The organism is Aromatoleum toluvorans (genome assembly GCF_012910905.1).
Classification (GTDB): Bacteria; Pseudomonadota; Gammaproteobacteria; order Burkholderiales; family Rhodocyclaceae; genus Aromatoleum; species Aromatoleum toluvorans.
This window is the reverse complement of sequence record NZ_WTVN01000025.1, coordinates 1-57,671: the sequence shown is the minus strand read 5'-3', so window position 1 is coordinate 57,671 and position 57,671 is coordinate 1. Positions and strand designations below refer to the sequence as shown.

The window sequence follows — 57,671 nt, the reverse complement described above, 5'->3', positions numbered from 1 at the left end:
ACCTCGCACGCTGGGCGCGCGCCATCCCGAAGGACGCGCTCGCGCTCGCCAGGGCGTTCTGGCCCGGCCCGCTGACGCTCATCCTCAAGCGCGAGGACGGCGTTCCCGACGCCGTCACCGGCGGGCAGGACACGGTCGGCCTGCGCGTGCCCGACCATCCCGTCGCGCTCGCGCTGCTGCGCGCCTTCGATTCCGGCATCGCTGCCCCGTCCGCGAACCGCTTCGGCCGCATCAGCCCGACCACCGCAGCCCACGTGCGCGAGGAGCTCGGCGACAAGGTCGCGCTGGTCCTCGACGGCGGCCCGTGCCAGGTCGGCATCGAATCGACCATCCTCGACCTCTCGCGCGACACGCCCGTGATCCTGCGCCCCGGCGCGATCTCCGCCGACGACATCGCCCGCGTCATCGGCCGCCGGCCCGAAATGCGCAAGCCGCACGCGGAGGAGGGCGCCGCCCCGGCCGAGCCGGACCAGCCGCGCGTCTCCGGCTCGCTCGCCGCCCACTACGCGCCGCGCACGCCGCTGCAACTGATCCCCGCCGCCCGCCTCGCCGAAGAGGCCGCCACGCTGGCCGGCGAAGGCAGCCGCGTCGCGGTCCTCGCCCGCACCTGCGCCGATCCCAAGGATGCCCGCCTGACCTGGTGCAACGCCCCGAGCGATCCGGCCGGCTACGCCCACGGGCTCTACGCCAACCTGCGCGACCTCGACGCCTGTGGCGCAGATTTCATCGTCGTCGAGGGACTGCCCGAGACCCCCGACTGGCAAGCCATCACCGACCGCCTCGGCCGCGCGGCCGTGGGTTCGGGGGACGGCGAAGATCCGTTGCCCGAACGGGATGAAACCTGAGTGAAAAATCGGCCTTCCAAACCGGGAAAAGCCCCGCTATAATTCGCCGCTCTTGAGGGCCGATAGCTCAGCTGGGAGAGCGCTGCGTTCGCAATGCAGAGGTCGAGGGTTCGATCCCCTTTCGGTCCACCACGAACAAGTCCGGGATGTTCCGGAGAAAGCCGGGAAAGCCAATAAACAAAGGGCTTCCCGGCTTTTTTTCGTCCACGTTGTTCCGACTGAGCCATTGAAAGCCAGTGCCATGCCCCGGCTGCAGAGCCGAAGGGGATGCATTGGCACACATTCCAGTGACCGCGGGCAGAACATGATGCGCTGGTACAGATCGGGCTTGACAGCATGGCGGCCCAGTTGGGGATCGTGTTGGGCAAGCGTCGAAGACGCGCAACCTGGTTGAGAGGTGCCGACGCGCGCGCCTCATGTAGCCGCAACACATCGCCTGCGTTTTCTGCCGAGTTCCTGTGTGTCATGCATTTGGATTGTCCCTGGCGTTCCGGTAAATTACTGCACTTCCCCAGTAAAAGCGCCACGCAAGGGGAAAGCATGTCCACCGGCAAGACCGCCCACGCTGAGCTGTCGTATCTGGCCCGACCTGAAAGAGGCGCTGCGCGCCGCCGCCGAGCAGGAGCGCCGCAGCATCGCCGACATGGTGGAAGGGACGGTTCGGGAGTATTGCGGACGCACCGGCATAGCCATCGGCGAACGGGTTCCCCTGCCCGCAAGAAACCAAAAACCAGACCAGCTCCCCCGATAAGACAATCTTCATGGCCATCAAGAAATCCGACCTCTATTCTTCGATCTGGGCCTCGTGCGACGAACTGCGCGGCGGCATGGATGCCAGCCAGTACAAGGACTACGTCCTGTTCATGCTGTTCATCAAGTACGTGTCGGACAAGTACGCCGACTACGACGGCTTCGAGCCGCCGATCAACATCCCAAAGGGCGCGAGCTTCAAGGACATGGTCGCGCTCAAGGGCGACCCCGATATCGGCAACAAGATCAACACCGACATCATCCAGAAGCTGATCGAGGCGAACTCTTCGAGCAACAAGTTCGCTCGCACCGACTTCCCCGACTTCAACGACCCCAACAAGCTCGGCGATGGCCACGCGCGCGTCGAGCGCATCGGCAACCTGATCGCCATCTTCGAGAACCCCGCGCTCGACTTCTCACAGAACCGCGCCGAGCACGATGACATTCTCGGCGACGCCTACGAGTACCTGATGCGCCACTTCGCCAGCGAGAGCGGCAAGAGCAAGGGCCAGTTCTACACTCCGGCCGAAGTCAGCCGCGTCATCGCCAAGGTGCTCGGCATCTCGCCCGAGAACACGGTGGCCGCCACCACCGCCTACGACCCCACCTGCGGCTCGGGCTCGCTGCTGCTGAAAGTCGCCGCCGAGGCCGGCAAGCACATCACCCTCGAAGGGCAGGAGAAGGACAGCACCACCGCTGGTCTGGCGCGGATGAACATGATCCTGCACGACTTCCCCACAGCCAACATCGCCTCGGGCGGCGAAGGCACGCTGGTGAAGCCGCGCTTCCTCGACGGCGAACAACTGCGTACCTACGACTACGTCGTCGCCAATCCGCCGTTCTCCGACAAGACCTGGTCCACCGGCATGACCCTGGGCGAGAGCGGCGAGGGCGACCGCCACAAGCGCTTCGCGTGGGGCGTGCCGCCCAAGAAGCAGGGCGACTACGCCTACCTGCTGCATATCGTCCGCAGCATGAAGAGCACCGGCAAGGCCGCCTGCATCCTGCCGCACGGCGTGCTGTTCCGCGGCAATGCCGAGGCGGCCATCCGCCGGAACCTCGTCCGCTCCGGCATCCTCAAGGGCATCATCGGCCTGCCGGCCAACCTCTTCTACGGCACCGGCATTCCGGCCTGCATCCTCGTGCTCGACAAGGACAACGCCGCCGCCCGCAAGGGCATCTTCATGATCGATGCGTCGAAAGGCTTCCGCAAGGATGGCCCCAAGAACCGCCTGCGCGACCAGGACATCCACAAGATCGTCGACACCTTCCGCAAGCAGGACGAGAGCGACCCGCGCTATGCCCGAATGGTGGCGCTCGCCGAAATCGCCGACGCGAAGAACGACTACAACCTCAACCTGCCGCGCTATATCGACTCAAGCTCCCCCGAGGACCTGCAGGACATCGACGGCCACCTGCGCGGCGGCATCCCCGAGCGCGACCTCGATGCCCTCGGCGACTACTGGCAGCGCATGCCCGCCCTGCGCGCGGCGCTCTTCGCCTCCCTGCGCCCCGGCTACGCCCGCCTCAGACTGCCGCTCGCCGAGGTCAAGCCCGCGATCCTCGGCCACGCCGAGTTCACCGCCTTCCAGGCGCAGGTGAGCGGCCTCTTCGACCGCTGGCGCGCCGCCCATCGGCCGGCGATGGTAGGCTTCGGACAGGATGCGCACCCCAAGGAACTGATCGAGACCCTCTCCGAGAGCCTGCTCGCCGCCTTCGAGGCCGCGCCGCTGGTGCACGCCTACGACATCTACCAGCACCTGATGGACTACTGCGCCGAGACGCTGCATGACGACGCCTACCTGATCGCCGCCGTCGGCTGGCAGTCGGGCGCGAAGCCGCGCGAGATCCGGCAGGTGAAGAACAAGGAAGGCAAGCTCGTCTGGCCCGAAAAGGAGGACTACAGGCGCGGCAGGCGGCGTTTCAAGTCCGACCTCGTGCCCGCGGCGCTGGTCATCGACCGCTGGTTCGCCGCCGAGCGCGACGCCATCACCGCGCGGGAGGCCGAGCTGTCCGCCGTCGAGCAGCAGATGGACGAAATGCGCGAGGAACAGGGCGGCGAGGACGGGCTGCTCGCCGAGGTCATGGAAGGCGAGGGCGAGAAACAGAAGATCACCGCCAAGGCCGTGAAGGCGCGGCTCAAGGAGATCGGCAAGGACGCGGATGACGCCGAGGAGCGGGCGGCATTGACCGAGTACGCCGCCCTGCTCGACCGGCAGGCCGACACCAAGGCCCAGATCAAGGCCACGCAGGAGACACTCGAGGAAAAGCTCGACGCCAAATACGCCAAGCTCACCGAGGCCGAGGTGCAGATGCTGGTGGTGGACGACAAGTGGCTGGCGACGCTCGCCGCCGCAGTGCAGGGCGAGCTCGACCGCGTGTCGCAGACGCTCACGGGGCGCATCCGGCAGTTGGCGGAGCGCTACGCAACGCCCCTGCCGCACATTACGGCTGAACTGGAGGTGTTGGATGGCGAAGTCATGCAGCACCTCATGAGGATGGGATTCAGTCATGACCGCTAGCCACACTTCTCCTATGGTTTGGCCGCGTAAGTTGATTTCAGACCTGTTTGAGGTTCGGGCCGCCGGCGATATTGAATGGTCACGGTGGAATCGTGAGCAGGACGCCGAGCATCCGTTTCCAGTCTATGCGAACGGACGCGCTGATTCTGGACTTCATGGTTACGCCAGCTATGCGGTTGAAGAGGGCGATGCTGTTACTCTCACGGCTCGCGGAACGCCCGGTGAGCTCGGATTCGCATTTTTTCGAGCGTCTTCGTTTACACCGATTGGCCGTCTCTTGGTATTGCGGTCGAAGGGCGAAGCCGATGCTCGATTCTTCGCAAGCTACATAAATGGCGTCGTACGATTTGCACAGGAGAACACTGGAGTCGCACAACTTACCGCTCCACAAGTTACTCGTTGCCAAGTCGATGTCCCGCCGCTCCCTGAACAACGTGCCATCGCCGCCGCGCTGTCGGTTGTGGATACCCTGTTGGCCAAGCTCGACCAGCTGATCGCCAAGAAGCGCGACCTCAAACAGGCCGCCATTCAGCAACTCCTCACCGGCCAAACCCGCCTCCCCGGCTTCGAAGGCGATTGGGAGGTGAAGCGGCTTGATGAGCTTGGCACATGGAAAGGCGGAATGACACCGTCAATGCAAAATCCAGACTACTGGCATGGTGGAACCGTGCCATGGATTTCGTCGGGAGATGTGAAGTCGGTGCTCCTCAAGCAGACCGGCTTCTCCATCACTCCATTGGCAGTGAAACACGGCGCAACAACAATGCTGCCAACGAACTCAATCGTGCTCGTGACGCGAAGCGGGATACTCCGGAAGTATCTTCCAGTCGCTATGAACATCGTTCCGATGTCGATCAACCAGGACATCAAGGCGCTCATCCCGGCTCAGGGGTTCAGTTCTGCATTCCTGTTGCATGCTTTGATTGGGAGCGGCGATCAAATCCTGAAACAGTGCCTGAAGACGGGAACAACTGTTGAGAGCATCGAGTTTCGCTGGCTAAAAGCGTTCAAGATCCCTGTTCCACTTCGCGACGAACAAACCGCCATCGCCGCCGTCCTCTCCGAAATGGACGCCGAACTCGCCGCGCTCGAAGCCCGCCGCGACAAGACCCGTGCCCTCAAGCAGGCGATGATGCAGGAGCTGCTCACCGGCAGGACGAGGTTGATATGAGCACGACGACGCCCACGCCCGACCCGCAGCAGCTCGCCCTGGTGGCCGAGTTGCGGCGGCTGATCGACGGCGCCCGCCAGCGCGCGGCGGCGGCCGTCAATGCCGAGCTGACCCTGCTCTACTGGCAGGTGGGCGAGCGCATCCACCGCGACATCCTCGGCGGCCAGCGGGCCGGTTATGGCGAGGAGATCGTCGCCGCGCTGGGGCGGCAATTGAGCGCCGAATACGGACGGGGCTTTTCGGTCAAGAACCTGCACCACATGGTCCGCTTCGCCGAGGCGTTTCCGGAAGCGCAGATTGTCTCGACGCTGTCGAGACAATTGGCCTGGAGCCACTTTCTCGAGCTGATCTATCTGAAGGACCCGCTGGCCCGGGACTTCTATGCCCAGATGTGCGTGCAGGAAGGCTGGAGCGTGCGGCGCCTGCGCGAACGCAAGGACACGATGCTGTTCGAGCGCACCGCCCTGTCGCGCCAGCCGGAACAGCTGCTGACGGAGGAACTCGCCGCGCTGCGCGGCGGTGGCGACATCAGCCCGCCGCTGGTGTTGAAAGACCCCTACATCCTCGACTTCCTGGGCCTCAACGACCGCTATCTGGAAAAAGACCTCGAAGACGCCATCCTGCGCGAGATCGAGCAGTTCCTGCTGGAAATGGGCGCCGGCTTCACCTTCGTCGCCCGGCAGAAAAGGCTGCAGATCGACAACGACGACTTCTACATCGACCTGCTGTTCTACAACCGCAAGCTCAGGCGCCTGGTGGCCGTGGAGCTGAAGATCGGCGAGTTCCGCGCCGAGTACAAGGGCCAGATGGAGCTCTACCTGCGCTGGCTGGCCCGGCACGAACAGGAAGCCGACGAGAACTCGCCGCTGGGCATCATCCTGTGCACCGGCAAGAAGCAGGAGCAGATCGAGCTCCTGGAACTCGACAAGAGCGGCATCCACGTCGCCGAATACCTGACCGTGCTGCCCCCGCGCGAGGCCTTGCAGGCCAAGCTGCACCAGTCCGTCGCAGCGGCGCGGCAGCGCCTGTTGCAGGACAAGGGAGGAGACGAATGAGCGAGGCTGCACCCCGTTCCGAACGCACGACGCAGAACCGCGTCGTGGCGCTGTTCACCGACCCGGCACGGCCAGACGGCCTCGGCTACCGCTACCTCGGCGAATGGAGCAAGCGCGAGAACAACCGCGGCGTCGACACCGAACTGCTGCGCGCCAACCTGCTCGCGCGCGGCTACCCGGAGGCGCACGTCGCCGCTGCCGTGCACAAGCTGCTCGCCGCCGCCGACACCACCGGCATCACGCTCTATCAGGCCGCGCTGCGCTGCTACAAGCTGCTGCGCTACGGGGTGGAGGTGCAGGTGGCGGCCGGGCAGCCGCACGACACCGTGCATCTGATCGACTGGGCGCAGCCGGACAGGAACGATTTTGCGCTCGCCGAGGAGGTGACGCTCAAGGGCGGCCATGAACGTCGTCCCGACCTCGTGCTGTACCTCAACGGCATCGCTATCGCGGTCATCGAGCTCAAGCGCGGCTCGGTGCAGGTGGCCGACGGCATCCGCCAGCTCATCACCAACCAGGAAGTGATCTTCAACCTGCCGTTCTTCCCCACGGTGCAGCTGTTGCTGGCGGGCAACGACAGCCAGGGCCTGCGCTACGGCACGGTGACGACGCGCGAGGAGTTCTTTGTCGAGTGGAAGGCTGCCCCGGACAAGGTCGGCCTGGCCGAAGGCGCGCTGCTCGACCGGCCGCTGGCCGAGCTGTGCGACAAGGCGCGCCTGCTGGATCTGATGCGCCACTTCGTGCTCTTCGACAACGGCATCAAGAAGGTGCCGCGCCAGCATCAGTTCGCGGCGGTGAAGGCGGCGCAGGTGCGCCTCCGCCAACAGGAAGGCGGCGTCATCTGGCACACGCAGGGCAGCGGCAAGAGCATCCTGATGGTGTTGCTCGCCAAGTGGTTGCTGGAGCACGACCCGCAGGCGCGGATTCTGGTCGTCACCGACCGCGACGAGCTGGACAAGCAGATCGAGGGCGTGATGAAGAACGCAGGGGTGGTGGCCGAGGACGCCCCCAGCCCGCGCATCACCACGCGCGCGGAGTTCGTCGCCAAGCTCGGTGCCACCGCGCCGCGCCTCTTGTGTGCGCTGATCAATAAATTCGATCCGGCCGACCTGAAGGGTCCGCCGCCGCCCATCCACGGACGCTTCTACGTGTTCGTGGACGAATGCCACCGTACCCAGGGCGGCGACATGAACAAGCAGATGAAGCGCTGGCTGGAGGGGGCGATCTTCATCGGTTTCACCGGTACGCCGTTGTTGAAGAAGGACGACCGGAAACTCAGGACGCGCGACATCTTCGGCACCTACATCCACACCTACAAGTTCCACGAGGCGGTGGCGGACAAGGTAGTGCTCGACCTCAAGTACGAGGCGCGCGACGTGCCGCAGCGCATCACCTCGCCCGCGGCCATCGAAGCCTATTTCGAAAAGAAGACCAAAGCGCTGAATAACTTCCAGAAGGCGATCCTGCGCAAGCGCTGGGCGACGATGCAGGAGTTGATGAGCGCCGGCGAGCGCAAGCAGCGCATCATCCACAGCATCCTCGAGGACTTCGACCTCAAGCCGCGGCTCAACAACGACCGCGGCACGGCCATCCTGGTCGCTGCGAGCATCTACGACGCCTGCCACTACTTCCGGCTGTTGCAGAATACGAGCCTCGGCCCGCACTGCGGCATCGTCACTTCGTTCGATCCCAACCACAACGCCATCTCGCGCGAGCCGGCCAACAGCGACGAGCGCTACAAGTTCGACACCTACACCCGACACGTCCTGAAGAGCGGCCAGACCACCAAGGCCTACGAGGACGAGGTGAAGCGCCGCTTCATCGCGGAGCCGGCCAGCATGAAACTGCTGGTGGTGGTCAGCAAGCTGCTCACCGGCTTCGACGCGCCGAGCTGCAGCTACATCTACCTCGACAACGAGCTGCACGACCACAACCTGTTCCAGGCGATCTGCCGCACCAACCGCCTCGACGGCGACGACAAGGACTACGGTCATATCGTCGACTTCAAGGAGCTGTTCAAGGACGTGCAGCAGGCGATCGCGGTCTACAGCTCCGACGAGCTGGACATCGATGAGGGCAACGGCGGCAGCAACAACGTCGAGCTGAAGGACTGGCTGAAGGAGGGCAGGAAGCAGCTCGACGCCGCGCGCGAGGCGCTGCGCTACCTGTGCGAGCCCGTGCCCCTGCCGCGCGAGATCGAGCAGTTCCTGCACTACTTCTGCGGCGATGCCGCCAATCCGCAGGCCCTGAACGACAGCGAGCCGCTGCGCATCACGTTCTACAAGGCGGTGGCGACCTTCGTTCGCACCTACGCCGAGCTCGCGCAGGATCTGGCGGCGGCAGGCTACAGCGATGCCGAGGCGACAGCGTTGGCGAAGGACGTGGAGTTCTACGGCGACACGCGCAACGCCATCAAGAAGCACTCCGGGGAGGAGCTGGACATCAAGCCCTGCGAGGCCGACATGCGGCACCTGCTCAACACCTACGTGCAGGCCGATCCGGCGGACCCGCTGGGCGACCTGGATTCGCTGTCGCTAACCGACCTTATCATCAAGACCGGCATCCACGACGCCATCGCGCGCAAGCTCAACGAAAAGGGCAGGCTGACGCGCAACGCGATCGCCGAAGGGATCATCAACAACGTCCGCAAGACCATCATCCGCGAGCAGCTCACCGATCCGCGCTTCTACGCGGAGATGTCGAAGCTGCTGCTGGATTTGATCAAGCAGTCGCGCGATGACGCGGCGGCCTATGAGCAGTTCCTGAGGGGCGCCGAGGCGCTGGTGAAGCGGTTGGCGCAGAAGCACAGCGTGGCCGGCGTGCCGGCGATCCTTCACGGACACCCGGAGGCGATCGTGCTCTACCGCAACCTGCCGGATGTCCTGCCGCCGCGCGATCATGCCACGGAACCTGCAGCGCCCTATGGCGACGAACGCGCTTTCCTGGCGCTGGCGATCGACCGCGCGATGCGCGAGCACGCGCCGGCCGGATGGAAGGGCGACCCCGCGCGCGAGGCGCAGGTACTCAACGCGCTGTTCCCGGTCATGCGCAGGAACCGCGATGCAACCCGCGCTATCTTTGAGATCATCAAGCAGCAGCCGGGCTACGCATGACCGAGACGATCCGGTTGGGCGACATCGAGATTTCGGTGACCCGCAAGGCGATCAAGAACGTGCACCTGTCGGTCCATCCGCCGGGCGGGCGCGTGACGCTGGTTGCCCCCACCGGAACGCGGCTGGAAGTGGCGCGCGCCTTCGCCATCACCAAGCTCGGCTGGATTCGTGAACAGCAGTCGCGTTTGCGTGAGCAGGCGCGCGAGGCGCCGCGCCAGTTCGTCGAGCGGGAAACCCATCATCTCTGGGGCAGACGCTATCTGATGAGCGTCCGCTACGAGGATGCCAAACCATCGGTCGCGCTCGACCATCGCCGCATCACGCTGACGGTGCGGCCTGGCGCGAGTTCTGCGAAGCGGGCTGAGGTCGTCCATCAATGGCACAAGTCCTTGCTGCACGCTCTTGTGCCGGTCCTCATCGACAAGTGGGAGAAGAGGCTGGGCGTCAAAGTGAGCGGCTATTTCCTGCAGCGGATGAAGACCAAGTGGGGAAGCTGCAATCACCGCGCCGGCCATATCAGGCTGAACACGGAGCTGGTGAAGAAGCCGCGGGACTTGCTGGAGTATGTCGTGGTGCATGAGATGGTGCACCTGCTGGAGCCTACGCACAGCGACCGCTTCGTCGCCATTCTTTCCGAGCACTACCCGTGCTGGCGCGAAGCGCGCGCAGAACTCAACGAGTTACCCCTGACGGCGGAACGCTGGCAGGAGTAGGGTAAAAATCGAGGTGTCGGCGTGCGACGGTTGACGCCGGCAGGACGGCGGACATGAGGCAATTCTCTCGTTACATCGGCATCGACTACTCGGGCGCGGAAACGCCCAATGCCAGTCTGAAGGGCTTGCGGGTCTATCAGGCGAGCGCCGACACTGCGGCGGGCGAGGTGCCTCCCCCGCCCAGTCCGCGCAAATACTGGACGCGCCGCGGCATCGCCGAATGGCTCGCGGAGTGCTTGGCGGAGGATGTGCCGACGCTGGTCGGTATCGACCACTGCTTTTCCTTCCCGCTGCGCTATTTCGAGCGCCATCACTTGCCGCCTGACTGGGACGAGTTCCTCTATGATTTTCAGCGCCATTGGCCGACGGACGCCGAACACATGTACGTGGAGTTCATCCGCGACGGACTGCACGGTAACGGCGCGGCGCGGGGCGGCAATTCGCGCTGGCGGCGCCTGTGCGAGGAGCGCTGCAAGGCGAAGTCCGTATTCCATTTCGACGTGCAGGGCTCGGTGGCGAAGTCCAGCCATGCTGGCATCCCTTGGCTGCGCTACCTGCGCCGGCAACTTGGCGGGCGACTGCATTTCTGGCCCTTCGACGGCTGGGAGATTCCCGCTGGGCGCTCGGCGGTGGCGGAGGTCTATCCGTCCTTGTGGAGGCACGCCTACGCCCCAGATGGCCGTACGCCGGACCAGCACGACGCCTATGTCGTGGCGAGCTGGTTGCGCGAAGCGGATCGGGATGGCCGACTTCAGACGGCGCTGATGCCGACATTGTCGCCACCGCAGGTGGCAGTCGCGAAGATCGAGGGATGGATTCTGGGCGTTGGCTGAGGAGTAGTCGCTCGTACCCGTTGATCGTTTGGAGGAGCGTATCGGCTTCAGTACTACTCGGGGCGGGCGGGCGCCCCCGGTTTCACCATGTTCGGCTACTTGCCGCCTTCGAAGATTCGGCTCTATTCTTCAAAGTGTCATCGAGTGTTCGCCGAACGATCGCCAAGTGTTCGCCTGATTGTCGCTGAAGGTCGAGCCGTCCCCGCGTTGGGGATGGTGTCCGACCGGCCGCGCCAAGCGCCGTCTTATGCCTGCGCCGGGGCGGAAAGTTTCAGGGTGAGACGGCAGGGGCTTGGGGGTATGTCTGGGGGTATCGTGAGACGTTGGCTTGATTCTGCCCTTGTGAATAAAGGGCTGTATGGGTGAGTTCGATAGCCTTTCGGACCACGAATTCCGTTAAGGACCAGTAAGTTACGTAAAGTGACCTACTGGTCCTTTTCTCTTTCTACCCTTCGCGGTCTCCTCTCCCGGTGCTCGCTAGCCCGCTGACGGTGGCCGGCATCGACATTGGCGGTGCCCGGAAGGGCCGCCACCTCGTCGTCCTGCGCGGTACCGAGATCCTCTGCAATATCCGCAGCGGCGAGCCCGAACATCTGGCACCGCACGTGCGATGAGCTGGGTGTGATGGCAGTCGGCATCGACTCGCCCTGCCGGTGGGGGCACGCGCAATCGGGCCGGCTGGCGGAAAAGGCCCAGCATGTGCTCGCTGGTCAAAGCAAGGCATACGGGGATACGGAGTGCGGCTACATTTTCGTTCCCGCTCGGTCGTAAGGGGCTCGAGCTTCCTGCCGGGCTCGTGCCGGATAGGTCGGTCGATCAGCAATGATTGCAATGATTGCGACGTGAGCTAAAATGCAAGCATTGTAATCATGAGGGCGACACCATGGCGACCAACCTAATTGTTCGCAACATCGGGCCCGAAATCGCCCAGGCCTTGAAGGAGGCGGCGGCGCGGCATGGACGCAGTGCCGAAGCGGAACACCGCGAAATCCTGCGGGCGGCTCTGGCCCGTCCGGCGCGCCGGACGTTCAAGGAAGTGCTGGCTGCCATGCCGGATGTCGGAACCGACGAAGACTTCAACTTCCGGCGGGCCTGATGTACCTGCTCGACACCAACGTCATCAGCGAACTGCGCAAAGGCGGGCGGGCCAATCCGGGCGTGGCCGCCTTTTTCGCGACCCTGACCGCGGACGACATCTATCTGTCGGTGGTGACCATCGGCGAGATTCGCCGCGGGCTGGAGAACGTTCGTGGCCGAGGAGACCGGGAGCAGGCCGAGCGGCTCGAGGCCTGGCTGGATGCGGTGGTCGCCGACTACTCGGACCGTATTCTGGGCTTCGACCTCGACTGCGCGCAGGTTTGGGGCAGGCTCATGTCACCCAGCCCCCAGCGCCCGATCGACAAGCAGATTGCTGCCATCGCCCTCATCTACGATCTGACGGTTGTCACGCGTAACACGGAAGATTTCAAGTCGACCGGGGTGCGCAGCGTGAATCCGTTCAGCGAATCCTCGAAAACTGCCTGAGACGTAGGAGATATTTTTCGGCCGCGAATTGCTTTATTCCGTGCCGTTTGGCCAAGATATGGTTTCCGGCCTCGGGGCATGCACCGCGGGCCACGCCCTGCTGCAATCAATCCACCCAACCGCCTGCCTGGACGCAAGTGAACGCGATGACAACACCCCAGCCCAACAATCCGCTGCACGGCCTCACGCTGGAGCGGATCCTGACCGAACTGGTGACGCGCTTCGGCTGGGCGGCGCTCGGGCGGCGGATCGACATTCGCTGCTTCAACCACGAACCGAGCCTCGGTTCGAGCCTCAAGTTCCTGCGCCGTACGCCGTGGGCACGCGAACAGGTGGAGGCGCTGTATCTTGACACGCTGCGCGCCGCCTCCGGGCCGGCGGCGGCGGCGACCGACGGCAAGGCGCCGAGGCGCGGATCCAATACGTGAAGACCCCGAGCAGAAACGAACCGCTGGCGGTCGACGATCTTGTCGAGCGTCAGCCCGAGCGTGCGCTCACCGGGGTCTTCAGGGTGGCAATCGGCCGTGTCGATGTGGATGAAGTCATGCAGATCAATGTGGCACGCAAGGAAGAGGCCGCGCGCCAGCGGGCAGGGCGGCGCTTGCCGACGCCTGAACCGCAAGGTGGACGCCGATGCGCTCCCACCTGACCGTCTCGCCCGATGACGTCGAGATCACCGCCATCCGCGCCCAGGGCGCGGGCGGGCAGAACGTCAATAAAGTGTCGAACGCAGTGCATCTGCGCTTCGACATCGCGGCCTCGTCCCTGCCGGAGGACATCCGGGCGCGGCTGCTGCAGCTTGGCGACCAGCGCATCAGCAAGGACGGGGTCGTGATCATCAAGGCGCAGAAATTCCGCAGCCTGGAGAAAAACCGGGCGGAGGCGCTGCGGCGGCTGGAGGAGCTGATCAACCGCGTTGCGGCACCGCCCAAGGCGCGCCGCGCCACCCGGCCGACGCGCGCCTCCGTTGCCCGGCGCCTGGAGGGCAAGGCGCGGCGGGCATCGGTGAAGGCGGGGCGAGGAAAGGTGGACGAGTAGGGCGTAGGCCTGGCCGATGGCGCATGCGGGGGCGTCGCCGCAAGCGATGAGGAATCAGGCTGCGTCGAGCAGCTTCGTGCATTCGGCCATCAGCGTGCGGGCCAGGTCGGAGTCGTACCTGGGGTCGAGCGCCTCCATCATCTCGTGCGCGGTCTGTAACCCCGCCTCGCGCGACAGCGAGCCGGCAATCTGGCGGGCGAACTGGTCGCTCAGATCCGACAGGTGGCGTCGATCTGCCAGCGGGAGACTGCGCCCGCTGCGGCCGAGCCAATCTGCGACGAGACTCGTACCCTGCGCCGCGGTAGGCCATTGGCCGTGCGCATAGAAAACCGACAGGCGCTCGGCCGTCAGGGCAAAGAGCAGCGCGGCGCGCGTGCCGCGGCTGTCGGCAGGTGGAGCGGTAGGGGCCGGCGGGCGCATTGGTGTGCTTCGTGCGGAAAATCGTACCGTAGCACGGACAGTGCTTGCCGTTGGATCGGACGTGTTGCGAACGGCGTTCCGCACCTCCGGTGCTCACGGGGCTTGATGGCCCGCCGGCCGGTGTCGCCGAAAGGCTTTCCAGAGCGCCAGGTCGTACGCGATTTTCAGCACCCCGCAGGCCACCAGGGGGGCGGCAAACCAGCCTGCGGCAAAGAGCGCGCCGCCAATGGTCGGGCTCACCGCCGAGGCAAGACTCCGGGGCACGGCGGTATAGCTTGCCGCCGCGGCCCGCTCGCCGGGCGTTACGACCTCCATCACGAAGGCGCTGCGCACCGGTACGTCCATTTGCGACAGCAGCGCGCGAACGAAGAGCAAGGCCATTGCCAGATGGACGTCCGGAACGAACGCTGCCGCGATCAGACAGAGGCTGGCCGGGATGTGGGTGAAGACCATGGTATTTACGAGGCCGATGCGTTGAGCGACCCTGGGTGCAATAAGCTGGGACAGTGCGGACAACAGCCCCGACCAGAAGAAGAATTGCCCGGCCGCGGTGAGGGAGAGGTCGAAGCGTTGCAGGAACCACAGCGTCATCAGCGCGTTGATGGCGAGGCCGCCGGCGAACGCGTCTACGGAGAACAGCGCCGCCAGACGGATCACGACGTGCCGCGATTCGCGTAGAGGTGTCGCCGCAACAGCTTCGGCTTCGTGCGCCGGGGCGGGCAGCCGCTGATAGAGCAGCCAGACCACGCCACCCACCACACCGTACGCGGCAAACATGAGCCGGAAGGCCTCCAGCCGCCCGAGTCCCAGCGTGTCGTTCAGCCATTCCGGGGCCCCCGAGGACAGGGCCCCGAGTGCGGCAAACAGCGCCCCCAGCAACGAATAGCGGGCGAACACGGCGGTCCGCGCGGCACCTTGAGCCGATTCCGCCAGACGTGCATGCTCCAGCGGCAGGAACACGCTGACATCGCCGGAGCTCGGATTCAGGGTACCGACGAACGCCACCAGCAGCAGGGGCCAGAACGCCGAGAACGTGGCGAAGGACAGGCCGGTGCCCAGCATGAGCAACGCGGCGCCCAGCAGAAGACGCCGGTGATGGAAGCGATGGCCCCATGAACCCACTGCCAGCGTCGCAAATGCCGACCCCAGCAAGGTAGCCGTGCTCAGGATGCCCACGTCCAGCGTCCCGAAACCCAGGGCCAGCAGGTAGGCGGGCAGCAGGAGCGCCATGTAGCCGTCCGCGAACGCGCGCAGGGCCTTGCCGGTCAGGAGCGGCAACGCGGCGCCATCGACGCCCGCGGGCAACAGCCACCGACCGAGCATCACCGGGCCCACGGCAAGGTCATCACAAGGAGGCCGATGAGGTCGCCAACTGCCGGGCCTCCGGACCGGGAAGGGGCGATGCCCCAGTTGAGTGCGTGCAGGAGGCGCCGCCCGGAAATCCAGCGCCGGCGCGCCACCAGTTCCCGATGCATGATGGAAATCTGCCCGGCGGGCCCGCCGAAGCTGATGAAGCAGAGCTTCAGCCTGCACCCGAAGGCTTGCCAGAAACCGACCTCGGTAATCCATGTATTCATGCGCAAACTCTACAAGAGTGTAGAGAGATCCATAAATTTGTGCGTGACGATCAAATCTCGTCGACGTCGCGTGCCGCAACCGGGGGCGACTGGTCGCGCCGGCAGGGTGGGCCGAACTTTTCATCGATGCCGGTGACAGCCCCCGTCCTGGCCGTTCGGATTTCCGAACGGCCAGGACGGGGGCTGTTCGGATTTTCGTCGCGAGGGTGCGTGTGAGAAAAATTTAACTCGATAAAACATAGGCTTGCATTTCATTCTGGCTGGCACGTCACGTGCAATGGGAAAGCAACACTTCCCGCCTCCCGGCGAGGCGCATACGAAAGGAGACTGCCAGTGAAAATGAACCGCTTGACGACCTGGATCGTCATCGCGATGGTGCTCGGCGTGATCGTCGGCTATGTCTGCAACATGACGGCGGGCAGCCCGGAGGCCGCGAAGGAGATCGCCGGCTATTTCGGCGTGCTGACCGACATCTTCCTGCGCCTGATCAAGATGATCATCGCACCGCTGGTGTTCGCGACCCTGGTGGCCGGCCTCGCCAACATGGGTGACACGAAGGCGGTCGGGCGCATCGGCGGCCGTGCGCTGATGTGGTTCGTCGGCGCGTCGCTGGTGTCGCTGACGATCGGCCTGATCGCTGCGAACCTGCTGCACCCGGGCGTGGGGATGAGCATCGCGCTGCCGGAGGCGGGCACCGCCACCAACCTGAAGACCGGCGCGCTCAACCTCAAGGACTTCATCATCCAGGTGTTCCCGAAGAGCATCGTCGAGGCGATGGCGAGCAACTCCATCCTGCAGATCCTCGTCTTCGCGGTGTTCTTCGGCCTCGCGCTGGGCCACCTGCACAACGAGTCGGCGCGCTCGCTGGTCGGCACCATGGACGACGTCGTCCACGTGATGCTCAAGGTCACCGACTACGTGATGCGCATGGCGCCGTTCGGCGTGTTCGGGGCGGTGGCGGGCGTCATCACGACGCAGGGCGCGGGCATGCTGCTGGTGTTCGGCAAGTTCATGCTGGCGTTCTACCTGACGCTGGGAGCGCTGTGGGCGGTGCTGATCCTCGGCGGCTACCTCGTTCTCGGCCGCGAAGTGTTCCGCCTGGTCAAGCTGGTGCGCAGCCCGATGCTGATCGCGTTCTCGACGGCGACCAGCGAATCGGCCTATCCGAAGGTGATGGAGCAGCTCGAGAAGTTCGGCGTCAGCAACCGCATCACCGGCTTCGTGCTGCCGCTGGGTTATTCTTTCAACCTCGATGGCTCGATGATCTACACGACGTTCGCGGCCCTGTTCATTGCCCAGGCATATGGCATCGAGATGACGCTGACGAGCCAGATCACCATGCTGCTGGTGCTGATGGTGTCGAGCAAGGGCATTGCCGGCGTGCCGCGTTCTTCGCTGGTGGTGGTCGCCGCGGTGCTGCCGATGTTCGGCCTGCCCGAGGCGGGCGTGCTGCTGGTGCTCGGCGTCGACCACTTCCTCGACATGGGGCGCAGCGCAACCAACGTGCTGGGCAACGCCATTGCCACGGCGGTGGTGGCAAAGTGGGAAGGGGCGGTCGAAGCGGTCGATCCCGAGCTGGCCGACGCCGACGAGGCGCTGCCGGCGCCGGGCGAGCAGTTGCCGCAGGCTGCCTGAGGCGGGTCGGGGTCCCGGCCGGGGGCCGGTCGAGCCGAAACGCAGAATCAACCCTCGGGCCCGGTGCCGTGCACCGGGCCCTTTTTGCTGAACGACATGATCGACTGGTACATCCTCGCTCCCGCTGCCTTCTTCGCCGGCATGGTCGACGCCGTGGTGGGCGGTGGCGGCCTGATCCAGATTCCCGTGCTGCTGTCGCAGTTCCCGCAGACCGCGATCCCGACCCTGTTCGGCACCAACAAGGTGTCGAGCATCGCCGGCACCGGCGCCGCACTGTGGCGTTATCGCCGCAGCGTGTCCATCCCCTGGCTGGTCGTGCTGCCGGCCACCGCAGCCGCGCTGGGCGGCGCGTGGGGCGGGGCGGCGCTGGTGGCGCTGCTGCCGCGCGAGACGATGCGCCCGCTGGTGGTGGTGCTGATGATCGCGGTGGCGCTCTACACGTTCGCGCGCAAGGATCTCGGCCACCGCGTGACCCGCGTGGTGACGCGCGCTGACCGCTGGAAGGGGGCCCTGTTCGGCGGCATCATCGGCGTCTACGACGGCTTCTTCGGCCCCGGCACCGGCAGCTTCCTGATCTTCGGCTTCATCCGCCTGTTCGGCATGGATTTCGTGCAGGGATCGGCCAGCGCGAAGATGGTCAATTTCGCCACCAACCTCTCGGCGATCGCCTTCTTTGCCAGCCACGGGCCGATCCTGTGGCAGATCGGTCTGGCGATGGCGGTATGCAACCTGGCGGGGGCCTATGTCGGCACGCATTTCGCGCTCAAGCACGGGGCCGGCTTCATCCGCAAGGCCTTCCTCGGCGTGGTCGTCGTGCTGATCGTCAAGCAGCTGGCGGATCTTGCCGCGTGAGGACTTGCCACGTGAGGACGCTGCTACCATAGCCATTCCACCCGGCGGTTTCCCCATGATCCGTTCCCGTTCCCTGGTGCTGCTGCTGTTCTGCCTGGTTCTTGTCGGGCTGAGCGGTTATGGCGCCTACCGCGTCGCACAGCGGCTGGGCGTCGCCGAGCTGCAGGCGACCGGTCTGCACCGGCTCGACCTGTACGCCGCGAGCCTGGAGCGCGAGATCAGCAAGTACGCCTTCCTGCCCGGCACGCTGAACCTCCAGCAGTCGGTGCTCGATCTCCTGGTGCGGCCGTCGGACGGAGCGGCGGTCGAGCGCGTCAATGCCTATCTCGAGCAGCTCAACGAGCGTGCCGGCACGCTGTCGATCTTCGTCATGGACACGCGCGGGAAGGTGCTGGCCGCGAGCAACTGGCGGCGCCCGGACAGCTTCGTCGGCGAGGACCTGTCCTTTCGCCCCTACTTCCGCGACGCGATGACCGCCAACAGCGGCCGCTTCTTCGGCATCGGCACGACGCGCGGCGAGCCCGGCTACTATCTCGCCGCGATGCTGACGGGCGAGCATGAAGCCCTGGGCGTGGCGGTGGTCAAGGTCAGCCTCGAACAGCTGGAAAAGTCGTGGTCGACGGTGGAGGCGCCGGTGCTGGTCGCCGACGAGAATGGCGTGGTGATCCTGTCGGCGGTCGCCGGCTGGAAGTTCACCACCTTGCGCCCGCTGGACGACAAGACGCGCGCGGCCTTCGACCATACCCAGCAATACAACCGCCGTGCCTTGCAGCCGCTGGGCGTGCGCGACATCGAGGACTACGGGCCGGGTACCCGGCTGGTGCGGATCGCCGCCGAGGGGCCGGCGACCGTGTCCGTCTATCCGGTGAGCGGCCGCTTCCTTGCCCAGGCGCGTGCGCTGCCGGGCACGCCGTGGACGCTGACCGTGATGTCGCAGCTCGAGCAGGTCGACAGCCTCGCGCAGAGCCGTGCAGCGCTGGCGGCGATCGCTACCGCCTGCCTGTGCATGCTCGGCGTCATCGTCGCCGACCGCCGCCGCCACCTGCGCCACCGGCTGGCGGCGCGCGAGGCGCTGCAGAAGGCGCACGACGAACTGGAACGCAAGGTCGAGGAGCGCACCGTCGACCTGTCCGCGACCAACCAGAAGCTGCAGGCGGAAGTCGCCGAGCGCATCCGCGCCGAGCGCACGCTGCGTGCGGCGCAGGACGAACTGGTGCAGGCCGGCAAGCTGGCGGTGATCGGGCAGCTGTCCACCGGCATCGCCCACGAGCTGAATCAGCCGCTCGCCGCCCTGCGCACGCTGTCGACCAATGCCGGGCGCTTCCTCGAACGCGGTGATGCCGCCACCGCGCGCGCCAACCTGGACCGCATCGCCGATCTGGCCGACCGCATGGGCCGCATCACCGGCCAGTTGCGCAACTTCGCACGCAGGTCGAGCGGACTGTCGGAGCCGGTGCGCCTGTGTCACGCGATCGACAATGCCCTGGGGCTGCTCGAGGCCCGCCTGCGGCGCAGTGCGGTGGAGGTGGAGTGGCACTGCCCCACCGACGACGAGCCCGTGGCGATGTGCGACGCCAACCGGCTGGAGCAGGTGCTGGTCAACCTGATCGGCAATGCGCTGGATGCGATGGCCGGCCAGGACCGGCCGCGGCTCGAGCTGCGTTGCGAGCGCGCCGACGGCGTGGTGCGGCTGCAGGTCCGCGACCATGGGCCGGGTCTCAGCGACGAGGTGCAGCCGCATCTTTTCGAGCCTTTCTTCACCACCAAGCCGGCGGGGGAGGGCCTGGGCCTCGGCCTGGCCATTTCCGCCGGCATCGTCCGCGACTTCGGTGGCAGCCTGCAGGGCGCCAACCAGCCGGACGGCGGTGCCGTCTTCACGCTGGAGCTTCCGCTCGCGCCGGCGCCCTGACCGGCGAGTTCGTCACCTGCATCAGAACACCGGCATGCCGAGGTTCCGCAGGGCGTGCTCGAGCACCGTGGAGGCTTTTTCCATCGTGCCGACCGCCTCGGTGTAGCTGCCGCCCCGAGCCTGGACCTCGGCTTCGTTGCGCAGGCGTTCGCTCTCGGCGACCTTGCTGTCGACCAGCGCACGCCGGTCCCCGTCTCCGCGCCCTTCGGCAAGGGCCAGCTTCACGAGCATCTGGTGATCCTGCAGCCGTCGTTGCTCGTGCGCGAACTCGTCCGCGGGGCTGTCGAACTTCAGCTCGACGACGACCGTCTTGCCGTCGCGCATCTTGCCGAGCTCGCTGGTCGCGAGCTGGTTGGCAGCGGTCAGCAGCCGGTGCGCGTCGCCGAAGCGGCCGGCCGCGTTGTGCCGGGCGGCCTCGCCGGTCATCTGGTCGATGCGCTGGCGCAGCGTCTGCGCGGCGCTGCCGAGCTGCGGATCCTTTTCGAGCTGCTGCACGTGGCTGCGGTAGGCCTCGAGCTCCGTGAGCAGGTCCTGCAGGTGGGCGCGGTGGCTGTTCTCGCTGAGCACCTTGCGCTGCGCGCCGGTGGACGCGAGCCGGATCGCCTCGTCGAGCGTGTTGCCGGCCTGCTCGGTCTGCCCTGCCGCGAGCGTCTTGCGGGCGTCGGCGACCAGTCCGGCGACCTGCGCGCGGCGGTCGGCGGCCTCGGGGGGCTCGGCCGCGCTGGCCGGCGCGTTGGCGAGCTGTTCGAGCAGGCGCAGCTTCTGTTCGACCACCGCACGCTGCGGGCCGGTGGCGGCCGCTGCGCCGGTACTGCCACTGCCGGTGGGTTCGGCCGAAAAGGCTGGCAGTGAGAGGCCGGCGAGCGGCAGCGCAATCGCGAACAGCGCCGGGGCGATGTTGCGGACGAAGGGGGTCGGGGTGGTAAGGGTCGTCAGGGTGATATGGCTTTTCATGATTGCTCTCCTTGTGCCCGCGTCAGCACGGGCGATTCAAGAGTCGGGGAAATGTCACAGACCGAAGTCCTTGCGGGTGACGGCGAGGATGCCCGCCAGACTGTCGCTGAACTCATGGGTGGGCGCGGGAAGGCGCGGCGAAGGGTTCGTCTTCGCGTTGCGGCTCCGGCGGGGCGGCTGGTGCTCGAAATCCGCCTTCTCGCGGCGCGGCGTAGCGGGGGCGCTCGCCGGACGCAGCAGCCACGGCAGTCGAAAGCTCGGTTGGTGTCTGCCCAAGAGTTGCTGGTCTTCACGCAGGTTCATTGGGGGCTCCTTCCTGTTATGTATGTAGGTACGGTGCGGGCCGCCTATCAGTGCGGCACCCCTTGCAGCGAGAGGCCTGGTCCGCTTGCCGTGGGATGAATTATCAAAATCGCGGCGGAAACCAACAATCAGGCGATGACTGATTTCGGGATCAGGTTTAGACCGATTTCGCCTCGCCGCCGCGACGCGGAAACTGTGCACCGAGCCGGGCGGCGCGGGTGCCGCCGGCATGTCCGATACGAGGAGAAGTCCATGCAAGGCGATGAATCGAAGCGCGCGCCGGCGATCAGGCTGGCGCTCAGGGTCGGCGTCACCGGCCATCGCCCGGAAGGCCTGTCGCACGCCGATGACGAGCGCCTGCGCGCGCAGATCCGCGAGATCCTCGCCGCGCTGCGGCGCACGGCGCAGGCGGTGCAACATGCGGCGGCGAGCGAATACGCCGGCGGGGCACCGCTGCTGCGCGTGGTCACGCCGCTTGCGGAAGGGGCCGACCGCCTGGTGGCCGGCGAGGCGCTCGCGCTCGATATGGAGATCCAGTGTCCGCTGCCGTTTCCGCGCGCGACCTACGAGCGGGATTTCGCCGCCGCGGCCTCGCGCGAGGATTTCCGCAGCCTGCTCGCACGCGCCTCGGCGGTGTTCGAACTGCCCGGCCGCCACGATGACGAGATCTCGCGTCACGACGCCTACCGGGCGCTCGGGCGCGTGCTGCTCGCGCAGAGCGACGTGCTGATCGCGATCTGGAACGGTGCACATCCGGGCGGTCCGGGCGGCACCGGGGAGATCGTCCGCGACGCGCTGAGCCGGGGCATTCCCACGCTGTGGCTGCACGCCGGCGCGCCCCATGAACTGCGCCTGCTGCTGGACCCCGACGACGATGCCGCCACCGGGGAGGGCAGCGCGCTGGAGCGCCTGGCGGAGGTGCTCGAAGCGCGCCTGATGCCGCCGCGCGAGGCGCCTTGCGGCGGCTGGTGGCAGGCGGTTCCGGCGTGGCGTGCGCGCTGGCTGTCCGTATATGCGGCGTTCTGCCGCATGTTCATCGGGCGGCGTGACGCCGGGCGCCGCGGGCCGCCGGGGCAGGGGGGCGATGCCGGAACCGGGGCTGCGTCCGCGCGCGCCGCGCCGCGCGCGGACGACGATGCGCGGCTGCCGGCCGCACTCGCGGCGCAGATCGACGCGCGCTGCCGTCGCCACTTCCTGTGGGCCGACTGCGCGGCGAGCCGGTGCGCGGGGCGTTATCGCTGCTCCTTCGTGCTCAATTACCTGCTGTCGGCGCTGGCGGTGCTCTTCTCGCTGCTCGGCTATGCGCTGGGGATGCCGCCGGAGCAATGGGGGCCCTTCATCGTCGGCGAGCTGACGCTGATTGCGGTGATCGTCGCGGTCACGGTGGTCGGCAACCGCAGCCGCTGGCATCAGCGCTGGATGGAGTTCCGCCTGCTCGCCGAACAGCTGCGGCACATGCGTTTCCTGCTGCCGCTCGGCCTCACGACACCGGCGCTGGCGGTGCCCGGCCACCACCGCGACGGCGACCCGCGCGACGGCTGGGGCAACTGGTACCTGAATGCGGTGATCCGCGAGGCGGGCCTGTTGCCGATTCGCATCGATCGCGGCTTGCTCGCCGCCTACGCGCGCTATCTCGCGTGCCACGAACTGCCGGCCCAGGCCGCCTACCACCGCGGCAATGCCCGCCGCTGCGCGCGCATCGCCCGCCGCACCGAATTCGCCGCCGGCGGCCTGTTCGGCCTCACGCTCGCGGCCTGCGCCGCCCATCTGCTGATCCACGGCGAGATCGGCCGCTGGCTGACGCTCGCCGCTGCGGCGCTGCCGGCGTTCAGCGCGGCCTGCTCGGGCATCCTGAATCAGGGCGAATTCCAGCGCATCGCGAGTCGATCGGCGGCGATGCACGAGCGGCTGTCGGAGTTCTGCAGCAGGCTCCGGAGCAGCAGCGCCTGCTCGTTGCAGCGGCTCGCGAGCGCGGCCGAAGAGGCGGCCGAGACGATGAGCGGCGAACTGCTCGACTGGCGCGTGATCTTCATGAAGCGCCGCCTGATCCTGCCGAACTGAGCGCGCAGGGTTCAGGCATTCGGCGGCGGAATTTCAGGGAGCGCCTGATTTTTCCTTGCGCCGCCGCGGACTATCCTGCACCGATTCTGGCGCACGAACGCCCGCATCGGTGATCCCGACCGTACATCGTCGAGCGGTCCGCAGGGCGCAGCGCCGACCATCGGACACAGGAACATGGACCATCAGGTTTTCATCAGTTATTCCCAGCGCGACCGCGGCCACGCCGCGACGATCTGCGCGAACCTGGAACAGGACGGCATTCCCTGCTGGATCGCGCCGCGCGACATTCCCGGCGGCCAGCACTGGGACGAGACGATCATCGAGGCGATCCCGCGCAGCCGCGTGCTGCTGGTGATCATTTCGAGCCACTCCGACCGCTCGCTGCACGTCAAGCGCGAGCTGAGCCTGGCGGCCGAGCACGCGGTGTCGATCCTGCCGGTGCGCGTCGAGGACGTGGTGCCGCAGCGTCTGCGCTACTACCTCGGCACGTGCCAGTGGGTCGATGCCCATCCCGTGCCGATCGAGGCGCATCGCGAGATGCTGTGCGCGGCGGTGCATCGCCTGCTCGCCGAAGGCGCCATGGCCGGCCGCGGGGACGTCCTGGACGTGGAGGTCGCCGTGCCGCCGCTCGACGAACCGGCGCGCACCGCGCTGGAGCCGCCGACCGGCGCGGTGCAGGTCGACTCGCCGTTCTACGTCGAGCGCGCCGTCGACGCCGAGTTCCATGCCGCCGTCGCGCGCCAGGACAGTCTCGTGCTGCTCAAGGGCGCGCGGCAGGTGGGCAAGACCTCGCTGCTCGCGCAGGGTGTGCATCGCGCCCGCGCGGCCGAACGGCGCGTGGTGTGGACCGACCTGCAGACGCTTAACGCGAGTCAGCTCGCATCGCTCGATCACCTGTACCAGTCGCTCGCGCGCATGCTCGCCGACCAGCTGGGCCTCGCGGTCCGGCCGGAGACGGACTGGGATCCGCAGCTCGGGCCCAATCGGAATTTCGAACGCTTCATGCTGCAGGAAGTCCTCGAGCGCATCACCGGACCACTGGTGTGGGCGATCGACGAGGCCGATCGGCTGATCGGATGCGAGTTCGCCGACGAGGTGTTCGGCCTGCTGCGCACCTGGCACAACGCCCGCGCGATCGACCGCAACGGGGCGTGGTCGCGCCTGACGGTGGCGATCGCCTATGCCACCGAAGCCCACCTGCTGAGGGAGGACCTTCAGCCGTCGCCGTTCAACGTCGGTACCCGGCTGGCGCTCGAAGACTTCAACTTCGAGCAGGTGCTGCACCTCAACCAGTGCTATGGCGCGCCGCTGCGCAGCGATGCGGAACTCGCGGGTTTCTACCGCCTTGTGGGCGGACAGCCCTACCTCGTGCGCAACGGCCTGCACCGCATGGCGACCGCGCGTGTCGGTCTTGCGGCGCTGGAGCAGCAGAGCTGCCTCGATGACGGCCCGTTCGGCGAGCATCTGCGCCGGCTGCTGCTCGCGCTGCATCCGGACCGCGGCCTCGGCGAGACGGTGCGCGAGGTCCTGCGCGGGCGTTCGAGCCCGTCGGCGCAGCATTTCTACCGCCTGCGCAGCGCCGGCATCCTCGCCGGCAACTCGGCCCACGACGCGCGGCCGCGCTGCCAGCTGTACGCGGCCTATCTCGAACACCACCTGCCATAAATTGTTTCCGGATCCCCTGTCCGCACCGCCGGGCCATCGCGGAGGTGACTGCTATGATGACATTGGGAGTGCCGGCGTCGCGCGGCGTGTGCCGCTTTCATCCGTGCCTCCACTCCCGCATCCCCTGGAATGACCATGACCCAGCTGTTCGACCGCAACATCGTCGGCGACGCCGGCAGTGCAGTGGAATTCATCTCCAGCATCCTGCAGGCGTCGACCGAGTATTCGATCATCGGCCAGGATCTCTCGGGCAAGATCGTGCTCTGGAACGAAGGTGCCCGGCGGCTTTACGGCTATGCGCCCGAGGATGTCGTCGGACGGGCGGCGGGCGCGATGCTGCATACCCCCGAAGACGTCCGTGCCGGCCTGCCGCAGCAGATCCTGCGCGCCGCGCTGCGTGACGGCAAGTGGGAAGGCACGGTGCGGCGGGTGCGCAAGAGCGGCGAGCAGTTCACCGCACGCGTGACGCTCACGCCGCGCCACGACGGCAACGGGAAGGTGAACGGCTATCTGCTGATCTCGAAGGACATCTCCGAAGAGAGCCGGCTCGCCGGCGAGCTGCAGGCGACGCAGTTCTACACCCGCTCGCTGATCGAATCGAGCATCGACGCGCTGATGACGACCGACCTGCTGGGCGTCATCACCGACCTCAACCAGCAGATGGAAGCCCTCACCGGCTATACCCGCGAGGAGCTGATCGGCTCGCCGTTCAAGCTCTACTTCACTGATCCGCGGCGCGCCGAGGCCGGCATCAAGCGGGCGCTACAGCACGGCCGCGTGACCAACTACGAGCTCACGGCGCGCGCGCGCGACGGCCGCACGACGCTGGTGTCGTACAACGCCGCAACCTTCCGTGATGCGCACGGCAAGCTGCAGGGCGTGTTCGCGTCGGCGCGCGACATCACCGAGCAGAAGAAGCTCGAGTATCAGTTGCGCGAATCGGAGGCCTACAACCGCGGCCTGATCGAAGCGTCGGTCGACGGCCTGATCGCGGTCGACGCGGCCGGCGTGATCACCGACGTGAACGAGCAGATGTGCCGCATGACCGGCTACGGGCGCGAGGACCTCGTCGGCACGCCCTTTGCGGACTACTTCGTCGACGCCGAGGCAGCCGAGGCGGGCGTGCGCGAGACCCTCGACAAGGGCGTGGTCACCGACTACGTGCTCACCCTTGCGACGCGCGACCGCCGCGAGCTGCAGGTGTCGTTCAACGCCTCGGTGTTCCGCGACCCGTCGCGCGACGTGCGCGGCATCTTCGCGTCCGCGCGCGACATCACCGAACCGGCGCGCCTGCAGGCGCAGCTCGCCGAGGCGCGCACCTATAACCGCGGCCTGATCGAGGCCTCGCTCGACGGCCTGATCATCGTCGATCCGCTGATGGTGATCACCGACGTCAACGAGAGCATGTGCCGCCTGACCGGCTACGCGCGCGAGGCGCTCATCGGTTCGCCTTTCCCGGACTATTTCGCCGACCACAAGCGGGCCGCCGAGGGCGTGCGCCTGACGCTCGATACCGGCGCAGTGACGAACTACGAGCTCAGGCTGCTCGGCCAGGACGGGCGCGAGCGCCTGGTGTCGCTTAACGCGGCGATCTTCCGCGATGCGGCGGGGGCGGTGCGCGGCATCTTCGCCTCGGCGCGCGACATCACCGAGCAGGCGCGCCTGCAGACCCAGCTCGCCGACGAGCGCGCCTACAACCGCGGTCTCATCGAAGCCTCGGTGGACGGGCTGGTGACGGTCGACGAGGCGATGCGCATCACCGACGTGAACGAGACGATGTGCCGCCTCGTCGGCCGGCGGCGCAGCCAGCTCGTCGGTTCCGCGTTCCCCGCCTATTTCCGCGACCCGGAACGGGCGGCCGAAGGCGTGCGGCTCACGTTCCGCGAAGGCTCGGTCGCCAACTACGTGCTCACGCTGCAGCTCGCCGACGGCCGCGAGCTGCCCGTCTCGCTCAACGCCGCGGTGTTCCGCGACACCGCCGGCAACGTGCGCGGCATCTTCGCCTCCGCGCGCGACATCTCGGCGCACAAGCAGCTCGAGGAAAAGCTGCAGGACTCGCATTTCTACACCCGCTCGCTGGTCGAGTCGAACATCGACGGCCTGATGACCACCGACCCGCTGGGCATCATCACGGACGTCAACCGCCAGATGGAGACGCTCACCGGCTGCGCCCGCGAAGAACTCATCGGCCTGCCGTTCAAGCAGTTCTTCACCGAAGCGGCGCGCGCCGAGGAGGCGATCCGGCAGGTGCTGCAGGAAGGGCGCGTAACCAACTACGAGCTCACGGTCAGCTCGAAGAAGGGCGACACGACGCGTGTCGCGTACAACGCAACGACCTTCTACGACCAGGCCGGCAAGCTGCAGGGGGTGTTCGCCGCGGCGCGCGACATCACCGAGCAGAAAAAACTCGAGGAGCAGCTGCGCGAGCAGCAGGGCTACCTGCGCGGCCTCATCGAATCGTCCGTGGACGGACTCGTGACGGTGGACCCCGAGGGCTTCATCACCGACGTCAACGACCGCATGTGCCACATGACCGGCTACAGCCGTACGGAGCTGCTCGGTTCGCCGTTCTCCGACTACTTCACGTCGCCCGAGCAGGCGCGCGCGGGCGTCGAGCAGACGCTCGAGGTCGGCTACGTCACGGAATTGGCGCTGACCCTGGTGGCGCGCTCGCGGCGCGAACTGCAGGTGTCGTTCAACGCGTCGGTGTTCAAGGATGCGGCCGGGCTCGTGCGCGGCATCTTCGCGTCGGCGCGCGACATCACCGACCGCGTGCGCCTCGAGGAGCAGCTGCGCGAGCAGCAGACCTACCTGCGCGGCCTCATCGAGGCTTCGGTCGACGGCCTCGTCACCGTGGACCCCGAGGGCTTCATCACCGACGTCAACGAGAGCATGTGCCGCCTGTCCGGCACTCCGCGCGGCGAACTGGTCGGCACGCCGTTCAAGCAGTATTTCAGCGATCCGGCGAGCGCGGACCTGGGCCTGCGCCGCACGCTGGCCGAGGGCGTGGTCACCAACTATGCGCTGGTGCTGCGCGCGAAGAGCGGGCGCAAGGCGACCGTTTCGGTCAACGCCTCGGTGTTCCGCGGCGCCGACGGGCGGATTGCCGGCATCTTCGCGTCCGCGCGCGACGTCTCCGAGCAGTCGCGGCTGCAGAACCAGGTCGTCGAGCAGCAGGCCTACAACCGCTCGCTGATCGAAGCTTCGCCCGATGCGCTGTTTGCGATTGCCCCCGACGGCCTCATCACGGACGTGAATGAGGAGGCGACGCGGCTTACCGGCTTCACCCGCAAGCATCTGCTGAACTCGCCGTTCCAGGGTTACTTCACCGAGCCGGGCCGCGCGCGCGCCGCCGTCGTGCAGACGCTCGCCGAACGGCGCGTGATCGGTTACGAGCTGGTCCTCGTGACCCGCGCGGGCCGCCGCCTGATGGTGAGCTTCAACGCCGGCGTGTTCACCGATGCGGCCGGTGCCCCGCTGGGCATCCTCGCCGTGGCGCGCGACATCACGGCGCAGAAGGAACTCGAAGGGCAGCTGCGCGCCCAGCAGATCTACACGCGCTCGCTGATCGAATCGAACATCGACGCGATGATGACGACCGACGCGCTGGGCGTGATCAGCGACGTCAACCAGCAGATGGAGATCCTGACCGGCTGCACGCGCGAGGAGCTGATCGGCACGCCGTGCCGGAACTATGTCACCGAGCCGGCGCGGGCCGACGAGGCGATCCGGCTGGTGCTGCAGGAGGGGCGCGTGACGAACTACGAGCTCACGGTGCGGAACAAGGATGGCAACCAGACCGTCGTGAGCTACAACGCGACGACCTTCACCGACCAGTCCGGCGAGCTGCGCGGGGTGTTCGCCGCCGCGCGCGACATCACCGAGCGCACGATCTTCGAGCAGGCCTTGCAGGAAAAGAACCTCGAGCTGGAAAACGCCAACCTCGCCAAGGACCGCTTCCTTGCGAGCATCAGCCACGAGCTGCGCACGCCGCTCAATGCGATCATCGGCTACACCGGCACGCTGCTGATGGAACTGCCCGGACCGCTCACCGAGGACCAGCAGACGCAGCTCAGCACCGTCGAGATGAGCGCACAGCATCTGCTGTCGCTGATCAACGACCTGCTCGACCTCGCGAAGATCGAGTCCGGCAAGGTGGAACTCCACCCGACCCCGGTGGTCTGCCAGGAAGTGGTGAACGAGGTCGCCGCCGCGCTTGCACCGCTTGCCGAGAGCCGTGGCATCCGCTTCGCCGTCAAGCAGCCGCGGCGGCGCGTGGTTGTGCACACCGATCGGCGGGCCTTCAGCCAGATCCTGATCAACTTCGCGAACAACGCGGTCAAGTTCACCGAACGCGGCAGCGTGCGCGTCGAAGTGGCTGAATGCGAGGAGAATGGACAGGCGATGGCCAGAGTCGATGTCGTCGATACCGGGGTCGGCATCCAGCCCGAGGATCAGGCCAAGCTCTTCCAGGCGTTCCAGCAGGTCGGCACCGTGAATCGCGAGGAAGGCACGGGGCTCGGGCTGCACCTGTGCCAGCGCCTGGCCGGACTGATCGGGGCGCACATCGCATTCGCGAGCGAGTACGGCCGCGGCAGCCGCTTCAGCCTGTTCCTGCCGCTGCACCGGGCGACGGGCGACGCCGAGTCGGTGCACGGCGACCGCCGGGCACGGCACTCGGTGGCGATCGCCGCGAGTCCCGCGCACGAGTGAGCGAACGCCATGGGGGCACGCATCCTGGTCATCGAGGACAATGCGCCGAACCGCAACCTGATGAGCTATCTCATCACCGCCTTCGGCCACACGCCGATCACCGCCGAGAGCGGGATATCCGGCATCGAGGCCGCCGAGCGCGAGAAACCCGACCTGATCGTCTGCGACATCCAGATGCCCGGCATCGACGGCTACGAGGTCGCGCGCCGCCTCAAGGGCGACCCGCGCCTCGAACCGATACCGCTGGTGGCGGTGACCGCGTACGCGATGGTCGGTGACCAGGAACGGGTGCTCGCCGCCGGCTTCGACGGCTACATCCCGAAACCCATCGTGCCGCGCGCTTTCGTCGGTCAGCTCGAAACCTTCCTGCACCGCAGGCGGCGGACGGGCAGCGGACGCAAGGCACCGGTCCAGCCCGGCGACGGCTCATGAGCAAGATCCTGGTCGTCGACGACCGCCCCACGAACCGGCAGTTTCTCGTGACCCTGCTCGGCTACGCCGGCCACCGCCTGCTGGAGGCCGCCGACGGCCTGCAGGGACTCGAACTGGCGCGCGCCGAGCGGCCCGAGCTCGTGATCAGCGACATCCTGATGCCCGGCATGGACGGCTGCACGATGGTGGAGCACATGCGCGCCGATCCGGCCCTGAGAGGCATTCCGGTGATCTTCTATACCGCGACCTACCGGCTCGGCGAGGCCCGGACGCTGGCGCAGGGGGTGGGCGTCACGCGCGTGCTGTCGAAGCCGAGCCGGCCGCAGGAGATTCTCGACGCCGTCGCGGGCGCGCTCGGCGCGGATGCTTCGGCGCCGGCCGCGGCCGTTGCCACGGAGCCCGAACCTGAAGAGACCCGACTCGAACCCGAATCGGCGGCCGAGCAGCTGCTCAACCTCGAAGGCGTCAGCCTGCAGCTCGCCGCGCTGCTCGAACTCGGTTTCGATCTGGTCGCGGAACGCGACCCGCAGCAATTGATGGAATTGTTCTGTCACGCCGCGCGCAAGCTGATGGGAACCCGCTACGCTGCCGTGGCCGTCTTCGGACGGGATGCGGAGCGCTTGCGCCACTACGTGGCCAGTTCGGTCGACTTGCCGCTGCCCGCGGGCCTCGCGCAGCCGCCGGTCGCGCCTGCCGCGCTGCTCGCGCGCCTGATGCAGGACAGGCGCCCGGTGCGGCTCGCCGAACCCGCCGCGATCGCGGCCGGCCTGCCGCCCGGCCATCCGCCCCTTTCCGCCTTCCTCGGCGTGCCGCTGGTGTCGACGCGCAGGCGCTACGGCTGGCTGTATTTCGGCGACAAGCTCGGTGCCGCGGCCTTTGGCGAAGCGGACGAGCGCACCGCGCTGACGCTCGCGGCGCAGGCCATCATCGGCTACGAGAACGCGCAGATGTATGCGCTGCTCGAGCGGCACGCCGCGAAGCTGCAGCGCGAGGTGGGCGAACGCCTGCGGGCCGAGCGCAAGTTCCGCGGCCTGCTCGAGGCGGCCCCCGACGCGATGGTCGTGGCCGATGCTGGCGGCCGGATCATCTTTGCGAACTCGCAGACCGAAGCCTTGTTCGGATACGCCCGCGGCGAACTGCTGGGCGAATCGCTGGAAATCCTCGTGCCCGAGCGCCTGCGCGGGCAGCATGCGCAGCACCGCCACCACTACGGCAGCGCGCCCACGAACCGGCCGATGGGCGCGCTCGGCCTCGAACTGCGCGGCCGGCGCAGGGATGGCGGAGAGTTTCCGGTCGAGATCAGCCTCAGCCCGCTCGAGGCGGAGGAAGGGCTGCTGGTGACGGCCGCGATCCGCGACGTCACCGAGCGCGAGCGTGCGAAGACGCGCCTCGAGGAGGCGAGCCAGCGGATGCAGCTGCTGTCGCAGCGCGTGCTCGAAGCCCAGGAAGTGGAGCGCCGCCGCATCGCGCACGAACTGCACGACGAAATCGGCCAGGCGCTCACGGCGATGAAGATCAACATCGAGTTCGCACTGCAGCAGGCCGAGTCGGACGATCAGACGCGCCGCCTGAAGGAGTGCGTGCATATCGTCGAACACACCCTGAGCCAGGTGCGCAGCCTGTCGCTCGACCTGCGCCCGCCGCAGCTCGAGGAGCTCGGGCTGGTTGCGGCGCTGCGCTGGCATGTGGACCGCCAGGCCAAGATTTCCGGCATCACCCCGCATTTCGTTGCGAGCCCGCTGCCGCGACGCCTGCACCCGGCGATCGAGACCGCGTGCTTCCGCGTCGCGCAGGAAGCGCTGACCAACGTCGTGCGCCACGCGCGGGCGCAGCAGGTGTGGATCTTTCTCGGCAAGCGCGACGGCGAGCTGCACCTGAGCGTGCGCGACGACGGCGGCGGCTTCGACGTGCAGACCGCGCGCGGGCTCGCGGCCAAGGGCGGCAGCGTCGGTCTGCTCGGCATGCAGGAACGCGTCATGCTCGTCGGCGGCCGCCTCGAAATCAGCGCCGAGCCGGGGGCGGGCACCGAGATCCGCGCCGCCTTCCCACTGCCCCCGCGGCGGCGGCGCACCGAGAACCGACATGCGGAGGAAATGCGATGAAACCGATCTCCGTGCTCGTCGCCGACGACCACACCCTGGTGCGCGCCGGCATCCGTTCGCTGCTCGAGAGCTTCGGCGGCGTCGAGGTCGTGGCCGAGGCGAGCGACGGCCGCGAGGCGATCGCCCTGCTGCGCACCCACAACCCCGACCTGATCCTGATGGACATCGCGATGCGCGGCCTCAACGGCCTCGAAGCCACGGCGCGCATCCGCAAGAGCCACCCGAAGATCCGCATCATCATGCTGTCGATGCACGCCAGCGAGGAATACGTGCTGCAGGCGCTGCGCTCGGGCGCGGCCGGCTACCTGCTCAAGGACTCCGCGACGCTGGAGCTCGAACTCGCGCTGAAGGCCGTCATGAACGGCGAGACCTACCTGAGCCCGCCGATCTCGAAGCAGGTCGTCGAAAGCTACATGAACCGGGTCGGCGACGAGCAGGGCACCGCGGTGCAGCTGACTCCGCGCCAGCGCGAGATCCTCCAGCTCATCGTCGAAGGGTTCAGCACCAAGGACATCGCCGCGCGCCTGCACCTGAGCACCAAGACCGTCGAAACCCACCGCACCAAGCTCATGGAGCGTCTCGACATCCACGACATCCCCGGCCTCGTGCGCTACGCGATCCGCGTCGGCATCGCGACCGCCGACAAGTGAGCGGAACTGGCGCCGCGCGTCAGCTCGCGGCGCCTGCCTGGCGCATGTCCGAGGTGTCCGCCCGGCCGCCGACGGCTTCGGCGACATAGCGGCGCATCTGCTGCGCCTCGGGGCCGACGTGGAAGGCGAGCCGGCGTTCGCGCAGGCCGAGATCGGCCGCGGTGAAGCGTTCGAGGCGCCGCTGGTGCTCGACCCAGTTCTCGTCGAGGAAGTATTCGATGTAGCGCTCGGGCCGCGTCGTGTCGCGGAACAGGCCCCACGAAAGGGCCCCTTGGCGCAGGCGGGCGCGGCGGGTTTCCTGCATCACGGCATTGAAATCGGCCGCGCGCGCCGGATCGATCAGGTACTCGATGGTCACCATCACCGGCCCCTTGTCGGGCGGGATCTCGATCACCGGCGGGGGTACGAGTACGGTGGGCCGGGCGGGGGTCAGATCCTCGTCATGCGCGCCGATCGTGACATGGCGGCGCGTCAGTAGCAGCAGGGCCGGGCCGACCACGGAGGCCACGAGGATGCTGGTCGTGACCGACGTGAGGGTCGCGACGTAGCCCCACAGGGCCGCACCGACGGCACTGCCGCCCATCAGCGCCATCTGGTAGATCGACATGCCGCGGGCGCGTACCCAGTTGGGCAGCCCCATCTGCGCGACCACGGTGAGCGAGTTCGCGGCGGAGATCCAGGCCATGCCGGCCACGATCATGGCCGGCACGGCGATCCACAGCGTCGGCACGAGCACCACGATGACCGCGCACGCGGCATGCAGGAGCGTGCTCCAGCGCACGAAGGCTTCGCGTTCGAGCCGCTGCCGCAGACGCGTGAGGTTGAGCGCCGCGATGATCGCGCCGCTGCCCATGGCCGCGAGCAGCGTGGTGTAGGCGCCGGCGCCGCCGCCGTGCACGTCGCGCGCGACGAGCGGAAGCAGGGCGGTGAGGGACGTGGATTGCAGGAAGAAGAGGAAGATGCGCGCAAGCACGGCGCGCATCGGCGGCGACTGCATGACGTGCTGCAGGCCGACGCGCATCGCGGCGACGAATCGCTCGCCTGGCAGGGTGCTGACTTTCGGTTCGGAGCGCCAGAGCAGGATCAGCGTGAAGGCGACGATCGCCAGCAGCGAGTTGAGCAGGAACACGTAGGCACTGCCGGCGCTGGCGATCAAGGTCCCGGCGACGACCGGCCCGATGATGCGCGACATGTTCATCGCGACGCCGTTCAGCGCCAGCGCGGCCGGCAGCTCGGGGCGCGGCACGAGGTCCGGGATGATCGCGGCGAACACCGGCCAGCGCAGCGCGAGGCCGATGCCGTTGGCGAAGGTGAGCGCGAGCAGCAGTTCGGCGGTGAGCCGACCGGTGAAGGCCAGCCCGCTCAGCACCACGGCGACGATCGCGACCCATAGCTGCGTCGCGGCGAAATACCTGCGCCGGTCGATGATGTCGGCGAGCGCGCCGCTCGGCAGGCCGAGCACGAACACCGGCAGCGTCGAGGCGGCCTGCACCATCGCCACCATGAAGGCGCTGCCGGACAGTGAAGTCATCAGCCAGGCCGAGGCGACGTCGTTCATCCACATCGTGACGTTCGCCGCGAGCCAGGCGAGCCACAACATGCGGAACACGGGCTGGCGCAGCGGGGCGAGGGCGGACGGGCTTTCGGTCGAGTCGCCTGGCACCTTTTCTCCTCGCGCGAAGTTTCAGTCGAGGCGCTACTGACTGGACGCGAGCTTCGCCCCGAACCCCAGCAACATCATTCCGGCGATGCCGTCCAGACAGCGCGCCACGCGCGGCCGCGCCAGCCGCCGCGCGCCGCATTACGGATCACCATGAAGGTATCCACGCCCGGCGTCATGGTCAGCAGGGTGATGGCAAGCAGGAAGGGGACCCACTGGAAGTGCTCTGGCATTTCGGCTCCCGGAAATTCTGATTGTTGCTTTACGGATGTTCGCACCGCGATGGCCTCGGCGTCGAGCGGATCATCGGCTTGCAGATCGCGTGTCCACGCCAGGCGTCTACGTCGGCATGCCGCCGTGCCGGCGATAGGTGCCCGGCGGGGTGCCGGTCCATCGCCTGAACGCGCGGTTGAAGGCGGCCGGGTCGTCGAAGCCGAGGTCGGCGCCGATCGTCGCGATGGGGGCATCCGTGCGCGCGATGCGGGCGATCGCGACGTCGCGCCGGAGCGCGTCCTTCACGGCCTGGAAATGCGTGCCCTCGGCGTCCAGCCGGCGTGCGAGGGTGCGCGGCGACATGTGCAGGGCCTTCGCGACGTCGTCGACGGTCAAAGGTTCGCCGAGGCGGGCCTCGAGCAGATCGCGCACGCGATGCGTGACGACGCGTTCGCCGACCGACACGTGGATCCAGTCCATCGGCGCCCGGCGCAGGAAGGCCGACAGCGCCGCCTTGTCCTGCCGGATCGGGAGCCCCATCAGGCCGGGCGTGATCCACAGCGCCGAGACGGGACGGTCGAAACGTGCCGGCCCGGCGTACATGTTGGGGTACTCGCTCGCGTGGGGGGGCGCGGGGTAGGCGAGGTCGACGTGCGCGAACTGCAGCTTGCGCCCGATCAGCCACGACGCGATGCCCTGCACCAGCAGCAGCATCAGCTCGAGGATCAGCACGCGGCCTTCGCCGAGCCCGGCACGCTCGACGAGGGCGATGCGGGTGAGTCCGTCCTCGTCGGCCATCTCGAAATGGATCTCGTCCAGCACCAGGCGGAAGAACTGGCCGAAGCGATGCAGGGCCACGCGCAGGTTGCCGGCGTCCAGCAGGCCGAGGCACAGGAACTTGAGCGTGCCCCGGCGCAGCGGGCGCGCGAAAAGGCCCGGCGTCTCGTCGTCGAGCTCGAGCGCGAGGGTCCGGTAGAACGCGGCGAACTGTTCCACCGTGACGCGCGCGGATTCCTGATCGAGGAGCGCCGGCGCGATGCCGGCCTGCCGGATGCACTCGGCGACGAGGGGGCGCTGCCCCTCCAGCCGGCGCATGACTTCGCCGACCAAGCGGATCGGAACGGTGACGGAAGGTGCACTCATGCGGAAACGGCTATCGCCGGGCTCGATGGAGTGGCAGATATTATCAATCGGTAGGCGTTCCCGGTCATCCACATTCCCGACCATACGCCCTAGTATGGATTCCCGAAGAAGCCGAAGAATGAATCGGGTTCCAGTGCTGGAACAGCATTCTGCAGCCAGGATTGCCGATGTCGTCGCCATCGATGCGCCGCAGGACGGGGCGCGTGAAGACGGAACGGTTGGCAGGACGGGACAAAGCCTATCTGCGAGACACGACCCGGCGGGCTGCCGTCGGGCGTGCTCCGGGGGAATCGGAGCCGTCGTCCCGCGGACGGGGCTCGAAGGAGGAAACGTGGAATTCCAGTTGAACCAGGAACAGCGCGAGATCCGCGAGCTCGCACGGCGCTTCGCCGAGCGCGAGATCGTGCCGCGCGCGGCCGAGGCCGACCGCAGCAAGACCTTTCCGTTCGAGGTGCACGAACGGGCGCAGCAACTCGGCCTGCTCGGCATCAACCTGCCGGAATCGGTCGGCGGCGGCGGACTGGGTTGCCTGGAGCTGGTGCTCGTCACCGAGGCCTTCTGCCGCGGCTGCCTGGGCATCGGCACCGCGCTGTGCGTGAACGCGCTGGCGACCGAGCCGATCTTGATCGCCGGCACCGAGGCGCAGCGGGCGCGTTACCTCGGCGCAGCCGCCGGTGGGGCGCTCGCGAGTTTCGCGATGACCGAACCGGAGGCCGGCTCCGACGTCGCCGGCATCCGCACCCGCGCCGAGCGCGTGGCGGGCGGCCATGTGCTCACCGGCAGCAAGATCTGGATCTCGAACGCCAATCACGCCGAGTTCTTCGTCGTCTTCGCGAAGACCGCGCCCGATGCCGGCCATCGCGGCATGACGGCCTTCATCGTGCCGCGCGGCAGCACGGGGCTGTCAGTCGGCGAGCCGCTGGGCAAGCTCGGCCAGCGTGCCGCGCCGACCTGCGAGGTCTTCCTCGACCGGGTGTTCGTGCCGGACGACCTCCGGCTGGGCGAGGAGGGCGGCGGCTTCGCGCTGGCGATGGCGGTGTTCGACCGCTCGCGGCCGATGGTCGCGGCCTTCGGCGTCGGGCTCATCGAGCGCTGCATCGACGAGGCGCTCGCCTACGCGACCGAGCGCCGCAGCATGGGCCGGCGGCTGATCGAGCACCAGGCGGTGGCGCACAAGCTGGCCGGGATGCGCATGCGGCTGGAGGCGGCGCGCCTGCTCGCCTACCAGGCCGCGTGGCTGGCGGACCAGGGCCGGCCGAACACGATCGAGGCCTCGATCGCGAAGACCTTCGCCGCCGATGCGGCGATGTGGGCCGCCACCGAGGCGGTGCAGATTCACGGCGGCATGGGCTATTCGACCGAGTACCCGGTCGAGAAGCTCTTCCGCGACGCGAAGGTGCTGCAGATCTACGAGGGCACCAGCGAGATCCAGCGCAACATCATTGCCCGCGAAATGCAGCGGGCCTGAACCGGAGGAGCATCGAATGAGCCAGTACCACCTGAACGAGGCGCTGATTCTGGGCGCCGTGCGCACGCCTTTCGGCCGCCGCGGCGGCGCGCTGCGCGACACCCGCCCCGACGAGCTGCTGGCCGCCGCGATCGGCGGCGTGCTCGCGCGCACCGGCTTGCCGGGCGAGCGGGTCGGCGACGTGCTCGCCGGCTGCGTCAGCCAGGCCGGCGAGCAGGGCGCCAACATCGCGCGCCAGGCCGCGCTGCTGGCCGGCCTGCCGGCCGAAGTGCCCGGCGTGTCGATGAACCGCATGTGCGGCTCCAGCCAGTTCGCCGTGCATGCGGCGGCGCAGGCGGTCGCGGCGGGCGACCTCGACTTCGCGATCGGCTGCGGCGTCGAGAGCATGAGCCGGGTGCCGATGTTCCTCGACCTGACGCTCGGCAAGGGCGATTTCCGCGGCTTCGACGGCCTGCACCCCGATATCGCCGCCCGCTACGCGATCCCGCACCAGGTCGAGAGCGCCGAGCGTGTCGCCGACGCGTGGCGGATCTCGCGCGCCGAGATGGACGACTACGCGATGGAGAGCCACCGCCGCGCGGAGGCGGCGCGCGCCGCGGGACTGCATGCGGAGATCCTGCCGCTGAAGGGCGTGGACAAGGAAGGCGCGGCGATCACGCTGGCGCACGACGAGGGCATCCGTGCCGCGATCGACGCCGAGCGCATGCGCGGCATGCAGCCGGTGTTCCGCCGGCCGGGCGAGGGGGGCGTGACCGCCGCCAACGCCAGCCAGATGTCGGACGGCGCCTCCGCGGTGCTGGTCGGCAGCCGGGCCGCGGCCGAGGCGCTCGGCATCCGCCCGCGCGCCCGCTTCCGCGCCCGCGTCGCGGTCGGCTCGGATCCGGTGATGCAGCTCACCGGCGTCATTCCCGCCGCGCGCCGTGCGCTGGAGCTTGCCGGGTTGTCGATGCGCGACCTCGACTGGATCGAGCTGAACGAGGCCTTCGCCAGCGTCGCGCTGTGCTTCGTGCGCGAGTTCGAGCCCGACATGGAGCGCTTCAATCCGTGGGGCGGCGCGATCGCCCACGGCCATCCGCTGGGCGGCACCGGCGCGGGCCTGATGGCGAAGATGCTTGCCGGCCTTGAACACCGCGACGGCCGGTTCGGCCTGCAGGTCATGTGCATCGGCCACGGCATGGCCACCGCGACCGTCGTCGAACGGCTCTGATCGGCCGGCGGGCCGCGTTTCGAGAGCGAGGAGGGCCCGCCCGGGAAGCTGGCGGGCGGCGCCGGTATTACGACGGCGGCAAGGCGGCCCGGCAGCCTGCCGGAGCCGGATCGAAGAGGAGACCGAAGAATGACTGGAATGAACAGGATGACGGGTTCGGTACAGGCGCGGCGGGCGGGGCGCAACCTGATCGGCGACGCTTTCGCGCGTTCGGTGCGCCGCAACCCCGAACGCGAGGCGCTGCGCTTCGAAGGCCGCAGCTGGCGCTACGACGAGCTCGAGTGCGGTGCGAACCGCGTCGCGCACCGCCTGCTCGAGCTCGGGCTCGCGCGCGGCGACCGGGTCGCGGCCTACGGCCGCAATTCCGACGCCTACGTGCTGCTGTGGCTCGCCTGCGTGAAGGCGGGCCTGATCCACGTGCCGGTCAATTACGCGCTGCGCGACGCCGAGCTGGGCTACATCGTCGGGCAGTCGGGCGCGCGGGCGCTGTTCTGCGACCCCGACATGGCGACCCATGTCGAGGCGCTCGGCCCGGAGCTGGCCTGCGAATGGCGCGGCACGCTGCACGGCGGCGACGGGCGCGACGTGCTCGCCTGGGCCGGCGCCGGCGGCGAGGTGGCGGCGCCCGAGATCGACGGCGACGAGGAGGACATCGTGCAGCTGCTCTACACCTCGGGCACGACCGCGGCGCCCAAGGGGGCGATGATGAGCCATCGCGCCCTGCTCGCGGAATACACCAGCACGCTGCTCGCCACCGACATCCGCGGCGAGGACCGCTCGCTCGCGGCGCTGCCGCTGTACCACTCGGCGCAGATGCACGTGTTCCTGATGCCGCAGCTGCTGGTTGGTGCGACCACGCTGCTGGTGCAGGCGCCGCTACCTGAGCCGTGCTTCGAGCTGATCGCGCGCGAGCGGGTGACGTCCTTCTTCGCGCCGCCGACGGTGTGGATCGCCTTCCTGCGCCATCCGGGCTTCGATCCCGCGGCGCTGGCGTCGCTGAAGAAGGGCTACTACGGCGCGTCCATCATGCCGGTGCCGGTGCTGCAGGAACTCGCCACGCGCCTGCCCGGGCTCGCGCTGTACAACTGCTACGGCCAGAGCGAGATCGCGCCGCTCGCGACGGTGCTGCGCCCCGAGGAGCATGCCGAGCGGCCGGCGTCTGCGGGGCGGCCGATCTTCAACGTCGAAACCCGCATCGTCGATACCGACATGCGGGACGTGCCGCCGGGCCGGATGGGCGAGATCGTGCATCGCTCGCCGCAGCTGATGAGCGGCTACTGGGACAAGCCGGAGGAAACCGCGGCCAGTTTCGCCGACGGCTGGTTCCGCTCCGGGGACGTCGGCTATTTCGACGAGGGCGGCTACCTCTACATCACCGACCGCATCAAGGACATCATCAAGACCGGGGGCGTGGTCGTGGCGAGCCGCGAGGTCGAGGAATGCCTCTACACCCACCCCGCGGTCGCCGAAGTGGCCGTGATCGGCCTGCCGGACGAGCGCTGGATCGAGGCCGTCGCCGCGGTCGTCGCACTCCGGCAGGGCGAGGCGGCAACGGCGGAGGAGCTGACCGCGCACGTCCATGCCCGCCTCGCGCCGTTCAAGGTCCCCAAGCGCATCCACTTCGTCGACGAGATGCCGCGCAACGCGTCGGGCAAGCTGCTGAAGCGCGAGCTGCGGGAGCGCTACAAGTAGGGGCGGCGAGCGCAGGCCCGGGCGCCGCCGCCGCGGCGGCGCCGGCGTGATCAGGCCATGGCGTCGGGTTCGCCGCAGTGCTCGAGGATTTCCTTGCGCGCGGCGTCGCGCAGCGCGAGCGCCGCGTTCCAGTCCTTGCCCTGCGGCAGGATCGGACGGCCGATCGTCACTCTCACCGGCCCGCGCCGCGGGAGCCATGTCCCGTCGGGCAGCACGGCGCGCGTGCCGCAAATCGTCACCGGCACGACCGGCAGTTCGGCCGCGCAGGCGGCGAGGAAGGCGCCGAGGCGGAATTCCTGCAGGCCGGGGCGGCGCATGAAAGTGCCTTCGGGGAAGTAGAACAGCGCGGTTCCCAGCCGTGCGCGTTCGGCGAGCCGCTGCGCGGCGTCTGCGCTGTCCTGGACCGCGAAGCGCTCGATGAATTCCGTACCCAGGCCCTGCAGGAAGCGGCGCGCGATGGCGCTGCCGAGGAGCTCGCGCTTCGCGACGAAGACGAAGGGGCGGGGCAGGGCCGCCGCCGCGACCAGGCCGTCGAGATAGCTCGAGTGGTTCGCGACGACGATGCAGGGCGCCGCGGCGGGCAGGTTGGCCAGGCCGCGGACGTCGATGCGGATGCCGCTCAGCGCGGCGAGCAGGCGCGCGCCGGTGCGGCTGAGCTGCCAGGCGGTGGCCGGGCGGCGCAGCGTCGCGACGGCGAACCACACCGGGACCGCGAGCAGCACGAGGATCGTCCACGCCCACGCGGCCCACAGGGCGGCACCGGCGCGCCGCAGGGCCTGCCCCGTGTTGCGGGCGGCGGCGAGTGCGGCGAGGCGCAGCATCTGCACGCGCACGCTGTGCTGCCGGCCGAGCACGCCGCTCTGGTACAGCTCCCGCGTTGCGGCCCGGCGGATCTTGCCGCTGGAGGTCTTCAGCACGCTGTGCGGCGGCGCGAGCACGACGGCGTCGAGCGGCACGCCCAGCAGGTCGACGGCGAGCGCGCCGACCGCATGTTCGAGATCGCGGCGTTCGGCCTCGTCGGCCGTCCGCGTCTCGACCACGGCGACGAGGCGTTCGCTCGCCGTCGCGGGATCGGGGACGCCGAACACCGCGACGCAGCCGCGGCGCACGCCGGGGAGCGCGCCGATCGCGTCTTCGAGCTCGTAGGGGTACAGGTTGCGCCCGCCGCGGATGATCATGTCCTTGACGCGGCCGGTCACGAAGAGCTCGCCTTCCGCGAGGTAGCCGAGGTCGCCGGTGTCGAGCCAGCTGCCGCGCAGCAGCTTGCGGGTTTCCCCGGTGTTGTGCAGGTAGCCGGTGGTCGCGGACGGGCCGCGGAATTCGATGCGCCCGACGCGGCGATCGGGAAGCTCGTCGCCACTCGGCGCGACGATGCGCAGGTCGTGGCCCGGCAGCGGCTGGCCGCAGCCGACGAAGCGGATCGCGCCGGCGTCGTCCTCGGGTGCCCGGATCGCCTCGCCGCGGGAGAAGGCATCGCGCGCGACGCGGTCGATGCGCGGGCCGCGTCCGATGGGCGGCACGGCGAGGCCGACCGCGTTCTCGGCGAGCCCGTAGGCGGGGGTCATCGCTTCGCGGCGCAGGCCATACGGGGCCAGGCGTTCGCTGAAACGCTCGATGGTGTCGGGATTGACCGGTTCGGCGCCGTTCGCCGTGAATCGCCAGCGCGACAGGTCGAGTCCGGCGAGTTCGCGTTCTTCCACGTGCTTCAGGACGAGCTCGTAGGCGAAATTCGGCGCCGCGGAGAGCGTGCCGTGGTAGCGGTGCAGGGTGCGCAGCCAGCGCACGGGGCGGGACAGGAAGTCCAGCGGCGACATCAGCACCAGCGGGCAGCCGTTGTACAGGCTGCCGAGCCACGCCGCGATCAGGCCCATGTCGTGATAGAGGGGCAGCCAGCTCACGGTCACGTCGTCGGCGGTGATGGCGATCGAGCGGCTCCAGGCGCGGATGTTCGCCAGCAGGTTCGCGTGGGTGAGCATCACACCCTTCGGGTTGCCGGTGCTGCCCGAGGTGTATTGCAGCAGCGCGAGCTCGTCCGCCCGCCGCGCGGCAGGCTCCGGGTCGCCGTGGTGGTTGGCGAGTTCGTGCGCGGTGAGCGTGTACCTGAGACTGCCCGACGGGGTCGAGATCAGGCGGGCGACCTGCTGGACCTGCGCATCGGTGACGAGTACCGGCGCGCGGCAGCTTTCGAGGATGCCGGACTGGCGGCGCAGGTGATCCTCGAGCTGCGACGGGCGTGTCGGCGGATACATCGGCACGGGCACCCCGCCGGCGAGCAGCGCACCGTAGAAGCTCGTGAAGAACTCCAGCGAGGTCGGCAGCATGATCGCGACCGCGTCGCCGGGCGCGACGCCCGCGTGCCGCAGGCCGGCGGCGATGCGCGTCGCGCCCTCCAGCAGCTGCCGGTGCGTGAGCGTGCCGATTTCGGCGTCGTCGTGGAGCAGGCGGATGTGGATGTGCTGCGGCGAGTGTTCGGCGTGCCATTGCAGCACGTCGACGAGGGTGGCGGCAGCGGTGGGGGCCTCGATGCGCGCGGTCTCCGCGGCGGCAACGACGCCGGGCGGATCCGTGACGGCTTCGGGCCGGGCGGCGCGCAGCGCGGCGAGAAGCTGGCGGGGCGTCTCCGCCGCTTCAAGGGTGCCGTCCGGCAGCTGCACGCGAGCGGCGTGTTCGATGCGCGCGAGCAGTTCGACGCGCGCGAGGCTATCGAGCCCGAGGTCGCGTTCGAGGTGGCTGTCGAGCGTGGCGTCGGGCGGCTTGCCGGGGCGCAGCTCGCTGACGAGCGCGCGCACGATCTCGAGCAGTCCGGCCGCGTCGATCACTGGAAGGGATGGCGCCATCGTGAGGCTCCGACCGCCAGGCCCGCCGCAGCGCAAGCGGACCGGGTCACCCCCTTTTTAGCCCTTTGTTGCGAGTCCTGCCGTGACGGCTTCTCGCGCCGGCAGCTCACGCACGCTGCGGCAGTCCGTCGCGCGTATCTTCTGCAGCATGTAGTCGGCGGACGTGGCGGGCAGCATCGCGCGCAGATAGCGTGCGAGGTTGAGGAGCTGGCGGTTGTCGAGCGCGGTTTCGCAGCCGGCCTTGCCGAAATCCTCGTCGGGCGGAATCTGCGAGAAGCCGAGGCGCGCGGACGGGGTGCCGGCAGGAATCTCGCGTTCGGCGCCCGCCGCGAAGACGAGCAGGCAGGGCGTGTGGCAGGCGCTTCCCGGCGCGATGCGCGTGTTGTAGCCGCGGTTGCGCAGCATCGAGCCCACCGTGATCGCCGCGCCGACGCTGCCGTCCGCGATGTCGAGCACGACCCACTTGCTGCGGCAGGAACGCTTCGAAGCTGCCTCGTGCGCGAGCGTCAGCGAGGAGACGGCCGCTGGCGCGAGCGTGCCGCGCAGCGTCAGTTCGCAGGAGTCGCCGCGCTGTGCGAGGGCGACGTCGCCGCCACGGTAGGCGAAGCGTTCGCCTTCGCGCCCGGCGGTGGGGGCAGTCGGGGCCGTGGGTGCAACGCCGCAGGCGGAGACGAGCAGCGCAAGGGCGACGGCCGGCAGGAGCGGCCACGGAAAACGGGTCTGCATCGGGTCATCCTCGTGATGGGCGGCGATTAAAATATCATAAGAACGGTGCCGCGCCGGTTCGCGGCGCCGCGCAGGCGGGAGGACGGGCGGAATGGCGTGGCAGACCTTCGGGCACGAGGCTGACATCGGCGTGCGTGGCAGCGGCGCGACGCTGGCGCAAGCGTTCGCGGGGGCGGCCACCGCGCTGACCGCGGTGATCTGCGATCCGGCGGGCGTTGCGGCACGCGCGCCGGTGGGCGTTGCGTGCGCCGCGCCGGACCTGGAGCTGCTGCTCGTCGACTGGCTCAACGCGCTGGTGTTCGAGATGGCGACGCGGCGCATGCTGTTCTCGCGCTTCGACGTCCGGATCGAGGCCGATGCCGGCGGTTTCCGGCTCGCGGCGACGGCCTGGGGCGAGGCGGTCGATGTCGCGCGCCATCAGCCCGCCGCCGAAGTGAAGGGGGCGTCGTTCTGCGAACTCGCGGTCGTGCACGGCGCCGACGGCGTCTGGGTCGCACAGTGCGTGGTGGATGTCTGAGCACGCCGCCCGGCTTTGGCTATGCTGGAATAGGCAGGCGGACGCAGGAGGCGGGTCATGGAACTCCGAAGATTCCGGCAACACGGTCCGCATGCATGGGAGCTGCCCGCGAGCGGGCGCATGCGCGTTCCCGGCGTGATCTTCGCATCGCGCGAGCTGATGGAGGCGATGGACGAGAAGGTCGCCGAACAGGTCGCCAACGTCGCGAGCCTGCCCGGCATCGTCGGCGCCGCGTATGCGATGCCCGACGCACATTGGGGCTACGGCTTCCCGATCGGCGGGGTGGCGGCCTTCGACGCCGATGAGGGTGGCGTGGTGTCGGCCGGGGGGGTGGGCTTCGACATCTCCTGCGGCGTGCGCACGTTGCATACGGGGCTGACGCGTGCGGACGTCGAGGCGCACAAGAAGCGCCTTGCCGACGTGCTGTACGCGCGCATCCCGGCCGGCGTCGGCAGCACTGGCGCCCTGCGCCTGGCCGGCGCCGGGATGGATGCGATGCTCAGGGGCGGCGCGCGCTGGGCGGTGGCCGAAGGCTACGGCAGCGAGGCCGACCTCGCCCACATCGAGGAATCCGGCTGCGCTGCGGGCGCCGATCCGCGCGCAGTCTCGGACATGGCGAAGAAGCGCCAGCGCGACGAGATGGGCACCCTCGGCTCGGGCAACCACTATCTCGAAGTGCAGGTCGTCGACGAGGTGTTCGATGCCGCGGCGGCGCGCGCGTACGGGCTGGCACGGGGCGACGTCGTCGTCAGCATCCATTGCGGTTCGCGCGGCCTCGGGCACCAGATCGGCACCGACTACCTGCGCGAGATGGTGATCGCCGCCCGCGACGCCGGCATCGCGCTGCCCGATCGCGAGCTCGCGTGCGCACCGCTGAACTCGACGCTGGGCCAGCGCTACCTCGGCGCGATGCGCGCCGGGATCAACTGCGCGCTGGCGAACCGGCAGATCCTCACGCACCTTGCGCGCGAAGCCTTCGCCCAGGTCTTCCCGCGCGTGCGCCTGCCCATCCTCTACGACGTGTCGCACAACACCTGCAAGGAGGAGACGCACCGCGTCGGCGACGCGCACCGCCGCCTCTTCGTGCATCGCAAGGGGGCGACGCGCGCATTCGGCCCGGGGCATGCCGAGCTGCCGCGCGAGTACCGCGACGCCGGCCAGCCGGTGTTGATCGGCGGCAGCATGGGCACGGCGTCGTGGATCCTCGCCGGCGCCGCCGGCACCGGGGAGCGCGCGTTTGCCTCCGCGTGCCACGGTGCCGGACGGGCGATGAGCCGCAGCGAAGCGCTGCGCCGCTGGCACGGCCGCGCTGTCGTCGACGACCTCGCGGCGCGCGGCATCCTGATCCGCAGCCCGAGCTGGCGCGGCGTCGCCGAGGAGGCGCCGCTCGCGTACAAGGATGTCGGCGCGGTGGTCGATGCGGCCGAGCGCGCCGGGCTCGCCATGAAGGTCGCGCGGCTCGCGCCGCTGGTCTGCGTGAAGGGCTGACCGGCCTTACGCCACGGCGATCTCGATCTTGCGCGGCTGTGCGTGTTCGGCCTTCGGGATGCGCAGCTTCAGTGCGCCCTGGTTGAACTCGGCCGAGACCTTGTTCGCGTCAAGTTCCTTCGACAGCTTGAACACGCGGCGATAGCGCGGCAGGCTGACTTCGGCATGCACCGATTCCATGCCTTCGGGCGCAACGAGGCTCACTTCGCCTTCGATCGTCAGCGTGTCGCCTTCGACCAGCAGGCTCAGCCGGTCCTTCGGCACGCCCGGCAGGTCGGCGTACAGCGTGATCCCGCCGGCATCCTCGATGACATCCACCGGCGGCATCAGCGCCATGTCGCTGGCCGGGGTTTCGGGCTTGCGGGTGACGTTGGTGTTGTCGTTCATGTCCGGTTCCTCCTCACTCGATGCTGATGCGGCGCGGCTGGGCGGCCTGCCGGCGCTGGACGCTGACGTGCAGCACGCCGTCGCGGTACTTTGCCGACACGGCGTTCGGGTCGGCGTCGTCGGGCAGCGTCACGACGCGGCGGAAACGGCCGCTGAAGCGCTCGTCGATGTGCACCGTGGCGTTCGCGTCCTGCGGGGGGAGAACGCTCGCGCGTTCGCCGGCGATCGTCAGCACGCCCTTTTCGAGCTGCACGTCGATCGTCGCCGGGTCGATGCCCGGGGCGAAGGCGTAGATCTCGACCGAATGCGGCGTGTTGCCGACATTCATCGCCGGAAAGCCCCCTCGCGCGAGACCGCGGATGCTGGGGGAGAACTCGTAGGCCTGCTGCATCTCGCGCTGCAGGCGATCCAGCTCGGAGACCAGGTCGCGGGGAAACAGTGATCGGTAGAACATGATGATCCTCCATCGGACAGGGACGGGTGTCCGCGTGCAACACCCATGACTCCGGATATAGAGGCGGTTGACCGGAGTTCAAGTCCACGTCTTGCGGCGTGGACGCCGAAGGAGGATGGGGCGCGCCCGCGGCTCGCGCGGGCGGTGTATCAGGCGAAGTTCCCGATCGCCTCGACCGACCCGTCGAGGGCCATCAGCAGGGTCTCGACCTGCAGGCCGGGGTGCAGGTCCTTGATCGCGGCGGCAAGGCGCTCGAGGTGGTCGCGATGCACTTCGGACTCGCGCACGGGGTCCGGCGCCAGGTCTTCGCCGAGAATCGCCTTGTAGGCACCGCAGTCGCGGTGGTCCATGACGACGACCTTCTTGACGTCATGCAGCTGGATGGCGACGGCGAGGTGATCCCAGAAGGTGCGGTTCCACGCTGGATACTTGTCGGTCAGCGCGCCGAGCGAGGCACCCGCCAGCACGATGTGGTCGTACTTGTGCGTGAGGCCGCGGTTCGCCATGTAGTGCTCGACGCTGTCCATGAGGCGGAAGTCCATGCAGGTGAGCAGCAGGATGTCGGTGTGGCCGCCGGCGAGCGCAGGACGGCTCGGCGCGACGGCGCCGAGCAGGGCGACGCCGGCGGCGAGCGTGGCCCGCGTGAGGAAGTTGCGACGGGCCCCGGAGTGATCTGCGGCCGGCTTGTGCGTGCAGTTGCAGTGGTCGTGAGTGTCCATTGTTCGAGGTGTTATTGATGGATGTCGGTATGAGTGCGGGCCGAATGGTATACCGATGAAATTTTCAGAGACATGCATTAAAAATATTTAATGCATATTGGGTGAATTCGCCAAAGCCAGCGCAGACGCGGGCTGCGCCACTTTTCTGTTCATGACGAATGGTTTGGCGGTGGCGCGTACGGGGTGCGCCCCTGTGCGTCCGGTTGACGCCGTCGATCGCTATTGCCCGCGAGGGCACGGGGTCACCGCGCCGGCATCCTCGACCTGTTGCGCCAGCGCGGACGCTTGTGCGCCGCGGGCAGGAGGAAATGCTGCTCCAGCATGCCTTCGAACCCTTCGGCGGGGAGTGGTTTGCCGATCAGGTATCCCTGCAGGAAGTCGCAGCCCAGTTCGCGCAGGAAGGCGACCTGTTCCGCGGTTTCCACCCCTTCCGCGGTGACCTGCAGGCCCAGGCTGTGCGCCATGTTGATGATCGCCTCGACCAGGTGCGCGTCGTTGCGGTCGTCCGGGCAGCCGGCGACGAAGCTGCGGTCGATCTTGACGACGTCGACGGGGAAGCGCTTGAGGTAGGACAGCGAGGAGAAGCCGGTGCCGAAGTCGTCGAGCGCGTAGCCGATACCCAGCGCCTTGATCGCACGCATGCGCGATTCCATCGATTCGCTGCCGCCCATCAGCACCGACTCGGTGATCTCGACCATCAGCCCGCCGCGGTCGATGCCGAACTCGGCGAGGACTTCGCCGACGAGGTCGGGCAGGCCGGCCTCGCGGAACTGCACGCCGGACATGTTCACCGCGAGGCGCAGCGCCGCATGCCCGCCATCGCGCCACTGGCGCGACTGCCGCGCCGCTTCGCGCAGCGCCCATTCGCCGATACCGATGATGAGCCCGCTGTCCTCGGCGACGGGGATGAACTCCAGCGGCGAGACCGGGCCGCGCTCGGGGTGGATCCAGCGGATCAGCGCCTCGGCGCCGACCAGTTCGCCGCTGTCGGCTTCGACGATGGGCTGGTAGTGCAGCGAGAAGGCCTGCCGTTCGAGCGCGATGCGCAGGTCCGCTTCGAGCTGCAGGCGCGCGAGGGCGTCGCTTTGCATGTCGCGGGCATAGAACTGGAAGCGGTTCTTGCCGGCCTGCTTGGACTTGTACATCGCGATGTCGGCGTTGCGGAACAGCGTCTGCACGTCCTCGCCGTCGTCCGGATACACGGTGATGCCGATGCTGCCGGACATGCGATGCTGGATCCCGCCGAGAAAGAACGGATCGCGCAGCACGCTCACGATCTTTTCGGCGATGGCGTTGAGGTCGTCCGGTTCGGCGAGGTCCTGCACGATGATCGTGAACTCGTCGCCGCCGAAGCGCGCCACGGTGTCCTGCTCGCGCACGCAGAAGGTTACCCGGCGCGCCACCTCGATCAGCAGTTCATCGCCGATGTCGTGGCCCAGCGTGTCGTTGATCCACTTGAAGCCGTCCAGATCGAGGAACAGCAGGCCCACGCGCGCGCGGTTGCGGCGGGCGTGTGTGAGGGCCTGGTCGAGGCGGTCCTGCAGCAGGCTGCGGTTGGCGAGGTTCGTGAGCGGGTCGAAGTTCGCCTGCCGCCAGATCGCCTCTTCCTGCTGCTTGCGCTGGGTGATGTCGTTGAACAGCGAGATGTAGCCGGTGAGGTTGCCGTGCTGGTCATGGACGGCCGAAATCGTCTGCCACTGCGGATAGATTTCGCCGTTCTTGCGCCGGTTCCAGATCTCCGATTCCCACTGCCCGGCGCGGGCGAGGGAATCCCACATGTTGCCGTAGAAGCTCGCGTCGTGGCGGCCGGAACCGAGCATCGACGGCTTGTGCCCCAGCACCTCTTCGGCGGTGTAGCCGGTGATCGCGGTGAAGGCCGGGTTGACGGCGGTGATCACGCAATGCGCGTCCGTCGTCATGATGCCCTGGCTGGAGGCGTTGAACACGACCATCGCCTGGTTCATCCGCGTCTCGATGCGCTTGCGCTCGGTGACGTCGTTCATCAGGCCGACGAATTGTTGCGGCTCCCCGCGGGGCGAGAGGATCGGTGCGATGCGCAGGTCGCTCCAGTACAGGTCCCCGTCCTTGCGGCGGTTGAGGAGTTCGCCCTGCCAGCTTTCGCCGCCCAGGATCACTTTCCACAGTTCCGCGTAGACCTCGCGCGGCATGCGGTCGGAGCGGAACAGCGCCGGCGTCCTGCCCAGCGCCTCGGCGGCGGGGTAGCCGGTGATGCGCGAGAAGGCGGGATTCGTGTACTCGATCACCGACGAGCGGTCGGTGATCACGATGCCCGACGTGCTCGCATCGACTGCCACCTTGAAGAGGCGCAGGCGGTGCGCGGCGCGGCGGCGCTGTTCCAGCAGCACGATGGACAGCACGATCAGCAGCATCGCGATGAGCTCGACGTGCATGTGCAGCAGCGTCGCCCAGCCGAGGGCGGAGCGATCGACGACGTGATAGACCGCCCACGGCGCGTTCTCCAGGTGCAATCCCTTGAGCAGCCAGCCGTCGTGCTCGTCGTAACCTGGCGTCATCGTCCCGGGGCCGGGCAGGCGGCCGACGAGTTCGCGCGGCAGGCTGCGGTCGACCAGGCGTACGTCGGCATCGCCCGGCGTCACGATGACCGGATCGGCCAGAAGCTGGCCCCGGTCGTTGGCGACGAACACGCGGCCGATCTCCAGCCCGGGCCCCGACAGGTAGCCGTTCAGGTTCGCGAGCGTGATGTCGAGGGCGACGACGGCGCGGAAGCGTCCTGCCGCGTCGAAGACGGGCGACGTCAGCGAACTCATCATGCCCTTGCCGGCCTCATCGACATAGGCCGCGCTCCAGCGCGGCTTGCGTTCGGGATTGTTCTCCGGCGCAGCGTCCGCGACGATCGGATGGGTGAGGATTTCGTCGCGCCACGACAGGTATTCCCGCTGCGCTTCGAGCGGATAGACGCAGATGAAGCCGGAACGCGACAAGTAATACACCCAGGCCACCTGCGGAATGTTCTTGTGGACGCGCTGGAAGACGGGTATCAGGTGCAGTGCGACTTCGATTTCATGGTCCATCTCGCGCGGAAGCGCCGCGGGATCGCCGCGGCCGAAGACGTAGGCGCCCAGCCCGGGCGGCACTTCATCGGGCAGCTGCGTCGTCGCGAACAGGCCCGGTCCGGGGAAGGTGGCGAAACCCTTGCGCAGCGGGTTGGGGGCGTGCACCGCTTCGTCGTGCAGCGCGCGTTCGGCTTCGACGCGGAGGATGGCCACGTGGTCGGTGGCGGATTTCGCGGTGGCGTCGAGCGAATTGCTCATCGCATGCAGGCTCTCGCCCGACAGGCGCAGCGCCGCGGCGACGCGGAACGACCACAGCTCATAGAAGCCGAAGAGCGCGAGGCCGATTACAGCGGCGTACGCGATCAGGACGACCCGGTTGAGCTGCGGAGCTTTCACACACCACCTGCTTCATTGGGAACGAGCGAATACCCTGCAATCTAGCGCATTGGCGACCCAAATGGCGTAGAACCGACGCTCTGGCGCCAGTTTTCCGGGAATCGTGTCCCGGAACGCACTGCGCGGGTGCGAGGCGGATGATCCTCAGCGGTGCAGGCCTGCGTTGTCAAGCACGCGTTCGACGATCCGGCGCAGCAGCGCGCGCGCGAACTCTCCGCCCGGCGTCTGCAGCGCCGGCGGGCGCGACACCAGGAAGACCGTGCGCGGACGGCCCGGCAGCGTGTACAGCGCAATCGTCATCGGACACAGCGCGATGTGGCGGACGTCCTCGGCGACCATGCGACCGGACACCTGCGCGCTGCAGAAGGAGAAGATCTCCGCCTGCTCGTAGAGATCCGCGCGGTGTCCGAGGTCCCGCGCGGTGCGGGCCAGCATCTCGCCGAACTGGCTTACCGCGGGGGGTGCGAGGCCCTCTTCGACGAAGGCGTCGAGCAGCGCCGTGCGGGCGTCGGCATAGGCGAGCGGCTGCAGTTCGCGCTCGATGAGTTCGCTGTCGGCCGCGCGTGCCACGGCAAGGCACGACAGCAGGGCCGCGAGCCAAAAAACGAGCCCCGCCCGTACGAGCCGGGCAGGGCGAAGACGGTCACCGCGAAGGAGGAGGAGCACGGGGCCGAGGTCAGAAGCGATAGTTGGCCCTCACGCCCGCGAACAGGCTGCGGGTCGGGCCGGGTTCATAGAAACGGTCGTTGCCGTCGCCGACGATCACGGAAGCAATGTGTTCCTTGTCGAACAGGTTGTCCACGCGCAGCATCTCGCGGAAGGTCCAGCCGCCGGAGCGCTGCTCGGCCGTGAGGCGCAGGTTCGCCAGCGTGTAGCGGGGCGCGGCGCGCTTCGCGTTGGTGTCCTCGACGAACACCTTGCTCCGGTGCAGTGTCTCGACCGCGGCCGACAGGCCTTCGCGCGGCTTCCATTCGAGTTCGGCGTAGGCCGAGAGCGCGGGGATGCCGGGGATGCGCCTGCCCTCGGGGACAGGGCTGCCACCCGAGATCAAGCTTTTGTCATAGACGGCACGCAGGGTGGTGAGGGCCAGTTTGCCGCGCCAATGGCGCGAAAATTCGCTTTCGGCCGCGAGCTCGACACCCTGGCGCAGCGTTGAGCCGGCGTTCTTGAATGTTGTTCTACCTCCCAAATTGCTGTTTACGACCAATTCGTCCTTTGTGCGGATCTCGAACACCGCGAGGTTCACGCGCGTGTTTTCGCCGACGAAGGCCTTGGCGCCGAGTTCATACTGCTTGCTGGTCGCGGGTTTCAGACCGAAGTTGAAACCATCGGATCCGCTGGCCCCCGAATACGATAGTTCCGCCAGCGTCGGGGTTTCGAAGCCGCGCGCGGCGCTGGCGTACAGGTTCACGACCGGACTCAGCTGATAGACGATGCCCACCGCAGGGGTCGTCTTGCGGAAGCTGAGGTCGCCGCTGTCGTCCCGGTTGTCCGCCGTGATGAACTTGTCGTCGACCTCGAACTTCACGTCGCTGTGACGCAGCCCGGCCTGCAGCGTCCACTTTTCGAGTTTCCAGCTTGCCTGCACGTAGGGATCGACGCTCGTTACCGTGTCGGTCTCGTCGCGGCGCAGCCGCCCCTTCACCCCCAGCGCGGTCGGGGCGTTGGCGCGGCCGAGGAAGTTCTCGAAACCCTTGCGCGCATCTTCCGAGCGGTCGTAGTCGATGCCGCCGGTCAGCGTCAGCTCGCCGGGCCCGGCGGCCAGCGTGTGGATCCACCTTGCGCCCAGTCCGTGGAAGCTGCGGTCGAAGTCCACCACTCCGCCGGAATGACCGGGCCGGAAAAAGATCCCTGCTCTGGGATTGACGATGCTCCGATCGTTGTTCTGAACGCCAACCGGAATCGACTGGAATTGCGTCACGCTGCGTTCGCCCCCATACGCCGAAAGCTGCAGCCTGCCGGCGCCGAAGCGCCGTTCGTAGGTCGCCCCCGCCTGGCGGTGATCGATGCTCTTGCGGGTGTCGAAGGTCTCGGCCACGCTCTCGACGGCGCGCGGATCGCGCTTGAAGGTCTCCCAGGTCAAACCGAGCGGGTCCTGGGTATCGTCCTGGCGCAGCGCGTTCGCGACGAGCGTGAGCTTGCTGTCCTGGTCGGGCCGGAAGACGAGCTTGCCGAACAGCTGGTCGCGCGTCGCGGCGCTGTGGTCGCGGTAGCCGTCGGTATCGAAGCGCGACGCGTCGACGAGGTAGCCCACGCCGTTCTTCTCGCCTTCGGCGCCGATGTCGACCTTGGTCGTGCCCCACGAGCCGCCGAGCAGCCCGCCATACACGCTCGGTGCCCCCTGCGGATCGCGCGAGAAGAGCTGGATCACCCCGCCGGCATGGTTGCCATACACGGTGGAGAAGGGCCCGCGCATCACCTCGATGCGTTCGGCGGTGTCGAGGTTGAAGGTCGCCGCCTGGCCCTGTCCGTCGGGCGTGCTGGCGGGGATGCCGTCCGCGATGAGCTTCACGCCGCGCACGCCGAAGGCGGCCCGGCTGCCGAAGCCGCGCACCGAAATCTGCAGGTCCTGCGCGTAGTTCTGGCGGTTCTGCACGACCAGGCCCGGCACCCCGGCGAGCGCCTCCGAGGCATTCACGCCGAGGTTGCCCGCCTGCACCGGCCGCATGTCGACCGAATCCACCGAGAAGGGCAGATCGAAGCTCTGCGCCTCGACGCGGCTGCCCGTCACGACCACCGGATTGAGCGTCGGCACCGGGTCGGCGGCGAAGGCAGGGGCGGCGCCGAGGCCCGCGCACAGCGCGACATGCAGCGGCCGCAGCCGGGTGCGCGGGTAGGGCGGGAGCGAACTGCGGGGCGAAGCGAACATGGTTCCGGGTCCTGTCGATAGGTGTGCGCCGCGTCTGGCGGTTGTACCCAACTTTACGGGCCCGCGCACAGTCCCGCGTCCATGACTCCACGGAATCGCGCTACAGAAAATCATGAGATCGGCCGCAGAGGGCCGTCCGGCGGGCGTCTCAGCCGTGCCAGATGACGAAGTACTTCTGCGGCCAGCGCAGCGAGCGCCACCACCGCTCGCCGGCCTCGTACAGCGCAACGCCGTCGGACGACAGGGTGTAGAAGTGCGCGCGCGGCCCTTCCTTCGCGCAGGGCACGATGTAGCCGTTGCGTTCGAGAAAGCCGAAGTAATGCACCGCCATCGGTGCGCCCTCGAGGTGGGTGAGGCAGGAGAGATCCCACAGGTGTATGAAGGGATGCCCGGCGTGCATGGAGCGCAGCATCTGCAGCACGTGCCAGCGATGCGGCAGGGGTTCGCGGCGAGGGGCGACGTCGGCGCGCGCAGGCATCACAGTCTCCTGGAGCTGCACGGTCAGGGCAGCCCGGCAAGGCATCCATTCGTTCCATGCCAGCGTCGACAGGAAGACTTGCCGGCGCGGGCCATCCCGCATCCGGGGATGGCGTACCTGCGGCGAGGAACGGTTCAGATGCCCTTCCAGGCGTAACGCACGCCAACCCACGCGCTGCGTGGCGCGCCCGGGGCGACGAATTGCTCATGGCGCCATTCGCCGGGATCCACCACAAACGCGTTGTCGGGGCCGACGAAGGGGTTTTCCGCCAGCGCCCCGGCAGTCGCGTAGCGCTTGTCGAACAGGTTGTCGATGCGGCCGAAAAGGGTCCAACCGCGCGCCAACTGGTAGTCCGCGCGAAGATTGACCACCCCGTATCCGGGAAGTTTCCCGCGGCCTTCGAACCCGTCTTCGGGTTCATGGCGGTTGTTCTCGTTGCCGCGCACGTAGCGGCCGGAGTATGCGATGAGGTCCGCCCCCACGCGCAGCACCTCGGTGGCGTGCCAGTCGACACCGAGCTTGAGGCTGTGTTTCGGCAGTCCGGGCAGCCGGTCGCCGCGCGCGACGCGGATCTCGTCGTCGGGGCAGCCGCCCTGGCCCTCCGTGCTGTTGTTCTCGGCCAGCAGGCAGGCGGAGGACTGGAAGGTGGCATCGAGGTAGCTGTAGTTGGCCTGCCAGTCGAAGGCGCCGATCTCGCCGCTCAGGCCCAGTTCGACGCCCTGGCGGCGGGTCTGCCCGAAGTTGGTGAAAAAACCGAGGCTGCCGCCGGTGCCGACGAAGAGGATGTCGTCGCGGTTGGTGCTGCGGAAGGCCGTGGCGTTCCACTGCGTGTTGCCGGCGAGCTTGCCGCGCACGCCGAGTTCGACCGTGCGGGTGACGACCTGTCGCAGGAAGGGGTCGGCGGCCATCGCGTTGGGCAGGCTGCAGGCGTTCTCGGGATCGGCGCAGCCCAGCTCGATCGGCGTCGGCGCGCGATTGCCCTGGGTGAAGCCGCCATAGACGGTGAGGGCGGGCGTCGCCTGCCAGGTGAGGCCCAGCGCCGGGTTGAGCTTGTGGTAAGTGAAATCGCCGTTGAGTGCGTCGCCCATGCGATCGCTGTTGATCACGCGCGTGCGGTTGTAGCGCAGCGACCCCGTGAGGTGCAGGGTGGGGGCCAGCGCGACGGTGTCGGTCGCATACAGGCTGGTGGTGCGCGTGCGGCCGAGCAGGCTGTTCACCTGTTCCTCGTCGCCGGTCGCGGAAATGCCGCGGTTTGCGGTCAGCTCCCCTGCCTGCTCGCTCTGGCGGAAGTTGGCGTGGCTGCGGTCGTGGGACACGCCGACCGAGAACTGGTGGGCGCCGGCGATGCGGCTCCACTGCAGCGCGATTCCTGCAGCGGTCTGGCCGGTACGGGTGCGGTTGAGCGCGCCGCTTTCCGGTTCCGCTCCGGCGGGAAAGCCGGCAGCGGCCCATTCGGCGAACTCGTCCCCGAATTCGTCGTTGAGGTCGCCGTTCAGCGTGCGGGTGAGGGTGCGCCGCGCGTAGACCGTGCCCGAGATCTGGTCCTGGTCGTTGAGCCAGTGGCTGCCGGACAGCGCCAGCAGGCTGCTGCGGTTTCGCGTCTGGTCGGGATGGGTGAAGATCGCTTCGCGCCGCTGGCGCAGGATGCTCTCCGGCACCAGGGCGTTGCCGATCAGGTCGGTATCGGCGTGGGCCAGCGTGAGCGCCACATCGGTCTCGCCCCTCGTCCATGCGAGCTTGCCGAACAGCTGGCCGACTTCGGAGGGGGAGCGATCGCGCCAGCCGTCTTCCTTCATGCCCTCGGCCGCGACGTACCAGGAGAGCTCCCCGCGCTTGCCGCCGTGCTCGATGGAGCCGCCGCGGCGGTTGAAGGCGCCGCCGTACACCTCCAGCGCGCCGCCCGGGTGCGTGTCGCCGCGCTTGGTCTGCAGCGCCAGCGCGCCGCCCAGGGTGTTGAGGCCGTAAAGGGGGTTGGAGCCCGGCACGAGCGTCATCGTGGCAATCGCCGTCTGCGGGATCAGGTCCCAGTTCACGACGTCGCCGAAGGGTTCGTTGACGCGCACGCCGTCGAGGAATACCGACAGGCCCTGCGGGGTGCCGAGCAGCGGCGAGGCGGAAAAGCCGCGGTAATTGAGATCGGCCTGGTAGGGATTGCCCTGGACCTCGTTCACATTGACGCTCGGCATCTTGCGCTGCAGGTTCTCGGCCAGCGATGGGCCGCCGGCGTCGCGCAGTTGCCGGCTGTTCATCAGCTGGACGTTGGCGGGAACCTGATCCTTCGGGAGGTTGATCCCCGGCAAGGGCGTGGTGCCGACGACCTCCACCGGCGCGAGTTCGACCGTTTCGGCGGCGCTGGCCGTGGTGACGGCTCCGAGGAGGGCGATCAGGATCGCGAGCGGTTTGCGGATCGGTACCGGGGGGGCGTACTGCATGGGCTTCCTCTCGTTGGCTGGAATTATTGGCTGGAGCTATTGGCGGTGGGGCGACTCGATGCTCCGTGAGCCTGCCGGATGCATGCTTCAGCGTACGCATGCCGCGCGTCGCCTTCCATAGGAAAAATTCCTGATTTTCTCGATGTGCGGGGCGTAGGGCCGATGGGATACTGCCCTCATGGAACTCACCCACGTGCTGGTGCGCCGCGCCGCGGTCATATCGTTCGCCTGCCTGCTGTGCGTCCTGCTCCTTGCAGTGTGGCGCGCGGGGTCGGATGTCCGCCGGGAGGGGCTGGCCGCCACGCAGCTCGCGCTCCTCGGCCACCAGCTCGCCGCCTTGCAGCACGCGCCGGACGGCGCGCTCGAGGCGCAGATCGGGGCGCTGCGCAACGTGGGGCGCCTGCGCCATCTCGAATTCCGGCTCGAGGATGCGAAGAGCGGCGAGGTGCTGGCGCGCTCGCGTGCCGAGCCCGCCCCGTCGGCGGCGATGCGGCCCTTCCTGTGGCTGCAGGGTCTTCTGTCGCGGCGGCAGGCGGTCACTGAATCAACCTGGCTCCTGGAGCGTGCCGACGGGCGCACTTTTCGCGTCGCGTTGACCACGCAGCCGTTCAGCGAGCAGCGGGAAGCCTTCGACGATGTCGTCGGGGTCACGGGCGTGTTGCTGCTCTACAGCGTCGGCCTGCTGGCCGCCCTGTACTGGGCCGTGCGCCATGCCTTCGCACCGCTGCGCCAGATCCTGGATGCGATCGGCGCGTTCGAGCGTCAGGACTACCGGACGCGGTTGCCGGCGATGCCGGTCCGCGAACTGGACGTGATCGCGCGCGCCCTCAACCACCTCGCGGCTGCATTGGGACAGATCCAGGAGGAGCGGCGCCTGCTCAGCCTGAGGCTGCTGACCCTGCAGGAGGACGAGCGCGCGCACATTGCCCGCGAGCTGCACGACGAACTCGGCCAGTCGCTCACTGCGATGCGCGCGGATGCGACCTACCTGCTGCGCCGGACCGCGCAGCAGCCGGATCTCCACACGGTGGTCGCCGAACTGGAACAGCAATGCGCCCGCGTCCAGCAGGACATCCGCAACCTGCTGCGCTGGCTCGGCAAGCCGGGGGAGGG

Annotated in this window: 44 protein-coding genes, 1 tRNA gene and 1 pseudogene (1 of these 46 running past the window's edge); 28 read left to right on the top strand and 18 right to left on the bottom strand. The window is 68.2% G+C overall.

The window, feature by feature from the left end:
• The 13 genes from GPA22_RS15655 to arfB form a co-directional block, all read left to right on the top strand.
• On the top strand, positions 1–845 hold the 3' portion of the coding sequence (locus GPA22_RS15655) for an L-threonylcarbamoyladenylate synthase (protein WP_211169157.1). Its footprint begins 217 nt before the window's first position; the window shows 845 of its 1,062 coding nt (coding positions 218–1,062); its start codon lies off the left edge, out of view; it ends in the stop codon at positions 843–845.
• 56 nt (positions 846–901) lie between these two features.
• Positions 902–977: transfer RNA gene (locus GPA22_RS15650), tRNA-Ala, on the top strand.
• Positions 978–1,606: 629 nt separating this feature from the next.
• The gene (locus tag GPA22_RS15645) at positions 1,607–4,117 is read left to right on the top strand and encodes a type I restriction-modification system subunit M (RefSeq protein ID WP_169256993.1); all 2,511 of its coding nucleotides are present in this window, start codon (positions 1,607–1,609) and stop codon (positions 4,115–4,117) included.
• Positions 4,107–5,288 carry a restriction endonuclease subunit S gene (locus GPA22_RS15640; RefSeq protein ID WP_169256992.1) on the top strand — a complete coding sequence of 394 codons (1,182 nt, stop codon included), beginning with the start codon at positions 4,107–4,109 and terminating at the stop codon, positions 5,286–5,288. Before GPA22_RS15645 ends, GPA22_RS15640 begins: the two co-directional genes overlap by 11 nt.
• Positions 5,285–6,343, top strand: a complete 1,059-nt coding sequence (locus GPA22_RS15635) for a PDDEXK nuclease domain-containing protein (protein WP_169256991.1) — start codon at positions 5,285–5,287, stop codon at positions 6,341–6,343. Before GPA22_RS15640 ends, GPA22_RS15635 begins: the two co-directional genes overlap by 4 nt.
• Complete coding sequence (locus tag GPA22_RS15630) at positions 6,340–9,456, top strand: type I restriction endonuclease subunit R (protein WP_169256990.1); 3,117 nt, start codon at positions 6,340–6,342, stop codon at positions 9,454–9,456. The genes GPA22_RS15635 and GPA22_RS15630 overlap by 4 nt, the downstream gene beginning before the upstream one ends.
• Positions 9,453–10,169: a M48 family metallopeptidase gene (locus GPA22_RS15625; RefSeq protein WP_169256989.1), complete on the top strand. Its 717-nt coding sequence runs from the start codon at positions 9,453–9,455 to the stop codon at positions 10,167–10,169. The genes GPA22_RS15630 and GPA22_RS15625 overlap by 4 nt, the downstream gene beginning before the upstream one ends.
• A 53-nt stretch (positions 10,170–10,222) precedes the next feature.
• Complete coding sequence (locus GPA22_RS15620; RefSeq protein WP_169256988.1) at positions 10,223–11,002, top strand: hypothetical protein; 780 nt, start codon at positions 10,223–10,225, stop codon at positions 11,000–11,002.
• Between the two features lie 883 nt (positions 11,003–11,885).
• On the top strand, positions 11,886–12,098 hold the full coding sequence (locus tag GPA22_RS15615) for a FitA-like ribbon-helix-helix domain-containing protein (RefSeq protein WP_169256987.1): 213 nt from the start codon (positions 11,886–11,888) through the stop codon (positions 12,096–12,098).
• Complete coding sequence (locus tag GPA22_RS15610) at positions 12,098–12,526, top strand: type II toxin-antitoxin system VapC family toxin (protein ID WP_169256986.1); 429 nt, start codon at positions 12,098–12,100, stop codon at positions 12,524–12,526. Before GPA22_RS15615 ends, GPA22_RS15610 begins: the two co-directional genes overlap by 1 nt.
• A gap of 146 nt (positions 12,527–12,672) precedes the next feature.
• A complete protein-coding gene (locus GPA22_RS15605; RefSeq protein ID WP_169256985.1) occupies positions 12,673–12,954 on the top strand; it encodes a VF530 family protein in 282 nt (93 codons plus the stop codon).
• Positions 12,951–13,175, top strand: coding sequence for a hypothetical protein (locus tag GPA22_RS15600; RefSeq protein ID WP_169256984.1), 225 nt, complete (start codon positions 12,951–12,953; stop codon positions 13,173–13,175). Before GPA22_RS15605 ends, GPA22_RS15600 begins: the two co-directional genes overlap by 4 nt.
• The gene (gene arfB / locus GPA22_RS15595; RefSeq protein WP_169256983.1) at positions 13,160–13,564 is read left to right on the top strand and encodes an alternative ribosome rescue aminoacyl-tRNA hydrolase ArfB; all 405 of its coding nucleotides are present in this window, start codon (positions 13,160–13,162) and stop codon (positions 13,562–13,564) included. The genes GPA22_RS15600 and arfB overlap by 16 nt, the downstream gene beginning before the upstream one ends.
• A 54-nt stretch (positions 13,565–13,618) precedes the next feature.
• Here arfB and GPA22_RS15590 read toward each other — a convergent pair whose 3' ends face one another.
• From GPA22_RS15590 to GPA22_RS15580, 3 genes and pseudogenes are all read right to left on the bottom strand, one after another.
• On the bottom strand, positions 13,619–13,984 hold the full coding sequence (locus GPA22_RS15590) for a hypothetical protein (RefSeq protein WP_169256982.1): 366 nt from the start codon (positions 13,982–13,984) through the stop codon (positions 13,619–13,621).
• A gap of 93 nt (positions 13,985–14,077) precedes the next feature.
• On the bottom strand, positions 14,078–15,319 hold the full coding sequence (locus GPA22_RS15585) for an MFS transporter (protein ID WP_343036062.1): 1,242 nt from the start codon (positions 15,317–15,319) through the stop codon (positions 14,078–14,080).
• Between the two features lie 28 nt (positions 15,320–15,347).
• Positions 15,348–15,561: pseudogene (locus GPA22_RS15580) on the bottom strand (chromate transporter); the annotation flags it as partial.
• A 339-nt stretch (positions 15,562–15,900) separates the two neighbouring features.
• On the opposite strand from GPA22_RS15580, the gene GPA22_RS15575 reads away from it, so the two are divergent.
• The 3 genes from GPA22_RS15575 (at position 15,901) to GPA22_RS15565 (ending at position 19,957) form a co-directional block, all read left to right on the top strand.
• A complete protein-coding gene (locus GPA22_RS15575; RefSeq protein ID WP_211169163.1) occupies positions 15,901–17,196 on the top strand; it encodes a dicarboxylate/amino acid:cation symporter in 1,296 nt (431 codons plus the stop codon).
• A 96-nt stretch (positions 17,197–17,292) separates the two neighbouring features.
• Entirely contained in the window at positions 17,293–18,048 is a 756-nt protein-coding gene (locus GPA22_RS15570) for a sulfite exporter TauE/SafE family protein (RefSeq protein ID WP_169256980.1), read from the top strand.
• A gap of 55 nt (positions 18,049–18,103) precedes the next feature.
• Positions 18,104–19,957, top strand: coding sequence for a sensor histidine kinase (locus GPA22_RS15565; RefSeq protein WP_169256979.1), 1,854 nt, complete (start codon positions 18,104–18,106; stop codon positions 19,955–19,957).
• Positions 19,958–19,978: 21 nt separating this feature from the next.
• On the opposite strand, the gene GPA22_RS15560 is transcribed toward GPA22_RS15565, so the two are convergent.
• Both GPA22_RS15560 and GPA22_RS15555 read right to left on the bottom strand, forming a co-directional pair.
• Complete coding sequence (locus GPA22_RS15560) at positions 19,979–20,911, bottom strand: hypothetical protein (RefSeq protein ID WP_169256978.1); 933 nt, start codon at positions 20,909–20,911, stop codon at positions 19,979–19,981.
• Between the two features lie 54 nt (positions 20,912–20,965).
• Complete coding sequence (locus GPA22_RS15555) at positions 20,966–21,214, bottom strand: hypothetical protein (RefSeq protein ID WP_169256977.1); 249 nt, start codon at positions 21,212–21,214, stop codon at positions 20,966–20,968.
• A 252-nt stretch (positions 21,215–21,466) separates the two neighbouring features.
• Here GPA22_RS15555 and GPA22_RS15550 point away from each other — a divergent pair, with 252 nt between their 5' ends.
• The 6 genes from GPA22_RS15550 to GPA22_RS15495 all read left to right on the top strand — a co-directional run bounded on the left by GPA22_RS15550 (position 21,467) and on the right by GPA22_RS15495 (position 32,837).
• Complete coding sequence (locus tag GPA22_RS15550) at positions 21,467–23,275, top strand: DUF4231 domain-containing protein (RefSeq protein WP_169256976.1); 1,809 nt, start codon at positions 21,467–21,469, stop codon at positions 23,273–23,275.
• A 174-nt stretch (positions 23,276–23,449) separates the two neighbouring features.
• Positions 23,450–24,940 (top strand): AAA-like domain-containing protein, encoded by a 1,491-nt coding sequence (locus tag GPA22_RS15545; protein WP_169256975.1) that lies wholly within the window; start codon positions 23,450–23,452, stop codon positions 24,938–24,940.
• A 135-nt stretch (positions 24,941–25,075) separates the two neighbouring features.
• Positions 25,076–29,653, top strand: a complete 4,578-nt coding sequence (locus tag GPA22_RS22640) for a PAS domain S-box protein (RefSeq protein ID WP_211169156.1) — start codon at positions 25,076–25,078, stop codon at positions 29,651–29,653.
• Positions 29,654–29,662: 9 nt separating this feature from the next.
• Positions 29,663–30,085, top strand: coding sequence for a response regulator (locus GPA22_RS15505; RefSeq protein ID WP_169256974.1), 423 nt, complete (start codon positions 29,663–29,665; stop codon positions 30,083–30,085).
• Complete coding sequence (locus GPA22_RS15500; RefSeq protein WP_169256973.1) at positions 30,082–32,187, top strand: PAS domain S-box protein; 2,106 nt, start codon at positions 30,082–30,084, stop codon at positions 32,185–32,187. The genes GPA22_RS15505 and GPA22_RS15500 overlap by 4 nt, the downstream gene beginning before the upstream one ends.
• Positions 32,184–32,837, top strand: coding sequence for a response regulator (locus GPA22_RS15495; RefSeq protein ID WP_169256972.1), 654 nt, complete (start codon positions 32,184–32,186; stop codon positions 32,835–32,837). The genes GPA22_RS15500 and GPA22_RS15495 overlap by 4 nt, the downstream gene beginning before the upstream one ends.
• Before the next feature lie 19 nt (positions 32,838–32,856).
• On the opposite strand, the gene GPA22_RS15490 is transcribed toward GPA22_RS15495, so the two are convergent.
• From GPA22_RS15490 to GPA22_RS15480, 3 genes are all read right to left on the bottom strand, one after another.
• Entirely contained in the window at positions 32,857–34,500 is a 1,644-nt protein-coding gene (locus tag GPA22_RS15490; protein WP_169256971.1) for an MFS transporter, read from the bottom strand.
• Between the two features lie 74 nt (positions 34,501–34,574).
• Positions 34,575–34,730, bottom strand: coding sequence for a hypothetical protein (locus tag GPA22_RS15485; RefSeq protein WP_211169155.1), 156 nt, complete (start codon positions 34,728–34,730; stop codon positions 34,575–34,577).
• A 106-nt stretch (positions 34,731–34,836) separates the two neighbouring features.
• Positions 34,837–35,853, bottom strand: a complete 1,017-nt coding sequence (locus GPA22_RS15480) for an AraC family transcriptional regulator (RefSeq protein WP_169256970.1) — start codon at positions 35,851–35,853, stop codon at positions 34,837–34,839.
• Positions 35,854–36,184: 331 nt separating this feature from the next.
• On the opposite strand from GPA22_RS15480, the gene GPA22_RS15475 reads away from it, so the two are divergent.
• From GPA22_RS15475 to GPA22_RS15465, 3 genes are all read left to right on the top strand, one after another.
• Positions 36,185–37,321, top strand: coding sequence for an acyl-CoA dehydrogenase family protein (locus GPA22_RS15475; protein ID WP_169256969.1), 1,137 nt, complete (start codon positions 36,185–36,187; stop codon positions 37,319–37,321).
• Between the two features lie 16 nt (positions 37,322–37,337).
• Positions 37,338–38,528: a thiolase family protein gene (locus tag GPA22_RS15470; protein WP_169256968.1), complete on the top strand. Its 1,191-nt coding sequence runs from the start codon at positions 37,338–37,340 to the stop codon at positions 38,526–38,528.
• A gap of 129 nt (positions 38,529–38,657) precedes the next feature.
• A complete protein-coding gene (locus GPA22_RS15465) occupies positions 38,658–40,220 on the top strand; it encodes an acyl-CoA synthetase (RefSeq protein ID WP_169256967.1) in 1,563 nt (520 codons plus the stop codon).
• A gap of 50 nt (positions 40,221–40,270) precedes the next feature.
• On the opposite strand, the gene GPA22_RS15460 is transcribed toward GPA22_RS15465, so the two are convergent.
• Positions 40,271–43,057 carry an AMP-binding protein gene (locus GPA22_RS15460; protein WP_169256966.1) on the bottom strand — a complete coding sequence of 929 codons (2,787 nt, stop codon included), beginning with the start codon at positions 43,055–43,057 and terminating at the stop codon, positions 40,271–40,273.
• 57 nt (positions 43,058–43,114) lie between these two features.
• Positions 43,115–43,783, bottom strand: coding sequence for a hypothetical protein (locus GPA22_RS15455; protein WP_169256965.1), 669 nt, complete (start codon positions 43,781–43,783; stop codon positions 43,115–43,117).
• A 91-nt stretch (positions 43,784–43,874) separates the two neighbouring features.
• Between GPA22_RS15455 and GPA22_RS15450 the strand changes: the two genes are divergently transcribed.
• The gene (locus GPA22_RS15450; RefSeq protein WP_169256964.1) at positions 43,875–44,300 is read left to right on the top strand and encodes an archease; all 426 of its coding nucleotides are present in this window, start codon (positions 43,875–43,877) and stop codon (positions 44,298–44,300) included.
• A gap of 57 nt (positions 44,301–44,357) precedes the next feature.
• Positions 44,358–45,788 (top strand): RtcB family protein, encoded by a 1,431-nt coding sequence (locus GPA22_RS15445; protein ID WP_169256963.1) that lies wholly within the window; start codon positions 44,358–44,360, stop codon positions 45,786–45,788.
• Positions 45,789–45,794: 6 nt separating this feature from the next.
• Here the strand turns inward: GPA22_RS15445 and GPA22_RS15440 are convergent, their stop codons facing one another.
• The 8 genes from GPA22_RS15440 to GPA22_RS15405 all read right to left on the bottom strand — a co-directional run bounded on the left by GPA22_RS15440 (position 45,795) and on the right by GPA22_RS15405 (position 56,558).
• Entirely contained in the window at positions 45,795–46,175 is a 381-nt protein-coding gene (locus tag GPA22_RS15440) for an Hsp20/alpha crystallin family protein (RefSeq protein WP_169256962.1), read from the bottom strand.
• Between the two features lie 13 nt (positions 46,176–46,188).
• Positions 46,189–46,629 carry an Hsp20/alpha crystallin family protein gene (locus GPA22_RS15435; protein WP_169256961.1) on the bottom strand — a complete coding sequence of 147 codons (441 nt, stop codon included), beginning with the start codon at positions 46,627–46,629 and terminating at the stop codon, positions 46,189–46,191.
• A gap of 149 nt (positions 46,630–46,778) precedes the next feature.
• On the bottom strand, positions 46,779–47,348 hold the full coding sequence (locus GPA22_RS15430; RefSeq protein WP_169256960.1) for a carbonic anhydrase: 570 nt from the start codon (positions 47,346–47,348) through the stop codon (positions 46,779–46,781).
• A 242-nt stretch (positions 47,349–47,590) separates the two neighbouring features.
• The gene (locus GPA22_RS15425; protein WP_169256959.1) at positions 47,591–50,779 is read right to left on the bottom strand and encodes an EAL domain-containing protein; all 3,189 of its coding nucleotides are present in this window, start codon (positions 50,777–50,779) and stop codon (positions 47,591–47,593) included.
• A gap of 144 nt (positions 50,780–50,923) precedes the next feature.
• Entirely contained in the window at positions 50,924–51,349 is a 426-nt protein-coding gene (locus GPA22_RS15420; protein WP_169256958.1) for a DUF302 domain-containing protein, read from the bottom strand.
• Between the two features lie 106 nt (positions 51,350–51,455).
• The gene (locus GPA22_RS15415) at positions 51,456–53,648 is read right to left on the bottom strand and encodes a TonB-dependent receptor family protein (protein WP_169256957.1); all 2,193 of its coding nucleotides are present in this window, start codon (positions 53,646–53,648) and stop codon (positions 51,456–51,458) included.
• A gap of 148 nt (positions 53,649–53,796) precedes the next feature.
• Positions 53,797–54,126 (bottom strand): hypothetical protein, encoded by a 330-nt coding sequence (locus GPA22_RS15410; RefSeq protein ID WP_169256956.1) that lies wholly within the window; start codon positions 54,124–54,126, stop codon positions 53,797–53,799.
• A 134-nt stretch (positions 54,127–54,260) separates the two neighbouring features.
• Entirely contained in the window at positions 54,261–56,558 is a 2,298-nt protein-coding gene (locus GPA22_RS15405) for a TonB-dependent receptor (protein ID WP_169256955.1), read from the bottom strand.
• Between the two features lie 178 nt (positions 56,559–56,736).
• On the opposite strand from GPA22_RS15405, the gene GPA22_RS15400 reads away from it, so the two are divergent.
• A partial coding sequence (locus tag GPA22_RS15400; RefSeq protein WP_246264432.1) for a histidine kinase occupies positions 56,737–57,671 on the top strand: 935 nt, incomplete at its 3' end.

Bases quoted from the DNA above. Each gene is read 5' to 3' on its own strand.
- GPA22_RS15415 (WP_169256957.1), bottom strand. From the start codon at position 53,648: ATGTTCGCTTCGCCCCGCAGTTCGCTCCCGCCCTACCCGCGCACCCGG.
- GPA22_RS15640 (WP_169256992.1), top strand. From the start codon at position 4,107: ATGACCGCTAGCCACACTTCTCCTATGGTTTGGCCGCGTAAGTTGATT.
- GPA22_RS15555 (WP_169256977.1), bottom strand. From the start codon at position 21,214: ATGAACCTGCGTGAAGACCAGCAACTCTTGGGCAGACACCAACCGAGC.
- GPA22_RS15590 (WP_169256982.1), bottom strand. From the start codon at position 13,984: ATGCGCCCGCCGGCCCCTACCGCTCCACCTGCCGACAGCCGCGGCACG.
- GPA22_RS15625 (WP_169256989.1), top strand. From the start codon at position 9,453: ATGACCGAGACGATCCGGTTGGGCGACATCGAGATTTCGGTGACCCGC.
- GPA22_RS15445 (WP_169256963.1), top strand. From the start codon at position 44,358: ATGGAACTCCGAAGATTCCGGCAACACGGTCCGCATGCATGGGAGCTG.
- GPA22_RS15405 (WP_169256955.1), bottom strand. From the start codon at position 56,558: ATGCAGTACGCCCCCCCGGTACCGATCCGCAAACCGCTCGCGATCCTG.
- GPA22_RS15560 (WP_169256978.1), bottom strand. From the start codon at position 20,911: ATGAAAAGCCATATCACCCTGACGACCCTTACCACCCCGACCCCCTTC.
- GPA22_RS15500 (WP_169256973.1), top strand. From the start codon at position 30,082: ATGAGCAAGATCCTGGTCGTCGACGACCGCCCCACGAACCGGCAGTTT.
- GPA22_RS15455 (WP_169256965.1), bottom strand. From the start codon at position 43,783: ATGCAGACCCGTTTTCCGTGGCCGCTCCTGCCGGCCGTCGCCCTTGCG.
- GPA22_RS15635 (WP_169256991.1), top strand. From the start codon at position 5,285: ATGAGCACGACGACGCCCACGCCCGACCCGCAGCAGCTCGCCCTGGTG.
- GPA22_RS15545 (WP_169256975.1), top strand. From the start codon at position 23,450: ATGGACCATCAGGTTTTCATCAGTTATTCCCAGCGCGACCGCGGCCAC.
- GPA22_RS15460 (WP_169256966.1), bottom strand. From the start codon at position 43,057: ATGGCGCCATCCCTTCCAGTGATCGACGCGGCCGGACTGCTCGAGATC.
- GPA22_RS15505 (WP_169256974.1), top strand. From the start codon at position 29,663: ATGGGGGCACGCATCCTGGTCATCGAGGACAATGCGCCGAACCGCAAC.
- GPA22_RS15410 (WP_169256956.1), bottom strand. From the start codon at position 54,126: ATGCCTGCGCGCGCCGACGTCGCCCCTCGCCGCGAACCCCTGCCGCAT.
- GPA22_RS15550 (WP_169256976.1), top strand. From the start codon at position 21,467: ATGCAAGGCGATGAATCGAAGCGCGCGCCGGCGATCAGGCTGGCGCTC.
- GPA22_RS15450 (WP_169256964.1), top strand. From the start codon at position 43,875: ATGGCGTGGCAGACCTTCGGGCACGAGGCTGACATCGGCGTGCGTGGC.
- GPA22_RS15570 (WP_169256980.1), top strand. From the start codon at position 17,293: ATGATCGACTGGTACATCCTCGCTCCCGCTGCCTTCTTCGCCGGCATG.
- GPA22_RS15470 (WP_169256968.1), top strand. From the start codon at position 37,338: ATGAGCCAGTACCACCTGAACGAGGCGCTGATTCTGGGCGCCGTGCGC.
- GPA22_RS15630 (WP_169256990.1), top strand. From the start codon at position 6,340: ATGAGCGAGGCTGCACCCCGTTCCGAACGCACGACGCAGAACCGCGTC.
- GPA22_RS15565 (WP_169256979.1), top strand. From the start codon at position 18,104: ATGATCCGTTCCCGTTCCCTGGTGCTGCTGCTGTTCTGCCTGGTTCTT.
- GPA22_RS15465 (WP_169256967.1), top strand. From the start codon at position 38,658: ATGACTGGAATGAACAGGATGACGGGTTCGGTACAGGCGCGGCGGGCG.
- GPA22_RS15495 (WP_169256972.1), top strand. From the start codon at position 32,184: ATGAAACCGATCTCCGTGCTCGTCGCCGACGACCACACCCTGGTGCGC.
- GPA22_RS15620 (WP_169256988.1), top strand. From the start codon at position 10,223: ATGAGGCAATTCTCTCGTTACATCGGCATCGACTACTCGGGCGCGGAA.
- GPA22_RS15610 (WP_169256986.1), top strand. From the start codon at position 12,098: ATGTACCTGCTCGACACCAACGTCATCAGCGAACTGCGCAAAGGCGGG.
- GPA22_RS15480 (WP_169256970.1), bottom strand. From the start codon at position 35,853: ATGAGTGCACCTTCCGTCACCGTTCCGATCCGCTTGGTCGGCGAAGTC.
- GPA22_RS15485 (WP_211169155.1), bottom strand. From the start codon at position 34,730: ATGCCAGAGCACTTCCAGTGGGTCCCCTTCCTGCTTGCCATCACCCTG.
- GPA22_RS15430 (WP_169256960.1), bottom strand. From the start codon at position 47,348: ATGGACACTCACGACCACTGCAACTGCACGCACAAGCCGGCCGCAGAT.
- arfB (WP_169256983.1), top strand. From the start codon at position 13,160: ATGCGCTCCCACCTGACCGTCTCGCCCGATGACGTCGAGATCACCGCC.
- GPA22_RS15615 (WP_169256987.1), top strand. From the start codon at position 11,886: ATGGCGACCAACCTAATTGTTCGCAACATCGGGCCCGAAATCGCCCAG.
- GPA22_RS15605 (WP_169256985.1), top strand. From the start codon at position 12,673: ATGACAACACCCCAGCCCAACAATCCGCTGCACGGCCTCACGCTGGAG.
- GPA22_RS22640 (WP_211169156.1), top strand. From the start codon at position 25,076: ATGACCCAGCTGTTCGACCGCAACATCGTCGGCGACGCCGGCAGTGCA.
- GPA22_RS15645 (WP_169256993.1), top strand. From the start codon at position 1,607: ATGGCCATCAAGAAATCCGACCTCTATTCTTCGATCTGGGCCTCGTGC.
- GPA22_RS15575 (WP_211169163.1), top strand. From the start codon at position 15,901: ATGAACCGCTTGACGACCTGGATCGTCATCGCGATGGTGCTCGGCGTG.
- GPA22_RS15440 (WP_169256962.1), bottom strand. From the start codon at position 46,175: ATGAACGACAACACCAACGTCACCCGCAAGCCCGAAACCCCGGCCAGC.
- GPA22_RS15435 (WP_169256961.1), bottom strand. From the start codon at position 46,629: ATGTTCTACCGATCACTGTTTCCCCGCGACCTGGTCTCCGAGCTGGAT.